The following is a 55,849-nucleotide window of genomic DNA, read 5'->3' as shown; positions in this document are numbered from 1 at the left end:
ATGGCGAGGCCGAGCCCGGTGCCGGGCTTGTCCGTGTCCAACCGCGCGCCGCGCTGGAAGATGGCTTCGCGCTGCTGCTCCGGAATGCCCTTGCCATCGTCCTCGACGAGAATGTCGACCATCGTGTCGTTAGGCTCGACGGTCACGAAAACGCGTCCGCCGCCATATTTCGCGGCATTTTCGAGTAGATTGCCGAGCATCTCGTCCAGGTCCTGCCGCTCCACCCGAACGGCAGCGGTCTTGTCGCCCGCGATGTCGACGGTGACGTCCTCGTAAAGCCGGTCGACCGCGCGCTGCACGGCCTCTGCGCTCTCCCAGACGATTGCACGCGCATGCGTGGACGCGCGGCGGCCGATCGCTCGCGCGCGTGCGAGGTGATGGTCGACCTGCCGGCGCATGACGGTCGCCTCGCGGCACACCGTGTCGGCGAGGTCCGGGGCGTTCGCGGTTGCGGCATTGGTGATGACGGTCAGCGGCGTCTTCAACGCGTGCGCGAGGTTGCCCGCATGCCGCCGAGCCTCTTCAGCCTGCTCCTCGCTATGGGCGAGCAACTGGTTGATCTCGTCCGTGAGCGGGCGGACCTCGTTGGGGAAATCCTCCTCGATGCGGGTCTTGGCTCCGGACCGGATCGCCGCGACGTCCTGCCGCACCCGCCGAAGCGGCCATAAGCCGTAGAAAGTCTGCAGCGCCGCCAGGATGAGTAGCCCGACACCGAGCGCGAGGAAGCTCCAGAACAAGGTCGATCGCAGCTCGCGGATCTGCGCGTTGATCATCTCGCGCGACTGCGCCACCTGAAACCGCCACCGCGTGTTCGACCCCGGAAGGATCACATCGCGCTCGCTGATGCGCAGCGGCTCGCCGGCAAATTCGTTGCTGTCGTACACGTGGACGTTGACGTCCTCGTGCTTGTCGGAAACGCGCAAGCGGCGATCCCAGAGAGATCGCGACGGGAAGGAATCGGCCCCCGCCCCGCTGATCTGGAAATAGACACCCGAATACGGCTCGATGAACCGTTGATCGGCGGGCGCGCGGCTGAACCGCACTTCGCCGTCTGGCCCGATCTCCGAAGCGGCGATCATCGAGTTCAGGACATATTCGAGCTGGTCGTCGAAGTTGCGCACGATCGATGCCCTCAGCACGCGATCGAGTGCGAAGCCGCCCATTAGCAGCAGCGCCGTAATCCACAGCGCTGCGATCACGATCATGCGCCGGGTCAGCGACCCGGCACGAAGTCCGGACCCTGGCTTCCCGGCGGCATGCTTGTCGGCCGCCGCCGTAACCGGCGCGGCTTGCTCGTTCACCCTCGCGAATCCCCCGGTTCGTCGAGCGTGTAACCGAGACCGCGGATGGTCGTGATGACGTCGGGGCCGAGCTTTTTGCGGATGCGTGTCACGAACACCTCGATCGTGTTCGAATCCCGGTCGAAGTCCTGGTCGTAGATATGTTCGATCAGCTCGGTCCGGCTGACGACCTTGCCCTTGTGGTGCATCAGGTAGCTCAGGAGCTTGTATTCCTGCGCGGTGAGCTTCACCGGCTCGCCGTCCTTCGTCACCTTGCCCGAGCGCGTATCGAGACGGATGTCACCGGCGATCAGCTCGGATGATGCGTTGCCCGACGCACGGCGGATGAGCGCACGCAGGCGAGCGATCAGCTCCTCGGTCTGGAACGGCTTGGCAAGATAGTCGTCGGCGCCCGCATCGAGGCCGGCAACCTTGTCCGACCAGCTGTCGCGCGCGGTGAGCACGAGAACGGGCATGCGCCGGCCTTCCTTGCGCCAGCGGTCCAGCACGGTGAGCCCATCCACCTCCGGCAAGCCGAGATCGAGGATCACCGCATCGTAGCTTTCGGTGGAGCCGAGATAGTGGCCGTCCTCGCCATCGGTGGCGAGGTCGACCGCATATCCGGCCCCTTCGAGGGTCGAGCGGAGCTGTCGCCCCAGATTGGGCTCGTCCTCGACGATCAAAACACGCATTCGTGCCGTCCCCTAAAATGCCATTTCCACGCGTCAACACGTGCAAAGCTGAACGGTTGCTTTAGCGGAATGAATTGTCTCGCGCGACATAGGGCGGTTCCGCGGGTTGCTGAGCCATAACATTCGTCAACTAGGACAGGAGCAATAAAGCGGGTAAATCTCGTGCGTGGGATCTGAAGGGGGGACGTCTTCATGCCCGCGTTGGTTTTGGTCGCAGCGATGGGGCTCGCTGCGGGGCAAGTAGCAAGTACGGACGACGACCGCGTCGATGAGATCATCGTCACGGGCGAACGCGCGCGCCGCTCGCTCAAGGACACGTCGTCGAGCGTGGCGGTCGTTACCCAATCGGAGATCGAGGAGACCGGAGCCAACCGCGTCGACCAAATTCTCGCGCTCATTCCGAATGTTCAGCTTCTCAACGGATCGTCGGGCCCGATCATCCGAGGGCAGGATACGACCGGGGCGCTGTCGGCACTGCCCGCATTCCTCGGCGGCAACCGGCCGCGAAGCACGATCGTCGTCGACGGCAGGCCCGCGACCTATAACGAGTTCATTTTCGGCACGTCGCCGGTCTGGGACGTCAAGCGGATCGAGGTCTTCCGCAGCCCGCAGACGACCACCCAGGGCCAGAACTCGATCGCCGGCGCCATCTTCGTCAACACGAACGATCCGACGTTCACTCCGGAATATCGAGCGCGCGCGATCGTCGGGGACTACAAGACGCGGCAGGTGTCCGCTGTCGCGTCGCGGCCCGTTAAAGGCGACGACGTCGCCTTCCGGGTCACGGGCGATTTCCGCTACGCCCGGCCGACGAGCAAGATCTTCGATTGGATCGAGGGTGCCGATCCGAACCATGACGTCTACGGTCTGCTCCGCGCGAAGCTGCTGATCACGCCATCTGCTTGGCGCGGCACGCGGGCGACGCTGACGTACGCGCACACGGAATCGAAGGCGCCGCAGGTCGTGGCCATCACCGCGCCCTTCCGGCACCGCAGGGATGTCGATGGCGGTTACGGCACGTTCAGGGTCAATGTGGATGCGCTGACGGCGGAGGTTCAGCAGGATATTGCCGAAGACCTCAGCGCGAACTTCATACTGACCGGCGCGGACAGGAACATCCGCCGCTTCGCGCCCACGGGCCTCGGCCAAACGAGGAACAATGGACGCGACTGGACCGGCGAGGCCGTCGTGAACTGGTCTCCCGAGGGACCGCTCCAGGTCGTCGGCGGGGTGTCGCACACGCACGTTTATCTGGACCAGTTCATCAACCTTTCGCGGCTGTCCGGCGTGCTCGGAAGCTTCCGTGACTGGCAGGACGGCACGGGGATATTCGGGGAAGCCACGGTCGCCGTCGCCCCCCGCCTAACGCTGACTGCGGGCCTGCGTTACCAGCGTGACCGGCAGGCGCGGCGCGGAGCATTGGGGAACGACGCATTCTCGGTGCCGGTCGACTTTGTGGGCAAGTTCGATGCGGTGCTGCCCAAGGTCACACTGGCCTACGATCTCACGCCGTCCTTCCGAGCGGGAGTCATGGTCCAGAAGGCCTACAATCCGGGCGGCACCACGATCCGCTTCGACACGGGCCGCCCCGACAATTTCGAGGCCGAAAGCCTGTGGGACTTCGAGCTGTTTACGCGCACGGAGCTGGCAGACGGCCGCCTAAGCGCATCCACGAACCTATTCTACTACGACATGCGCAATTCGCAGCAGTCGATCGGCGTCCTCATTCGAACGCCCGACGGGCTTCCCATCGGATTCGCGAACCTGCTGAACATTCCGAAGGCCCACAGCTACGGATTCGAAGGCGACCTGGCGTACCGCGCGACGGACAGCTTGACGCTTCGGTTGGCGATGGGACTCCTCGACAGCAAGGTCACGAAAACCGATGGCGAGACGGTAGACTTCCAAGGACATGAGCTTGCCGGATCACCGCATTTCAGCGCGTCCGCAGCCGTCGACTGGAAGCCGACCGAACAGGTCCAGCTGTCCGCCCAAGTGCGTCACCACGGGCCGTTCCCGAGTTACCCCGGCGCTTCAGACCCCAACAGGGTGCCCGCTTCGACCATCGTCGACGGCCGCGCCGAGTTCGACACAGGCCCGGTGTCGCTCTTCGTTCAGGTTCGAAACTTCTTCGACGCGCTGGGACTGCTGCAGGTCGTCGACGAAGGTCGGACAGCCTACGCCGAAGACCCGATGTCGGTCAGCGTCGGTATCGAGAGCCGCTTCTAACGATAGACCTGATAATCCGGCTTAACGCCGCGGGCCTGCCAGTAAGCGGTCAGACCGAAGTCATCGCAAAGCTTCAGGAAGCGCGGATCGTCCCTCATGATCGCGCAAGGCGGCGTGAACAGCCACTGCGTCATCCGTCGGCTGTAATCGTCCATCTTCTTGCCGTTGGCCTGGTCGGTGCTGATCATCTTGCCGCGCCAGAGGAGGAAGCCCTCGGTGACGTCGAAGGCGTCGTCCTTCAGCCCGAGGCCACAGAGAGCCATGACCATGTCATTGACGGAGACAGGAGACTCCTTCGCCAGCTTGAAGCACGCGGAACGCGCTGCGGCGATGGCATGAGAGGTGCGAGTTTCGAGAGCATCGAGGATCGTCCGCCAGATGGCGACATATTCGGGATCGCCAAGCCGTTCCGGCGCGGCATCCAGCATGGTCCGAGCAGCGTGCGGACGGCCACTCTGCGCAAACAGCAGGAAGCGGACCCAAAAAGCGAACGGAAAGTCGGGCCATAGGCCGCGAACGCGATCGATGACGTTGTCGGATTCGCGGATCCGGCCGAGAATCCAGAGTTTCATCGCCCGAAGGCAGAGATAGCCCTGCAACATCGGCGCGATTTTCAGAATTCGCTCGTTCCACGACCAGGACTCACGGGTCATCCCAGCCGCCTGCAACAGCGGCATCAGCTCCATCATTGTCAGCAGGTTATTCGGATCGGTCGCCAGAATTCCGCGCAGCTGGTTTTCGCGCTCCAGCCAGTCGAGCATCCTCCCTTCCAGGATGAACATGGCTATTCGAGCATTGGGTTCTTGGGAATCGAGCTTCAGCGCTCGTTGAATCGCGGCCTGTGCGCTGGCGACGAGACGCGCCGAATCTTCGGGGGAGGCCCCGTCCGCAATGCCCGCCCTGAAATAGCCCAGCAATCCCCACGCGCGGGCGTTGTCCGGCTCAAGCCGGACGGCCTGCGCATACAGATCAACCATGGGGATGTTCTGAGTGGCGCGTATATTCGACTGCTCGAACGCCGAGCCATCCCTCATCGCTTCGTCCCCACGCGCCATTAGGGCTTCGAAGCGGGGATCTGTTCGGGGATGATTAACCCACCACAGACCCGCGCCGGCAGCTGCAAGGGCAGCCGCGCTTCCAGCCAGGATGGTTTGGCGGCGAGAAAGGGGCGTCGAACGACGTCGCTCAACGGCCGCTCCATTCAAGAGGCCGAGAATCTCGCCAGTCATCCGGTATCCGGTGCGGGGGATCGTCTCGATCTCGTAAAGTCCGGGCGCCACCTGCGCACCAATGCGGCGAGCCTTGGCGATCGCGCGGTTGAGGCTGTCGTCGCCGACGATCACCCCGCCCCAGCATTGATCGAAGAGGTCGTTGCGGGTCACGACCTTGCCGCCGGCGTCGAGCAGCAGCAGGAACACCTGCATGATCAGAGGCTCGACGTGGGTGTGGCCGCCCGGGCCCTCGACCAGGCGGCGCGACGGGCTGACGAGCATGGGGCCGAGCTGCAGATCCGGCCGCAGCGCCAGGTCGCTCAGCTTCAGCATCTAATCCCCCCAAACCTCCGTCGCGCAAAAACGAAGATCAGCAAATGATCATAAGATCATCAGCAAACCACCATCGCACATCCTGAACGCCGTTTCTACGCCCCGCCCCCTCTCGAACCGAAGTGAGGGATGTCATGCAAAAGGTCATTTCCAAGAGAGTGCACGCGGCCACTTACGTGGCCAGCCTCGTCGCGCTGGCGACAGCGACTGCGGTGGCGGCAAAGAATTGGAGCGATTGGTCCGCCCCCGTGAACCTGGAGTCGCTTCCGGGATCCAGCTCGGCGCTGAACACGCCTGCCGTCGACGGCTGCGCAAGCCATTCGCCAGATGGGCTGACGATCGTGTTCAACTCCAATCGGGGCGGCAATTTCGATCTCTATATGGCGACGCGCTCCAGCACGTCCGAGGGATTTGGACCACCGGTGCGTTTGCCCGAGCCGGTCAACTCGCCGGCCAGCGACGCCTGCGCGACGATCGCAACCGGTAACCGGCTCTATTTCACCAGCACGAGGGATGATCCTGGCTCGGACATCTATGTCACGAAGCTGGGCCCCAAGGGTTGGAGCGTACCCCAGAATCTAGGGCCGAACATCAATACGCCAAATGCGCTCGACGAGGCGGTAGCTTTCTACCCGGACGAAGACGGTAATGAGGTGATGCTGTTCTCAAGTCGCGAGGACAGCGGAGCCGGCGACGGGAATATCTACCAGAGCGTCAACGGAGGGCCGAAGACGCTGGTGGCGGGTGGACCGAACAGTTCGGCTTCCGACAACCGCCCGAGCGTGACCAGGGACGGCCTGACAATCTACTTCGACTCTGACCGAGCAGGATCGCTCGGCGGTCCGGATCTTTATTACGCCACACGATCGAGCACGTCCGAACCTTTCGGACCTGCGATCCATCTTCAGGGCCTTAGCTCTCCCGCGTTCGATGCCAGGCCGGTCATCAGCAAGGACAGCTCATTCATCACGTTCTCGTCGGGCCGTTCGGGCAGCGAATCTTCGGCGCCGGACATCTGGTACGCCACTCGTGACAAAATTACGGGCAAGTAAGGGGCGGCAGGCGTCGTGCCCGTGGCCGCTCGGTCCGCAGTGCGGGCGGAAGTGGCTACGGGCGCGAGCGTCCGACGATGCGGCCGGTGGCTGCGTCCACGTCGACCCAAATCACGCGGCCGTCCTTGACGAACTTAAGCCGGTATCGGTCGCCGTTCAGCTCGGGTCCTAGATAGTCGGCGCCGCCCATGAACGGCCTGACCCGCCCTTCGATTTTGGGCAGCGGCATGGCCCTGCCCTCGCGCGTCGCGTCGAATGCACGGTCGGCATCGCGCCGCTGATAGTTCATCTCGGGGCGAGATTGCTGCTGTTGCTGAATACGCGGGCGGTCCATCCCCCCGCCACGTGGCCGGTCGGCCAGCGCAGGAGTGGCGAACAGGCCTGCGCAAAGCGCGGCCAGAGCGAAGGTACGGTACAGGCTCATGGCTTTTCTCTGGACGCGGTTTACCCCCAAAGCATTGAATGCCTTATGAATGGCCCTGCATACTACCGTTCAGGCAAGTAAACGTGCCGTAAATTCGCGCTTTCGGGAAGCGCCCCTCGAAAACGGCCATCGGCTTGGCTAGGGCGCGCCCATGGCTGCGGCGACACTCTCCTACGAAGACCTCGGGCTCGTTCAGGGCGACGGCTGGCTTTTTCGGCATCTCGACGTGCACATCCGGCCGCGCGACCGCCTGGCGCTGATCGGCCGTAACGGCGCGGGCAAGACGACCCTGCTGAAGTGCCTCGCGGGCCTGATCGAGACAGACGAAGGGCGGCGAACGGTCGTTCCTGGAAGCCGCGTGGTCCTTCTGGAGCAGGACCCCGACATGAGCGGTCACGCCTCTCTGCTCGACTGGGTCCTTGCGGAGCCGGATGCGCCGGCAGAGCATGAAGCGGCCGCGATCGCGGACCAGATCGGGCTCGATCTCTCGCGACCAGTCTCCACGGCAAGCGGCGGCGAGCGGCGCCGGGCGGCAATCGCGCGCGCCTTGGCGCAGGATCCGGACGTGCTCTTCCTGGACGAGCCGACCAACCACCTCGACCTTGGCGGCATCGAATGGCTGGAAGACTGGCTGAACCGCTTCACCGGAGCGTTCATCGTGATCAGCCACGATCGAACCTTTCTGACCCGGCTGACGAAGAGTTGCCTCTGGCTGGACCGAGGGCATCTCCGGCGTGCCGAGATCGGCTTCGGCGGCTTCGAAGTATGGATGGAAAAGGCGTACGAGGAGGAGGCTCGCGCGGCCGAGAAGCTGGACGCCAAGCTGGCCATCGAGCTGCGCTGGCTGGAGCGCGGCGTCACCGCGCGGCGCCGCCGCAACCAGGGTCGCCTCGCGAAGCTGCATGACATGCGGGCGCAGCGCGCTGCGATGATCGGGGGTCCGGGGACAGCGAAACTCGCCATCGCCAAGGACGAAGTCCGCTCAAAGGCAGTGATCGACGCCGAGCATGTGTCGAAGAATTACGGCGACCGACAAATCATCCGCGACTTCACCCTGCGCATTCAGCGCGGCGACCGGATCGGCATCGTCGGTCCGAACGGAGCGGGCAAGACGACCTTGCTCAAGCTGCTTACCGGCGAACTCGCGCCCGACCAGGGACAGATCGAGCGAGCGAAGACCCTGTCCGGCATCGTTATCGACCAGCAGCGCAAGCTGATGGAGCCGACGAAGCGCGTCCGCGACGTGCTCGCGGAGGGTGGCGACTGGATCGACGTCCGCGGAACCAAGAAGCACATCAAGGGCTACCTCAAGGAGTTCCTATTCTCGCCGGAGCTGACCGAGGCGCCCGTTGGGTCGCTGTCCGGCGGAGAACGGTCGCGGCTGCTGCTGGCCCGCGAATTCGCGCGGGAGGCGAACCTGCTCGTGCTTGACGAGCCGACCAACGACCTCGACCTTGAGACGCTCGACCTGCTGCAGGAAGTGATCGCCGATTACGAAGGCACGGTGCTGATCGTCAGCCACGACCGCGACTTCCTCGACCGAACGGTAACGGTGACTCTCGGACTCGATGGGTCCGGGCGCGTCGACATCGTCGCGGGAGGGTACGAGGACTGGGCGAAGCGCCGGCGCCAGGCCGCGCCCGCAGCAAAGCCGAAGGCGGCTGCGCCCGTGGAAGAGCGGAAGGCCGCGACGTCAGCCAAGCTCAGCTACAAGGACCAGCGCGACCTCGACCGCCTGCCCGGCGAGATCGAGCATCTCGAAGCGGAAATCGCCGCGGTCGAGGACGTCCTGGCCGACGCCGACCTCTACACCCGCGATACCAAGCGCTTCGCTGAACTCAGCGAGCGAGCGGCAAGGCTGCGCGACAAAAAGCACGCCGCCGAGGAGCGCTGGCTCGAAGTCGCGGAAATGGCCGACGCGCTGGCCCGCTGATCAGCGGATCGGCTCGCCCAATGTCAGTTCGCGAATGAAGCGGACCGGCGGAGAGCCGTGGCTCAGCGCGGAATCGTGGAACTTCCGCAGGTTGAAACCCGGCTGCTTCTCGGCCGCGGCCCGGAAGTCCTTCCACTCCTCATAGCCGACGAAATAGGTCGGTAGCTGGGCCGAGCTCAGCTGCAACCGCACCCATTTGCCCGCCGCCTCTCGCTCCTGCTGGAAGGCCTGCTTGGTCATCAGTTCGATCGCCTGCTCGCGCGTCAGCTTTCCGACGTGGAAGTCCTGGTCGATGATCGCGTTCACCGGCATGCGCATCTGGAACTTGTAGTGCGCCAGCAGGTAGCGCGGATCGCGGTTCAGGAAGCCCGCATCCGCCATGACATCCTGGCCGTAGCAGGCCCAGCCCTCGATCATCGGACCCGACTGAAGCACGGCGCGCAGCTTGGACTTGTAGAGGTTCGAATGGGCGAGCTGCAGCAAGTGCCCCGGAACGGCCTCGTGAATGGTCAGCTCGTGAAGCGCCCACTTGTTATACTCGCGCAGGAAGGAGTTGGCCTGCTCGTCGCTCCAGTCAGGCGGGATCGGCATCACGTCGTAATAGCCGCGCTGATCCTTCTCGAGCGCGCCCGGCATGTCGGCATAGGCGACCGCGAAGCCGCGGGCATATTCCGGCATTTCGATCGCGTCGAAATTGGACGTCGGGAAGCCGATAAGGTCCTTCGCCTTGGCGAAGCTGACGGCCTTGTTCAGCGTCTCGCGCGCAAAGGGCAGCACCTGGCCGCGCGGCGGCAAGTCGGCGTAGACCTTGGCGAGTCCAGCTTCGATGACGGCCTGCTGCTGATCCGGCGTCGGGTTCGCGGGCGCCGGCGGAGCACCCGCCTGACCTTTGATCATGCCCGCTGCGACTTCGTACATCTTCGCGCGGAGCGACTTCAGTTCGCGCTCGGCGCGCTCGCGGATTTCTTGGCGGCCGAGCGGCGAGTTGAGCGCGAGGCGCAGCTTCTCGTCGTACAGTGCCGCACCGATGCGCTCGTTGCCCTTCGCGTTGGGAATGAGAGCCTCGTCGATCCACTTCTGGTGCGCAGCGACGGCCGCCTTGGCGGCAGCGCCCGCGCGCTCAAGCCGCGCCTGGTCGGCCGCGGCCAGCGCGGACTTCTTGCTGAGAATGTCGTCGATCAGCGCGTTGAGACCGGGGTTCTGCTTGGCGACCGTCTGCGCGTGGATCAGCGGGACGCGGGCGGGTACCAGCGCTTCCCGCGCTTGTTGCAGATAGGCCGGCAGCGCTTCGAGGCGGCCGGTCGCGGAACGCAGGCGCTCCGGCAGCGGCGCGAACTCTCGCGACATCAGGGCGTCGAACGCTGCACCGGCCGCCGAGGAATAATTGGTCGGATCCCAGGCCCAGTCCTGCAGCCGAGAATCGCTGAAGATCAGATAATCGAGTTGGTTCTTTAGCAGGATTGCGTCGACCTGATGCTCACGGCTGAGCTTACTCGTATCGAACTTCGCGAGCTCCGCCAGCGAACGGTCGGCGAAGGCGCGCGTCGCGCCACGCCCTGCAGCCGACGCGTCCGGAAGGCGGTCGTCGTACCGATGCTCGCCGAGCTGCGTCGCCGAAATGGGGCTCAGCTTCAGATATTCGTCGACGACGCGGTCGCCGAAGGCCTCGAATCGCGCATCTTCATCGGCCTGGACGGCTGCCAAAGCCGGTGCCGGCACCGCCGGCAGGGTCACGGCAGCAACGCCGATCGCGAGTGCAAGCAAGCTACGCATGATCTCCCCCCTTTTGATTGTGATCAGGCCTGTGCCGCCGCGCGTTGCTTGATCCGCTGTTCGAGCAGGGTCTGCGGCATCGCGCCTTCCTTCAGCACTTCGTGGAATTGCTTCAGGTCGAACTTCGGGCCGAGCGTCTTCTGGGCCTGCTCCCGAGCGCGCGTCCACGCCATGTGGCCGACCTTGTAGCTGCAGGCCTGGCCGATCATCGTGCAGTACCGCTCCACCTCGCGCTGCGACCGCGGCCGAGCGAAGCCGGTCGTTGCGACCATGTAGTCCGTCGCCTTCTCGCGGCTCCATTGCTTGGTGTGGATGCCGGTGTCGACGACGAGGCGCGCCGCGCGGAACAGGAAGGATTGCAGATAACCCGCGCTCTCGATGCCGCCGTAGGCGCCCAGCTCGTCGGCCAATTGCTCCGCGTAGAGCGCCCAGCCTTCGGAATAGGCCGAGAAGAAGCCCAACTTGCGCAGCGTCGGAATGTCCTTCGATTCCTGCGCAAGGCTGATCTGCAGGTGATGGCCCGGGACGCCCTCGTGGTAGGTTAGCGAGGGCAGCGAATATTTCGGCCAGTCGCCCACGTCCTTCAGGTTGATGAAGTAGATCGCGGGCCGCGAGCCATCGAGCGAGGCACGGTTGTAATAGCCGTTCGACGCCCCGTCCTGGATCTCCGGGGGAACGCGGCGGATTTCGAGTGGCGCGCTCGGCACCGTTGCGAAGGCGTTCGGAAGGCGCGCGTACATGTCCTTCACCCCCTTGTTGAGGTCGGCGATCAGCTGCGTGCGGCCCTCATCGGTGTTCGGGTAGAGCTGCGACGGCGCCTTGTTCAGCTCGGCGAGCCGCTCGCCGACCGTGCCCTTCGTGTAGCCCGCGCTTTTGAGGATGGCGTCCAGGCGCCCGCTGATTTCCGCAACCTGGTCGAGACCCATCTTGTGCACTTCGTCCGGCGTGAACTTGGTGGTTGTCGCCTGCTCCAGGGCAGCCGCATAGATCGCGTCGCCGCGCGTCAGCCGCCATGCACCGTCGCCGGGCCGCGTGCTTGGCTTCAGCTGTTCCATGGCGGCAATCTGGCGGTCGAGCGCCGGATAGACGCTGTCCGCGACGATCTTCGCCGCGCGGGCGCTCCAGTCCCCGGCGATGTTCTTGGCGGCGGTACGTCGCGCGAGCGATTCCACCATCGTGTTCGCCTCGGCCGCTGCGCCACGGAGCTTACGCATCTGGCCCAGTGCGAGGTCGATCGACCATGCGGGGGCGAGAAACCCGCGCGCAGCCTGGGCACGCTGCTCGACGGTGTCGTTGTCGATCGTTTTCCCGACCTGCGCGAGGCGGGAAAGGTACGCCTCGGCGTCGGCCGGGGCGTCGATCGTGTGCGCCGTGTTCAGGAAGTCCGGCGTTGAGAAGTACGAGCCGCCCTGCTGCGTGATCGGATAGGGCCGCTGCGCGCTGTCGATGTCGAACTTCGCGCCAGGAACGATGTTCGTTTCGATCTGGTAGACAATGACGTCCTTATTGAGCTTCGCGGCCTGGCTGAGGCTTGCGTTCGGGATCGCCTGAATCGATGCCAGCTCCTGCCGCAGCTTGGCCAAGTCCTCGGCTCGGGCAGCGGCAGTCGGTCGGACGTCGAGCTCCGACTTCAGATGCGCGTTCTCGCCCTTGTCGAGGCCCAGCGAAGTCGCGAGCTCGGGATAGCGCCTTACCCGTTCCTGGAAGATCTTCTCGAAGAGCGAATTGAGCGCCGCATCGCCGGACGCGACCGAGCCTTGGACGAAGGCAAGAGCGGGGCTCGAGCCGGCGGCAAAGAAAGCGGCACCCAGTCCGGCTGCAGTGGTCGACAGAAACTCGCGACGATCCATGACTCTCCCCTCGGAAATCGAGGGGGCAGGATTAGAGCCGTGCCGAACGGTCGCAAGCCCGTTCGTCGAACCGGCTCGTCGTTCGTCGCAGCCTATCTCGCAGCGATGATAGTGATCGTCGCCACCGTAGTAGGCGAGCCGGTTGCCGCGAGCTGACGTGAGCGTTCAACCGCAGCGTTCAGCTTCGGCTGCGACTCCGCCCAGGTCGACTTCCAGCATTCCTGCTTGGCATAGATGATGGGCAACGGGCCCACCGCTTCGTCGCACACCTTGCTCACTGCCAGCTTCACTCGGCGGACGAGAGTACGCTCACCACCAGCCGTTGAAAGATCGAGGTCGGCGAAGCTGACATGCCGCGTAGGGACATCGTCGGCGACCACGACAACCCCGCTATGCGGTTTTTCGCCTGGCGGCTGCGCAACAGCGGCAGCGGTACCCGCCAGCAGCAAGGCGACGACTGTCAGGATTCTTGTCATGTGCCCGCTCCTTTCCGCGCGGCCGGGAAGGCCGGCGATTCAGGGTCGATGACATATCGCCCGTCACGCGTGCGTGAGTTTTGCGTGAAATCGGCGTTCAGGCGCTCAGTTGATACTGCTTCAGAAGATCGTAGAGCGTCGGACGGCTGATCCCCAGCAGCTTCGCGGCGCCGGAGATATTGTTCTCGGTGCGGCTGAGCGCCAGCCGGATCGCGCGGCGGTCGGCCGTTTCGCGCGCGGCGCGGAGGTTGAGCGCGAGCTCCTCCTGCCCGGCCTCGGAGCTGCCCGGCAGATCGAGATCCTCCGCGGTGACGGACTTGCCGTCGGCCATGATCACCGCGCGCTTGATGCGGTTCTCGAGCTCACGGACGTTGCCGGGCCAGCTGTAGGCATCAATCGCGGCGACCCCGTCGGCAGAGAGCGACTGGACCTTGGTGTTCAGCTCGCGACCAAAGCGATTGACGAAGTGGCGCGCAAGCAAGACGGCGTCGCCGGGGCGCTCCGCAAGCGACGGGATCCTTACGACGATCTCGGCGAGCCGGTAGTAGAGATCCTCGCGGAACCGTCCGTCCGCCTTCATGGCGTCGAGGTCCTGGTGCGTCGCGCAGACGATCCTCGTGTCCACCGCGATGGGCTGGCGGCCGCCAATGCGCTCGATCACGCGCTCCTGAAGGAAGCGCAGCAGCTTGACCTGCAGCGGCAGCGGAATGTCGCCAACCTCGTCGAGGAACAGGGTTCCGCCTTGCGCCATCTCGATCTTGCCGACGTTTGACTTGACCGCGCCGGTGAAGGCCCCGCGCTCGTAGCCGAACAGCTCGGCTTCCAGCAGGGTCTCGGGAATGGCGGCGCAGTTGATGGCGATGAACTCTCCCTTGCGGCCGCTCTTCTCGTGCACGGCGCGCGCGAGAAGCTCCTTGCCGGTACCAGATGCGCCGAGCAGCATCACGGACACGTCGGCGGAGGCTACCCGCTCGATCGTCTTGGCGACCTTCATCATCTCCGGCGCGGCACTGATGATCGAGCCGAGCACCTGACCGCCCCCGCCCGATTGCTCGAGCCGGCGGTTCTCCGCTTCCAGCCCGTGGACGTGGAAGGCGCGGGCAACGATGAGTCCGAGCTCGTCGATGTCCACCGGCTTGCGATAGAAATCGTACGCACCCATTCCGATCGCCCGAAGCATGCTCTCCCGCGCACCGTGGCCGGACGCGACGATCACCTTGGTGTCGGGCTTGATGCGCAGGATCTCGCGTAGCGTCTCGAAGCCCTCGGTCGTGCCGTCCGGATCGGGCGGCAGGCCGAGGTCGAGCGTGACCACCGACGGCTCGTGAAGGCGCACAGCTTCGACGGCCGCAGAGCGGCTTCCGGCGAGAACCACCTCATAGCCTTCATATGCCCATTTAAGCTGGCGCTGCAGGCCCTCGTCGTCCTCGACGATCAGGAGGACCGGGAGTTGCTTGTCCGTCATGCGCGTTTCCGTTCGAACTGCGCGGCATCGGCCGCGGAAAGATAGATGGAGAATTCGGTGCCGGCGCCGACAGTCGAGTCCACGACCAGGCGGCCGCCCATTCCGGCGACGAGCGAGCGGGCCTCGAAGGAGCCGATCCCAAAGCCGTCCGACTTGGTCGAAGCGAAGGGCTGGAACAGGCGGTTGCGGACGAAGTCGCCGTCCATGCCGCAGCCCTTGTCGGCGATGGCAATGCGGACTTCGCCGCTTTCCTGGCTGACGCGGACGGTGACCGGCTCGGTGGGCGGGCTGGCTTCGACGGCGTTCTGCAGGAGATGGCCGACCGCCTGCTCAAGCGCGAGGGCATCGACGAAGGCCCAAAGCGTCGTGTCGCCGAGGAGCTTCACTTCATGGTCGCGGCGCTTGGACGCGATGGCGTCGGACAGGATCGCGCGCAGCGGCTGCGGCTCGCTGCGGAGTCCCCGTCCCTGCGCCTGCGGCGACAGCCTGGTCAGCAGGTCGTTCATCTTGCCGACCGAGCTGCGCAGGGTCGCAACCATGTCGGCCCGGAAATCCGGATTGTCGGCGTGCCGCTCCGCATTGCGCGACACGAGCGACAATTGGCTGACGAGATTCTTAATGTCGTGGAGGATGAAGGCGAAGCGGCGGTTGAACTCCTCGAAGCGCTGGGCATTCGACAGCGCCTCCTGCCCGTAGGCTTCGGCAAGCGAGCTCGCAGCCTGCCTGCCGGCTGTACGCAGGAGGTCGAAATCTTCCCAGTCCAGCGCGCGGCGGTAATCCGGCGACGCGAGCACGATCACGCCGAACAAGCGCTCGCCGTGGATGAGCGGGACGCACGACCAGGCGCGGCGATCTTCCAGCATCCATTGCGGGGCAAGCGCGACGCAATCCTCCGCCTTGGCCCAGCCTCCGCGGAGCGCGTCCAGCTCGATGATACGACCGCTCGCTTCGAGAGCCGCCCAAAAGTCGCGCATGCGGTCCAGCTCGCCTGTCGGCGGGTTGCGGCCCGGCCAGTTCCACGATGCGGCCGCGGTGATCGCGCCCGATGCATCGGAAGCGAGCAGCAGGCCGCCCGGCGCCTCCAGAATGTCCGCGAAAGCCTTGATCACACGCTGGCCGAGCGGGGCGGCCTCGGGGCCCGGAACGCCCACGGTTTCGGTGAAGCGCAGCCATTCTGCGCGATAGTCATAGCGATGCTCGAAGAAGTGCTTCGAAATCTTGACCTTCGCCCAACTGCGCGCCTTCGCGCTCGGCAGGATGGCCATGGCGGCAACCGTCATCACGGCGAGGAGGCCGACCAGCAGTCCGCGCGACCATTCGATGTCGGCCCCGCGCAATGCCGTCGCGAGGATCGCCATGACCGCGAAATAAGCGCAGATCGCCAGGAGCGAGAGCGACTGGAACGTGGCGGCACGCGACAGCCTCACGCGCCACCCTTCGCCTCGCCGCGCCGCAAGCACGAACATCGGCGCCGTCAGCGCGATGATCAGGCCGCGCCATTCAATTAGGTCGGGAGCGAGGCGATTGTCGAGCCACGCGATCGTGTAGAGGTTGAGGTCGTAGCTCCACATCAGCGACAAAGCGAGCATTGCCATGCGGATGTTGAGCCGGCTGGCCGGAGACGCCTGCCCGTACAGATTGTGGACGAGGATCAGAGCGCCGGCCGCCGCGGTAATGCGCAGCAGGATCGCGGTTTCCTCCACCGGCCGCGTCGGCGCGAAGAGAGACACCGCATCCACCACGACCTGGAACCCGAGCACTGCGGCAACGGCAGCGTAGACGAGCCGGACGCCATGCTGGCGTTCGTCGCTGCTCGCCGACAAATTGTAGAGCAGGCCGATCCACACGAGGTTCCGCGCCGTCTCTGCAAAGCTGGCGATCGGATCGCCGGGCAGCATCGCGGTGATCCATGCCCAGCATGCGGTAACTGCGAACCCGCCGAGGAGCAGTCGTTGCTCCCGCTGGCGAATGGTCGCGACGCGCCAGATCAACAGGCCGAGGAAAGCCGCCGCGCAAATCGCGTGACTCCAGAAGGCAACTACCACGTGCATGGGCGCCAGCCTGTCAATTTCACCGACATGCGTTGGGGTGTCGCTAAATTTTACAAAGAAGTGGTGAACGGATCGGCTAGAGGCGACTCATGACGGTGGAAAGAAGGCCGCTCGGCAGCAGCGGATCGAAGTCGCGCCGCTGGCGCTCGGCGGCAACGTCTTCGGCTGGACGGCCGATGAAGCGACCAGCTTCCGGATCCTCGACGCGTTCGTCGATGCCGGCGGCAACATGATCGACACAGCCGACGTATATTCAGCCTGGGTCGAGGGTCATAAGGGCGGCGAAAGCGAAACCGTCATCGGCAATTGGCTCAAGCGCGACCCCGCCAAGCGCGACAGGATCGTCATTGCGACGAAAGTCGGGTTCCTGGCCGGCCTAGCCCCGGACTCCATCGCGTCCGCCTGCGATGCTTCGCTAGCCCGCCTCGGGATCGAGACGATCGATCTCTACTACCACCATAAGGACGATCCGGAAGTTCCCCTGGCCGACAGCCTCGGCGCGATGCAAGCGCTGATCGATGTCGGAAAGGTGCGTTCAATCGGACTGTCCCAATACACGGCAGAGCGGCTCGACGAGGCGATGAAGACGGCTGAGGCCCAAGGCGTCACGCGGCCGTGCGCCCTGCAGACCTGGTACAATCTCGTCGACCGGCCAAAGCTCGAAGGTCCGCTGCATGACACGGCCATCGCGCACGGGATGGGCATTATCCCCTTCTACGGCCTCGCGAACGGCTTCCTGACGGGCAAGTACCGGAGCAAGGAGGACCTCGGGAAAAGCGTACGCGGCCAGCGCATCGTCGAATATCTCGAGGGCAAGGGACAAGCCGTCCTCGACGCGCTCGACGGCATTGCTGCTGAAACCGGTGCGCCGCTTGCCGCGATTGCCTTGGCGTGGACCAACGCCCAGCCCGGGATCACAGCGACGCTGGCAAGCGCCACGAGCGTCGAGCAGCTGCACGAGCAAATCGCGTCGTTGAACCTTAAACTCTCAGCGGAGCAAATCGCCCGCCTCGACGAGGCGAGCGCCCAGCGGTCGTCCGGCGGGCGCTCAGCTCTTCTTCAGAACGTCCAAAGAAGCGACGGTCAGCGCCTCGGTCGCCGTTGAAATCACGGCCTCCGCGTCCGGTGCCCAGAACGGGCTGTGCAGCGCGGGCAGCTTCAGCGTGTCGCCGCCGACCGCGTCCCATTTGTCTTTCGGCACTCCGCCGACCCAGAAAATGACGCTCTGCTTCGACTTGTCGGCAAGCCAATACCGGCTGAAGTCCTCGGCGGCCATGACGGCCTTGGGCTGCTCGACCCGAGCATCGCCGAAGTGCGACTTGAATAGCTGCGTCAGGTGCTGGGAGAATTCCGGCGTGTTGAACGTCGCGTCCGCGGAAGGCCGCTCGATCTCCACGGTCGGCATCTTGTCCTCGGGCATTCCGGCTGCGATCGCCTCTCCGCGAACGATGCGATTGATGCCATCGAGCAGGAGCTTGCGCGTTTCGGGCGTGTAGCTCCGCACCGTAAGCGCCAGCTTCGCCTCGTCCGAAATGATGTTGCTCTTGGTTCCGGAATGGAAGCTGCCGACGGTCACGACTGCGGGCTGCTGCGGATCGTTCTCGCGGCTGACCAGCGTCTGCAGTGCCATGACGATCTTCGACGCGAGGACGATCGGGTCCTTCGTATTCTGCGGATAGGCGCCATGCCCGCCCACCCCTTTGACCGAGATGTTGATCGTACGACGTTAGCGAGGACGTAACCGTTGGTCACCCCGATGACGCCGGCCGGAAGGGTCGCCGCGTCATGGAAGGCCAGAAGGTAACTCGGCTTCGGGAAGCGGGTGAACAGGCCGTCTTCCAGCATGGCCTTGGCGCCCATCACCCGCTCCTCGCCGGGCTGGAGCACCATGACGAGCGTGCCCGACCATTGGTCCTTCATCGCGGTCAGCCGCCGCGCGGTCGCGAGCCAGGCCGTGATGTGCGTGTCGTGCCCGCAGGCGTGCATGACAGGTGTTTCGCTCCCGTCCGGAAGCTTGCCGACGGCCTTCGATGCAAACGGCAGTCCGGTCTGCTCCTTCACCGGCAGAGCGTCCATGTCTGCACGAAGCATCAGCACGGGCCCGGGCCCGTTCTTCATCACCGCGACGACGCCCGTCTTCCCGACTTTCTCGGTAACGTCGAAACCCAGCTTTCGCATCTCCGGCGCCAGCTTCGCCGGAGTGCGGACCTCCTGCATCGACAGTTCGGGGTTGGCGTGCAGGTCCCGATACAGCGTCATCAGCTGCGGCATGTCCGCGCGGATCGCGTCCTGAAGCGCGGCGGCATTGGCGGTCGTCGGCAAGGTCATGGCGGCCATCGCTAGCCCAAGAAACAATCGCATTAACGCGCCCCCTAAGATGCTGGAACCAGTTCCATCACGTCCATCACGGATTCATACGCCGGGCGCGGCATGATCAGCCGCCAGCGGCTATCGCCGATCCGCTCGACATAGCCGGCGACATCGCGGTCGGTGTCGCGGCCGTATTGGAACGCGCGGGCTTCATCGCCGAGCACCAGCGTCCCGAGGAACACCTGGCGCAACTGGTCGCCAGGAAACAGCGAGCCCACCTGCCGCTGCGAGCCGCTGAGCTTGGCGAAGTCCTGCTGCTGGCCGTTCCGGCTCACGCGGCAGTTGAAATAGGGATAGCCCACATAGTTGAGCATGCCGCCGCTCTTCGCGCCGAGCTTGATCACGCGGCAGCGGTAGTCGCCATCCGGAATCGGTCCGCCGAGCGCCGCGTCGGGATTGAGGAGAACGCCCTCCTTTTCGATCTCAGCCGAAAAGCCACCGTTGCGTGCATCCTGCAGCGCCTCCACGAAAGCCGTCCGCCAGTCCCGCAGCTTCGTCCGATCGACATCCGTGACCACTGTGCGCCAGTCGCGCGTTGGCTGCGCGATGACGCCCCGGCTTTCGAATTCGGCACAGCCCGACAGAAGGACCAGCGAAATGGCGGCGAGGATTAAGCGCATCGGTGGAGCCTAGGCGGCAGTCCAGCCGCCGTCCACGCTGAGGTTCGCACCAGTGATCGAGCGGGCCTCTTCGCGGCAGAGGAACAGCGCCAACGCGCCAATCTCCTCCGGGGTAACGAAGCGCTTGGTCGGCTGCGCGGCGAGCAGAACGTCGTTCACGACCTGCTCGCGTGTCAGGTTCCGCGCCTTCATTGTGTCGGGGATCTGATTCTCGACCAGCGGCGTCCAGACATATCCGGGGGAGATGCAGTTGACGGTCACGCCGTCCTTTGCGGCCTCCAGGGCAACGGTCTTGGTGAAGCCCGCGACGCCATGCTTGGCGGCGACGTAGGCGGACTTGTTGGGGCTGGCGATCAGGCTGTGCGCCGAAGCCGTGTTGATGATCCGGCCCCAGCCCTTCGCCTTCATGGACGCGATCGTCAGCCGCGTCGTGTGGAAGACAGCGGACAGGTTGATGGCGAGGATCGCATTCCACTTCTCGACCGGGAACTCCTCGACCGGAGAGACGTGCTGGATGCCGGCATTGTTGACGACGATGTCCGGGGCTCCGAGCTCATCGCTGCAGTGGCGAACCATCGCCTCGATCTGGGCCGGGTCCGACATGTCTGCGCCGTCGTGGAGGGCGCCAAGCTCGCTCTTGAGTTTCTCGATCTCGGCGGGATCGCCGAAACCGTTCAGCATTACCTTCGCGCCCTTCGCGGCGAGGGAACGGGCGATGGCGAGCCCGATGCCTGAGGTAGAACCGGTGACGAGAGCGACTTTGCCTTCCAGAATCATGGGGTCTCCTTTGCCGCGCTACTCGGCGTCGCGAGATGGATTTGCAACCGCAACGGCTCACGCGCATTGGAGACGACGCGAGGAGGAACGCGATGCGCCTTGGTGGTGAACCGGAGAGCAGCAATTTCGAAGATCGAACAGGCCAAGGCGGCGGCTTCGGTTTCGGCGGTGGCGGCGGCGGCAACATGCTCGGCTGCCTGCTGCCGATGGTCGCGAGCCGGTTCGGCATCGTCGGCGTCCTCATCCTGCTGGTCGGCTATTGCGCGCTGACCCAGCTCGGCGGCGGTGGCGGTGGCCTCTTGCCCAGTGGGCCGACCACCAGCGCCCCCTCGGCGCCCGGCCAGTCGACGCTCGATCCGAATACGAGGCAGTTCCTGACTCGTGTGCTCGGATCGACCGAGGAGACCTGGAGCGACATCTTCGCCAAGAGCGGCAGCCGCTACGTCCCGACGCGAATGGTCGCCTACAGCGGCGGAACCGGCACGGCCTGCGGGGCGGGCCAGGCGGCGATGGGGCCGTTCTACTGCCCCAACGACAAGACGATCTACATCGACCCGACATTCTTCAACGAGCTGTCGCAGCGCTTCGGCGCGCCGGGCGATTTCGCCATGGCCTATGTGATCGCGCATGAGGTCGGCCACCACGTGCAGGACCTCGAAGGCACGCTCGACGAAGCGCACAATGCGCAGGCGCGGTCATCCGAGACGCAGGGTAATGCGATCCAGGTCGGCGTCGAGCTTCAGGCCGATTGCTATGCCGGCGTGTGGGCGGCCAATGCCCGCGACGCGCAGGGCAACATCCTCGAACCAGGCGACGTCCAGGAAGGCATGCGCGCCGCCGAGGCGATCGGGGACGACATGCTCCAGAAGCAAAGTCAGGGCGTGGTTATTCCGGAGAGTTTCACGCACGGATCGTCGGCGCAGCGGATGCAGGCCCTGCAGACGGGCCTGAAGACCGGCAATCCGGCCGCCTGCAAGTTCAACCGCTAGTCAGATCCTGACGAGCATCTTCCCGACGTTTTCGCCGCTGAACAGCCCGCGGAAGGCGTCGGGCATGCTCTCGAGGCCCTCGTGGACGGTCTCGCGCGACTGGAGCTGGCCGCTCGCGATCAGCTGGCCCATCTCGCGATAGAATTCGTCCATCCGCGACTGGAAGTCGAAGACGATGAAGCCCTGCATTCGGATGCGCATGGCGATCACCCGCATGATGAAGCGGAATGAGGCCGGCTCGGCCTTGTTGTAGCCTTCGATCATCCCGCAGATCGCGAACCGCGCGCGCATCCGCGCGAGCGCGAAGGCGGCGTCGAGATGATCGCCGCCGACATTGTCGAAATAGACGTCGATGCCTTCCGGAGCGGCGGCGGCGAGACCCTTCAGGATCGGCTGCGCCTTGTAGTCGACGACCTGGTCGGCACCGAGCGAGCGGACGAACTCGCATTTCTCCTCACCGCCCGCGGAGCCGATGACCGTCATGCCCTTGGCCTTGGCGATCTGGACGACCGCCGAGCCGACGGCGCCGGCCGCAGCGGACACGAAGACGATATCGCCGGCCTTGGCCTGTCCGACGTCGAGCAGTCCGAAATAGGCGGTTGCGCCGGTCACTCCGAGATTCCCGAGGAAAAGATGCGGCTCGACCTGCAGCGGAGGGAGCTTGTTGGCCGTCCTCGCGTCCACGACCGCTTCGTCCCGCCACCCCGCCATATGGAGAACGCGGTCGCCGGGCGAGAAGCCGGCGGCGGTGGATTCAACCACTTCGCCGACCGCGCCGCCTTCCATCGGCTGGTCGATCTGGAACGGCGGGACATAGCTTTTCACGTCGTTCATGCGCCCGCGCATGTACGGGTCGACGGACAACCATTGGTTGCGAATGCGGACCATGCCCGGCCCGAGGGGCGGGAGGTCGATTTCCTTGAGAGCAAAATTCTCGTTCGTCGGCAGCCCCTGTGGGCGGCTCGTCAAATGCCAGGCGCGGGCCATTGCACGTCTCCCTGTTGTTGGAAGGCGCATAAGCTCGCACGCGCGCACAAGAAAGGCCCGGACGCACGAGGCGCCCGGGCCGATCCCCTGCCCCGGGTAGGGCGGGTCAACTAGCGATAGGTGCCCGAGAAGCTCCTATCGAGGATGTGCGGGCCCGCGCGGCCCTGATCCTCGCGCTCGAACAGGGCCCGGCTGCGGCTCTCGTCGCGCCAACGCTCGCGCGCCTTGTCGGCCTTGCAGTCGAGGATCACGCGGTCGTTCTCCACACGATCCACATCGGTGCAGCTTAGCGAATGATGGACGCCGCCTGACTCTGGGTCGCTGCGACTCAAGATGATACGGTCGCCGGCAACGCGGTCGACGGTGCCCACATGCTGGTCGTCGTTGCCGACGACTTCCATATGCTCGCGGATGCCGCGCAGGAGGTCTCGCTTGGACTGCCGCTTGTCGCGCCAACCGCCGAAGTCCTGCTCGAAGTTCGACTGCCGCTCGCGACGGTATTCGTCATAGTCGCGGTCGAGATCCTCGACCTGCCGCCGGCGCCACTGCTCATAATGCAGATCGTCGTGGTTCGAGCGCGCCCTCGAACCGGCGAAGGATGTGCTGCGATAGGGGTCGCGGTTCCACTCCGTGTGGTTCTCGCGGTCGAAGCGATCGTCGCGCGGTTCGTGCATTCGGAGCGGTTCGCGCCCGATCTCCTCGCGCCAGCGTGGGTTGTATTGCTGCTCGTTGGTACTCGACCACTCACGCCAGTCCTCGCCCTCGCGCCCGCGGCGATCGTCGCGCGAATGACCACGGTCTTCGTCGCCGAACCAGGAACGAACCTCGTCGCCCATGCGATCGAAGAAGCCTCTCTCGCCTCTTTGCGAGTCGCGGTCTTCGAACCGCGGATCACGGTCGCGTCCCATTGCACGGCGCTCGTCTTCGTCGCGCCATCGGCGCTCTTCCGGATCGTACCGCTCGTAAGCCATTGCCTGCCTCCAGTACCGAAAATGGGCCGGCGGACTGCCGGCTGGTCCTGAGGGATTCAACGAACACGACAGCACGGCCGTTCCTCAGGCGGACGCAATCAGCGGTAGGGCGAAATTGCCTTACGGCCAGTCATTGCAAGGGGGAAAAGGCGCCGCTATGTGGGCCGCCTGCCGAGGTGTGGGGCTGTAGCTCAGATGGGAGAGCGCTGCAATCGCACTGCAGAGGTCAGGGGTTCGATTCCCCTCAGCTCCACCAGCTTTTCAATAATTTAGCTGGACCCGCCCTCGGCCATACGGAAAAAGTACGGAAAAGACAGGGGTGACGCCGGCCCGCCAATGACGGGCGCGGGGCCCCCTTAGTCTGCAAAGTCAGCTGGCCCCCGTCGGCTCGATTCCGAAATTCGCACAGGTCACAGCCACGAAGTCCAGTACCTCTCGCTGTCGCGCCGCTGCGTGAGCTGATCGCTGAGGAATTAAGCAATATGAACCTTGCCGCACTCGCGGCAGTGCTGGAGGTCGGGCGGGCTCGGAGACTTGGGCATTCGCGCCCGAGTAAGCCGATGAGAACGATTCGAGAACGTCCGGAATCGAGCTAGCGGCAGCTTTCGACCCAAAGCTGCCATTAGGTTAGGGTCTAGTTTGGCATCTGCTGTGCCATTCGCAGTGAGGTAGGCCGGTGGTTCGGATTGCTAGCATTGTTTCGGGTCTGCTCGTGCTAACCGGCTGTGTGTCAGGCCACAGCTCCGCCGATGCCGTTTTCAACAATACGACATATCGCCAATTGACCGGCGGACCATTGCGCGATGCTATAGTTGGCAAGAAGTTCAGCTATCCAGGCCCGCCGGCACCAGGTGAAATCATAATCACATCGAGCGCTCGCTGCGACGCATTCACGTCGGACGGTCAATACATCACGTGTGGAGACAGGGTGCCGAGGAGCTACGGTACTTATTCGCTCCAAGACGATCGGGTTTGCGCTAGCGTGAATGGACATCTTCGGTGTTGGCAGCTGTACCGAAGCCGGTCAGGCCAATACCTTCTCAGGAACCTTGTTGAGCGACCGTACTTCGAGCGCGTCGATCCCGTGAACATCGACGACAAGAGCACACCGCCAAGTTACCCTTAGCGGCAGATTCGACCCAAAGCTGCCATTACGAGTCGCTTGTCCTTGTCGCGAATGAGCAAATTGCTGTCGCTAGATCGAAAGGGGGTATTCGACCTCTCGCTAGGCTCTCAGCCCGGACGGGCTGCGGGATACTGGCGTGAAAGTGACACAACCGATTGCGGACGCAGTCTCCGTGCCCCCTAGTCAAATGAGTGGGGAAGAACTCCTCGCGCAGTTCCAGAGTCGGGATTTCCTAGCCGGATATCTCAAAGCAAAAGAGCGGGAGCGGATGCGGTTTTCCCGCGAACTGCACGACTCGCTTGGCCAGCTCCTCATCGCGTTGCGCCTTGACGTCGCGAGGCTCACCAACTCCCCGCTCTCCACATTGGCCGAGGCAGTCCATCAAGTGCAGTGCGACGCGCACGAGATAGAAGATAATGTACGCGCACTCGCTTTCCTTCATTATCCTGCCGAATTAAGTCGTGACGGCCTACCAGTCGCTCTCCGCAGCTACCGGTTTTGGCAAACGGACGGGTGTTCGAACCTCGTTTCGGGTCGAAGGGGAATGCAACTACCTGAAGTGCGAACCAGCGCTTGCCTTGTTGAGGGTGGCGCAGGAGGCAATGACCAATGCCTTCCGTCATGGAGCCGCGAAATCCATCAAGGTGAACCTGTCGCTGACCGACACCCACGTTCGACTGAAGGTTGCTGACGACGGGTGCGGCATGTCGCTTAAGGCCGCGCTGGCTACCGGTGGCGTTGGCCTAAAGGTCATGCGCAGCCGGATGCTTGTGCATGGCGGAACGTTGTCGGCCCGCAGTAAGCAGCGTGGCACGACCATCGTGGCCGTTGTTCCACGGGCCGCCACCGGGGACGCTCTCTCGTATCTGACCTGAAGCGTCAGCATTCCACCCATTCCTGCGATCGGCGAGTGTCTGCAATCACCATTGCTGACATCCCGCGTTGCCTGCATTTAGCGGTCATCAGGGGGAGTATACGAATTGGAAACGCCATCTACGGGCGCGTTCGCCATTGTTCCAAGCAACGATCTCCCAAAGGCTTGTCAGTTTTGGGAACGCCTTGGCTTTTCTCGTACAGGCGGAGACGACAACTACTTCATCATGACCGGCTGGGGCTGCGAGGTTCATCTAACTCAGGCGGGAGATGGCGTATGGCGCGTGCCCGAGCATAATCCCTTTGGCGTATTCATCCGCACGCCGGACGTTGAAGCCATCGCCGCTCGTGTGGATGACCTGATCATCCGGCCGGCGGCATTTTGCGCCACCGTGAGTGGGGCCTCTACGAAGTAGGGATCGCTGGACCGGACGGTCTTCTTGTGCGCGTTGGCTGGCCGTCCACAGCAATCAAGCGCTAACGTCCGGTTTCCACCCATTCCCGCCATTAGAATGCGACGGATCGCTTGACCGACTCGTTACCGAGAGTCAGGGCGTCATTCAGGCCGCCAGTCGGTAGCGCACCAGTATCTCTCCAACGGTCGAGCACGCGTTGCGTACGCGTTCATTCTCAACTCGGCGGAGGAGAAGGCAAATGCGCACCCTCAGAACATTTGAGGTGGTCGCAACGGCAACCGCTTTGACAACAGGTGTCTCGGCCCAAACCGCATGGCAGCATGGGGCCACGCCCTACATAGAGATCAAGAATGAGGCCGCGCCCAAACTAGTTGTCGACCCGCCGATCCCCGAGGGACTGCCCAAGGGGCTCGTATGGATTCAATATCACGCGGAGAATGTTCGCATCGGTCCGGTGCTTGGCGAGGGCGCGCTTCACACGTCACCACGCGTGGGACACCTGCACATAACCGTCGACGACTTGCCATGGTTGTGGGCGGATACGAGCGGCAGCAATACCATCGACATATTCGGGTTGCCGCCAGGCCCACACAAGGTGACGATCGATCTCGTCGACGCGAACCACAACCTCTTCCCCGGGCAGAGAAAGGTGGTGAGCTTTACGATGCCGAACTGGGGCGGCCACCATTAGGCTGCTTGGTAAGGACGCGTCAGTTGGCAGGCCCTAGACCCGCAGAACTGAAGCCGACCAACCGACGCATCGAGTCTTTCTCAGACGCGGTTTTCGCGATCGTCGTTACGATCATGGTCTTGGAGATCCATATCCCGGACGACCTTGCGTTCGGGAGTAATCGTGTCGCGCTAATGGAATTTTTGGCGCTCCTGGCCACCTATTCACTTAGCTTCGTGGTCATCGCGATTTTTTGGAGCAACCATCACTATCTGATCTTCACTCTCCCAAAGACCGACCGCACGACCATCTGGCTCAATAACAATGCGCTGTTCTGGGTAACGCTCATACCCATCGTCGCGCGATTTTTCGGCCTCCACGCGACCTCACCGAGAGCTGTTGCGGCCTATGCGTTCGTGGTCATGATGAGCACGTTATCGTTTAGTCTGCTGCGGAAGCATGCGACGAACATTAGCCGCAGCGATTTCCATCGTGAGCTGCACCGTCGCGTGTTCCGAAGAATCTGGCCCGCCGTCGCGATCTATGCCGCGGCCATGCCGATCGCTTTTGTAGATATCAGGATTGCGTGGGCATGCTTGCTCGTTCTGCCGGCGATGTTTTTCCTTCCCGTGACGACGAGGGAGATTAGTCTGATCGAGGAATCGACTGACGACTGAAGGGCTTGCTAGTGGCAGCTTTCGAACCATTCCTGCCATTAGCGGTTCGACCTTGTGCTGTGACAGGCGTTCTGAAACCAATTGCCAGATGTTAGGTCAGTTCATCCTCGCGTTCGCACTTGCGGCGACAGCACTCGCGCCTGCTCAGCAAGCGCCACTTCCTGAAGCAGAGGCAAGCATCGAATATCAAAGCGTGTCCGACGCGCTCACAGCTTTGCGCGCGAAGCCGGGAGTTGTTTTCACGACCGAGAACGGCTGGCTCATTGCGACGGATGAGGGGGCATATTCAATTTGGTCGTTCGCCCCGCAGGCATACGCCGCTTATCCTGCAGTGGTGAAGCGGTGGGTGATTCCGAAACAAGTTGGTTCAGAGATACGAATGGATGTTCTCTGCGAAGCGTCGAAGTCCGCTTGTGACGATCTGGTCCGCACGTTCGCAAAGATGAACGGCCTCCCACTTCCTCACTAGCGGCAGCTTTCCACCCATTCCTGCCACTAGCTTAGTGGCAGCTTTCGACCCATTGCGGACATTCGGCTTGCCACTACTCTCGTGCCTGTGAGCGAGTTCGATACGAGTGACTATGAGCGCCTGCTGTGCGACTTTGTGGAAAGGCGTTCGTCAGCCGATGAGCATGCCGCGCAGTTCTTCAAGCGCTGCCAGCAAGAAGGTCGGATTGACATTCCCGAGACGGTCTTTCTCGTTCTCGACCGGCATCAGGCGACTTGCGACATGTTCACCCAAGATGCCGACCTGCTGGCCGACGCGAATGGCCTATACGTCGATGAGGCTGGATTGAGACGTGGAGCGGCAGAAGCACTGGTTCGGCTTCGCTCTTTGGACAGCTAATGTCCGCTTTCGACCCATTCGTGCCATTAGCGTAGTGGCAGCTTTCGACCCATTGCGGACATTGCGCTGACCCTGCAGAACTGATGCCTCAGGGCGATGGGCGAGAATAGCAGGTGGGATTGCTTTCAAGTTTCTCGGCCGGCGTTTTGTTGATGGCCAGTGCGGCCCCGCCTCCGGTCTTGCAGCCTTCGGGCAAGTGGGTTGTCGAATACGCCGACAACATGTGCGTTCTTCAGCGCGACTATGGCACGCCTGAGAATCGCGTGACACTTTCCTTTCGTCCTGCGCCAATGACTGACTGGACCTCGATATTCGTATTCGAGGCCGCCAGCCAACTGCCCGCTGAAAGGGTGCCCGTGAACATCGGGTTCTCGCCAGGCGGCGCGGAAGTGAAGGGGCGCTTGTCCAGCTTCAATCTTAGCGGTGCCTCTAGGCGCTATAATGCAACTGGGCTTTCCAGAGCGGATCTGGACAAGGCGACTGCCGCCGGAGTGCTGTCGCTCGATGCCGGCGACAACCTCCGGGTCGCCTTCTCTCTGCCGGACTTCCGCAAGGCGGTCACCGTTCTCGATGACTGCGTTGCCGATTTGCTGGACCAATGGGGTTTCAGCCAAGCCCAGCAGGCCGCGATGGCAGAACTGCCCAAGCCGAAGTACGGCATAAACATGAACTTCCCCGGGACTGCTGCGAGGAAGGAGCAAACGGGCGCTAACTCAGCGCGTATCCGCCTCGATTCCAGGGGCAAGCCAAGTGACTGTAGGATCGTTGAAGCCAGCCAGAGTAAAAGCCTGGATTGGGCCATCTGCTGGGGCCTGCTCCACACGGCCTTCACGCCGGCTAAGGACAAGAACGGCAAACCGATGGAGAGCATGTTCTTCACGCGAACCCAGTGGATCATTCCCAAGGGCTGCCGGGCCGCTGGCTCCGGGAACTATGCCTGCTGAATACCTCTGCCCGAATGTCAGCTTTCGACCCATTCCTGCCACAACGGTAATGGCACCTTTCGACCCATTCCTGCCACTGGCGTACCGTCCGTTGTAACCAGGCAGACAGCCGAAGAAGCGCTGCGGGGCTCATCCTGTCGGACGAGGCCAATGTATTCTCAAGCCGCTTACCCGATCCCAGTTGCTAAACATGGCGGCACGGGCCCGGTCGCGCTCCTCAGGTAATAGGAACCCCGCCGAGACCTGGCTGTCGATCGCTAGATCCACGGCGATCATGTAACCGCCAAGGCCGCCATATCTCTCGTTGACGGAAAGGCGCGTATCGCCGCTCTGCTCGCGGTCCGACTTGGTGGCAGGAAACGGTATGAAGGCACCCTGGAGGCCGGACAGCATCCCGAACGCTTTCAGCATCCTTCGGTCTTGATAGTTCCAGGCCGTGTAGGTGCCGAGCGGAACAGACCCAGCGAGACCGCGCCACGATCCCAGTTCGTTACCGTCTTGATCGACCTGCGGGACGAGCAACGGATAGCGGGATCCGAGCTTCGGAGGTTCGGTCAAGATCCCGCGCGCATCATAATCCGGGCCCAGATTCAGTTGCCAAACCGGAGGCGGTGCCTGGGGAACTTCGACGTTCGGAATCTTCGGGAATTTGAGATCTGAGGGCGGGACCAAAGTCGTTCCCACGCGAGGAACGCGCGATTGCGGGGAGGCCGTACCCATCAACCAACGATCGAGCATGACGACTATGGCGGGCATGGCGAGCCAAAGGTCCGTGCTGTCGTTGTACGGGTAATCGGCTTTCGTGGCCTCTTCCAGGAAGAGCGTATGCCGCCGCGGTCCGTGGGCGGTTCCGGCGAACGCAAAGGTGCGGGTTCCCGCTGCCTCGGGGAGAGCGCTGCGGCCATCCGTAGTCGTTTGAAGCAGCGATCCGGCTCGCGCCCAATATTCGGATGAATTCAGGATGTGGAAGATGCGGGGCTGCACCTTGTCTCGAATGGCGCCGTCGAGCTGCCCCTCGTTTGCCTTTCCATCGATGTCGGGCGTCGGAACGTCGGCGAACGGATAGAGGTCCACTGCCCTCAGAGCGCTGCCCACCGAGTTGCCCGCCGAGCCGGGTGATGCATAGCGATGATTGAAGGAGCCCCTGCCAGAGCCGGACGCGACGTCCAAAACGCCATCGAAGACAGGCCGACCCTCTTCGTCCGCGTTGAAACCCCGATAAAGGAAGTCGCGAAGGAAACGAGCGCTTTGTGAGTATCCGTACGCGATGACCCGTCGCGTATCGCCAGCACGGGAATTGAGGGCGCTGGGTTTGTCAGCGCGCCTGAGATGGGCCACGAAATCTCTGACGGCGGCCTGGCCCAAGCCCATGAGTTTTGGAAAGTCTCCCTGGAAGGTGGCGGATACGAGTGCGGGCTTCGCCAGCGGCCTTGCAAGCAGAACCGCACAGGGATCGGCAACGACGGTGCCATCCTTCTTCCTTCGGGCGAAGCTCCATTCGCTCCGTGGCACGACGGTACCGGGATCATCGAAGCTCTTGTGCACGCGCAAGACGGCAACCGGATCTCCCGAATTGGCCGCACAAGCGGGAGCCTCCAGAAAAGGCCCGCCGTCGAGGCCGTTCGATCTAAAACCCAGGAAGGCGGTAGCGCGGACCGGCCCGTTTACGCGAGCAGTTGGGACCGCCAGGCCAAATTCATCGGCCGTCAGATTGCCCTGCCAGCCGGCCCAGGCAAATGTGTAGCCCCTGTCGAACAAGGCAGGCCGCGATACGTCCCGGGTCTCGTTCCTCAGCAACGAGAACGTGTCCGTCTCGATCATCACGCTCTGCATTTGCGTCAGGCCGCGATTGGCAACCTCGAAAATGGTGGTGCCATTCGACCGTGCCGGATCGAGGGGCCGCAACATCATGAACGGGCCTTGAAATTCGACCATTCCCCGCGCGTTTCGCGGGGCAAGGCGGATGTCGGCTATGCCGCGTGATGACTTGGCGAGTGGATCAACTTCGTAATGGACCACGCCTGACAGCAGCTCATATTCGCCGGCGTTGAACTGGCGGCCGGGAATCCATGGCCGCTGCTCCTTGATCTCGACCGACACGACTTCCGCTGACGCTTGCGCAGCCGCGCCCGCGAGCAGAAAAGCCATAAAAAGGCGACGCATATCCACCCCCTGCGAAGAGATGAATATTACATCAAGGGCAATGACTGTCGATTACAGGCAAGGTTGTTGTCGCCGCGCCCGCCTCACAACTTGTAATGTCCTCTTTCGACCCATTCCTGCCATTAGTGTGACGTCTGAATTCAACCCATCGCGGGCCTAGGAATTGCCGTTCCCGCAGACTGCGGTCTTATCTCCGGTTAGTAACGGAGCCGTAATATCCTTCGGTAAGCTACATTTAGGACGATGTTGGCGTAGATCGCCCTGGGATGCACCCAGTTCAGAGGACACGATCATGCGCAAGCTGTTAGCTCTCACGGGGATCGCAATAAGTGGCTTGGTGGCTGTTGCGACGACAGCGGCGGCGGGGACGATGCAGGTGTCAGGGTCTGGGGTGTACAACGAGGCGTGCACGGTGCCCGCGGATGCAGGGGCGCCACCGGCCGACACGGGGAACTATCCACCGATCAAGATGGATGGAAGCCTGGGGGGGTGCTGGTACACCTACGTGTCGGACTCGAGGTTGCACCCAAGCGGTGCCTACCAGGAGACGGGCACCGAGCTCTTCGTTGGTTGTCTCAACGAGACGACGTGCGGGACGTTCGCGACGACCTACACGTTCACTGGAAAGTTCACCGCGAACTTCGAGGCGGAGATCCACGGACGCTGCGAGCACTCGATCGTCTCGGGCACCGGCGACTTCGCCGGCACCTCCGGCATCATCCTGTTCAAGGATGACGTCGACAACGGCGTCTTCTACTACCGGGGCAACATGAAGGACAGCGACAACGAAACGGACTGGGAGGCGCGCACTCGTAAAACGTCGGATCGGTCGAAAGCTGCCATTAGTCCGAGCGACCAAACCAGGTGTTAAGCACCGGCCGGTAAGTCGAAGAGCTTACGTCCGCTTTGGATCGAAACCGGACATAAGCGGACCGTCCGCTATCGGCCACAGCCGGCAATCACGGCCAAGTCCTAATGGCAGGATTCCACCCATTCCTGCCGTTAGAGTAGTATCTGCTTTCGACCCAGTGCGGACGTTAGCTCGCTAGGTCTCAGCCTCGCCCAGAGGCCCGAACCAAAGCAGAGATTTCGATGCGTCGTGTTCCCGACATTTCTCGGAACATTCGATGTAAGCACCCGTTCGGCTCCCGAGGGGTGGTATGGCTAAATCTTCAGACAAAGAGATCGAGCAGATTCAGCAAACGCAGGAAGCGCTGCGCGAAAGTATCGAGCAAGCGAAAGAGTTAGCCGAGAAGGCTCAAAAGCTGCTGAAAAAGCACAAGAAGACGGTTGAAGATCAGTCTGACTGAGGTTTCAAAGCTACCCTCTTCGTCACTCAGGCGAGGCGAACCCAGTTGCGCTGCCGAGCAGACAGATGAAAGATCCTTATCAGGGCCTGTCCGATGGCGATCGAAAGATCGTTGCGCTGATTGCGACTGCCATCGCGAACGGCAGCCTGCTGCCTCACAACCGGCATAGCCCTCTCGCGGCCAGGCGAGTCTTTGAGGCGCTCAAAGGAGCGTGCGTCATGCGCTGCGACGGAGACAAGCTGAACTGAGGCCGGACGCCGATGTCCTCTTTCCACCCATTCCTGCCACTAGCGGCTTAATGGCAGCTTTCGACCCATTCCTGCCACTAGGCACCAGAGATTAACCTCGCGAAGCTAAAGGCGACACAGGAGATCGCCATGGCATTCACTGACGAAGAGTTCGATGCGTGGCACAAAGCCAAGCTGCAGCGCGAGTTCCGCCCGCAAGTGATGCCCTATTCCCTGCCTGTCGCCACCTGCGTGCACTGCCGCAGGAAGTTCGGGATCTCTGAAGGAACGATCACCGACGAGATCGCGATCTGCGACATCTGCAACGGCGATTAGGGTGCGGGAATGACGAAAGTTCAGGGCCGAGAGGCGCTGGACGCTGATCGCTGCGAATTAGCGCTCTAAATCGACACTTCCTCCGACACCGAACGCAACAGCGCGAAGAGGCCCACGCGCTTCGTGTCTGGCAGAATAATCAGGTCTTGCCCCCATTCGTGATGACCGGATCAAACGGCAAGACCTTGATGCTTTTATCAACGCACGTGAACTCCAATTGGTAGCTTACGTCCATCGGGTCGTCGTTGTCGTTTCGGTCCATGAATTGGGCCCGGCGATACTTTCCACGGGTGGGGTTGTTGTTCATGCTCCAGCCGTAGATCTGCGTGTTGCCCTGTTTCAGGTCGGGCGGACAGGTTGAGCAATCCGCCGAAACCATTGATTTGAAGAGCACGCACTTGGTCGTCGTTTCATCGTCGAGCTTGAACTTGAAGCGATGCTCGCCGCTGCCTCCCGGCAATTTCCTTTTACCGTTGCCCGTGACCTGGATCACGTTTGCCGAAATCTGTTTTGCGGTGAGCGTGATGGTGTGAGTCGGCATCAGCTGCGCCTCCTGTTCCAACGGCGCCTGGTACTGTGCGCGCATCGGTGTCGCTCATACGCGAGACTGAGCCGCTTTCATAATCTGGGATAAGGCGGATGAGGAAATATCCGCAATAGATCGAAAGCGGGCAAGGAGCGAGGCGGTAGTCGACGGGCTGTCGCCTCGGTAAGTTTCAGCGAGCTGGCACTGCTGTTGACGACCCATAGCTGCCATCGGCGTGGTGTTGGTTTTCGACCCAAAGCGGTTCATTTGACGCATCCCCAAATAAGCGGTCCGTTGACCGACTCGACGGCAAAGGAGCATGGCGAATCCGGGCCGCCTGTCAGGTTGCTCATCCGCATTTTCCACGGCCCTTTTAGCGCGTGACGTAACCCGTCTCTCCAACCGCAGGACCAGGAGAATGATCATGGCAGATACGACGCCGCCGTCAGGCGGCGCGGATACTCGTACGCCGACGCAAAAGGCGGCCGAGCCAACCGAGAAGTTCATTCTGGCCGATTCCGGTGACGAAACTATCCGCCCATTCAGTTTTCGAGCCTCAGACGAAGATCTTGCCGACTTGAAGCGTAGGATAGCAGCGACCCGATGGCCTGAGCGTGAGCTGGTTGATGATGCCTCGCAGGGCGTCCAGCTGGACACGATCCAGAAGCTCGCCGCCTATTGGCAGAACGAGCATGACTGGAGGAAAGTCGAAGCGCAGATCAATTCTTTCCCCAACTTCATCACCAACATCGATGGCGTCGAGATCCATTTCATTCATGTAAAGTCGAAGCATCCGAATGCGCTGCCGGTGATCGTCACGCATGGCTGGCCGGGATCGATTATCGAGCAACTGAAGATCATCGAACCGCTGACTGATCCGACAGCGCATGGCGGGACCGAGGCGGACGCGTTCGACGTCGTGATCCCGTCACTACCGGGCTACGGCTTCTCGGGCGCGCCGACTGATCTGGGCTGGGGCCCCGAGCGCATCGCAAGGGCCTGGACCGTGCTGATGAAGCGCCTTGGATACGTAAGCTTCGTGGCACAGGGCGGCGACTGGGGTGCGATGGTCACGGATGTGATGGGTACGCAAGCGCCGCCGGAATTGCTTGGCATTCATCTGAACTGGCCCTTCACGGTTCCACCAGACATCGATGCAGCGATCCAGAGTGGTAAGCCGATGCCATCCGATCTCTCAGCCGACGAACAACGCGCATGGGAGCAGCTGGACTTCTTCTACAAGCATGGGGTCGCCTATGCCCAAGAGATGTCAAACCGCCCGCAGACGCTTTACGGGACCGGGGACTCGCCTGTCGGGCTTGCGGCTTGGCTTCTCGATCACGACGCGCTCAGCTACGCGCTCATTGCGCGTGTGTTTGACGGCCAGCGTGAGGGGCTTACGCGGGACGACATCCTCGACAACATTACGCTCTACTGGCTGACAAACACGGCCATATCTTCGGGGCGTATCTATTGGGAAAATAAGTTCGCTTTCTTTGCGCCGAAGCACGTGGCCATCCCGGTCGCATTCAGCGCCTTTCCTGACGAGGTCTGTCAGGCTCCGCGGACGTGGGTGGAGAAGGCTTATCCGAGGCTCATTCATTACAACCGGCCCGAGAAGGGTGGGCACTTCCCGGCCTGGGAGCAACCGCAACTCTTCTCAGAAGAAGTACGCGCTAGCTTCAGGGCGCTGCGTTAGAAACTCGGGCGCGGGCGGCGTGCCACCAAGCCGCCCGCTTGCTCACACAAGCTAATGGCAGCTTTCCACCCATTGCGGACATTGTCGTTGAACGCCAAGGATGTGGTCGGCGCTGCGCACGAGCTATTCGCTTAGGCGTGCGACCATCGAATTGAGAAAGACGACAGTGACGATCACACGCATTGGTTTATGCACGGCTCTTCTTCTGATTCCGTATCAGGCGACCGCACGTGAGAGAGCCGATGCGCTAATCCGTCACGCAACTGTCGTGGACGTTAAGCACTCTCGCACCGTCGCTGATCAGGCGATTGTGATCGAGGGGGACACAATCCGAGCGATTGGCCCTGACCGCTCGATCGCCCACAAATACGCTGCAACGCGCACGATCGACGCGACCGGCAAGTTCGTCATGCCTGGTCTCTGGGACATGCATGTTCATTTTGGCGGCGAACAGCTGATCGAGGAGAACAAGGACCTCCTTCCGCTTTACGTCGCCTTCGGGGTCACGACCGTCCGCGATTGCGCGGAAGATATTAGCCCGTCGGTTCTTGAATGGCGGTCCGCGGTGGCCGAGGGTCGTCTGCTCGGGCCGACGATTTTTACATCTGGGCCGAAGTTCGAGGGCTACAAACCCCTCTGGAAAGGCACGATCGAGGTCGGCACGCCCGCCGAAGTGGAGACCGCCCTCGATCGCCTCCAGGCCATGAAGGTCGACTTCGTAAAGATCACCGACAACACGCTTAAGCCCGACATTTTTCTTTACGCGTTGAAAGCAGCCAAGGCGCGCGGGCTCAAGACCTCGGCCCACACGCCTTATGCCCTGACGATCGAACAAGCTGTTCGCACCGGTCTCAACTCCGTCGAGCACATCGACTATTTGATCAAAGCGGGCTCGCCCCACGAAGCTACGATCGGGGCCGAATACGCAGCGAAGAAGCTGACCTACGGCGAAGCCTCAAACAAGTTCGTCGAGACCTTCGATCCCGTCTATGCCGCTCAGGAATACCGGCGGCTGGCAAGGCTCGGCGTCTATGTCACGCCGACGCTCAACGAGGGCCGGGTGCTTGCCTATCTCGACCGCGACGATCACTCACGCGATCCTGCGCTTGCCTACATTGGTCCGGGTTTGCGCAAGACCTACGATTGGCGGATCGGACGCGCCGCGAAGGCCACCCCAGAACAGGTTGAGGCGCGACACCAGGAATATGAACTCAGCCTCAAGATCGTGCCGATGCTGCGTGACGCCGGCATCCCCATTCTTGCAGGGACTGACGCCGGATATCTCAACAGCTTCATCTATCCCGGAGAAGGCCTTCACGAGGAACTGGAGCGCTACGTCGAGGCTGGTCTGACCCCGCAGCAGGCACTTTACAGCGCGACCGTGACTGGTCCCGCGTTTCTCGGACACAGCGATCGGTACGGCGAATTGGCCAGCGGAAAGGCTGCAGACGTACTCATTCTCAACGCCAATCCACTGAACGACATCAAGGCAACTCGCGAGATCAGTGGCGTAGTTCTCCATGGGAAATGGTTGGATCGCGGCGCGCTCGATAAGCTACTTGCCAATGCGAAGGCGAAAGCTGCTCGCTAACCGCAAAGCCAGCTTTCCACCCATTGCGGACACTGAGGACTATCTCCGTATCATCGTGGAGAGACAGACGCGCCCGACTTATCCATGGGTCATCGTTGGTCCGGTGCAGACCAAGCCCCTGTACCGGACCGACTCCGCCCGGCCGAAGCTAGTGGCAGCTTCCCACCCATTCCTGCCATTAGCGCTTCAGTGGGAGCTTTCGACCCCAGCCTGCAGTAGAGTCTAAGATGTTTGAAAGTCGGCCGCGTCAGACTTCAGGCAATGTCGTCGCCGTCACATTCGCATACGCCCGGCTTCCAATTCGATTAAATCATCACGACAGGCTAATTAACTCACTTCGATTTGGGCCTCCGCATAACGGATGATGCTCTGATTCTGAACGCTCACGATCAGGTCGTTTGCGCGAGTCAAAAGTCGCCGAAGCAGCGGCGACGGATTCGCCTCGGCATAACCCAGCACTAAATCAACCTTGGGAGGAATACCTTCGAGCGATCTGGCTACCACATTCGGCGGCAGCATGTTCTGGGCATAGACTGGCACGAGGGTTACACCGCCCGAAGATGCAACGAGGGACATTGCCGAAGAAATGTTTTCGCCTTCGTATTTCGCCTTCAGAATGATCCCAGCACTCGCCGCATATTCTTCGATCACAGATTGCAGGACCGGGGAAGTTCTCGACGAACTGACATAGGTCTCCTGTGCGAGATCTTGAGGCCCAATCTTTTTGTGCGCGGCCAAACGATGCCCAGCAGGCAGCACTGCAATCAAAGGCTCCTTCGCGAGCAATTTAAAGGACACTCCGAGGCTCTGCTTCTCAGGACGAAGGAAAGCTAAGTCCAACTTTCCGGCCATCAATGACAAAGCGAGCTCTGGCGACGACTGACTGCTCAGCGTGACTTCGATGTCCGGCGAATCTTCGCGGATCAGGCGCAGCAGGTGGGGAAGCCAAGTGACCTCCAGACCGACCATGAACCCGATCGAAAGTGTTGCTCTATTCGGCTGCGCCGCCCGTCGCGCTGCTTCGGTCGCAGCATCGACTTGGAGAAGCGCCAATCTCGCGTGATCAAGGAAGACCGCTCCCGCCGCGGTGAGCGTTACGCCACGCGCCTGCCGTTCCAGCAGCTTCACACCTACCTCGGCTTCCAGATCGCGGATTTGGCGGCTCAACGAGGGCTGGGAGGTGTTCAGTCGCGCTTGCGCGGCGTTCAGCACGCTGCCTTCCTCCGCGACCGCGACGAAATAGCGCAAGTGCCGCAGCTCCATTGAGCCCTCCTATGCCTTCAAAGCATAGAATGAACTCTACAAGGTCTTTGTCGGCCGGAGAAGGCAGGTCTACCTGCCCGCGTGGACCAAGAAGGAGAATGAAATGTCCACGATCACCACTTCCGACGGCGTCAACATTTTCTACAAGGATTGGGGATCAGGTCAGCCGATAGTTTTCAGTCACGGTTGGCCGCTGTCAGCGGACGACTGGGATGCCCAGATGACATTCTTCCTTCGCCAGGGGTTCCGGGTGATCGCTCATGACCGACGCGGACACGGTCGGTCCGACCAGCCCAGCACGGGCAACGACATGGACCACTGGGTCGCCGACCTTGCGGCCCTGACTGAACACCTCGACCTGCGGGACGCAATTCACATCGGGCACTCGACAGGTGGCGGTGAGGTGGCGCGTTATGTCGCCCGGCACCAAGAGCGTGTCGCAAAGGCAGTGCTGGTCGCTTCACTGACGCCGAACATGTACCGGAGCGACCAAAATCCGGCGGGCCAGCCGCCGGAGTGGTTCGAAACGATCCGGGCAGGCGTGCTGGGCAACCGGTCCGAGTTCTTCCGTTTCGTCCCTGAGAATCCGTTCTACGGCTACAACTTGGATGGGGCCGAGCCTTCGGAGGCGGTCATTGCGAACTGGTGGCGTCAGGGCATGGCCGGCGGCGCCCTCGCTCACTACGCGACTGTCGACTCTTGGCTGGAAGATTATACCGACGACCTCAAGACGATCACCGTGCCAGTGCTGGTAATGCACGGCGAGGCCGACCAGGTCGTCCCCTTCGCAAGTTCCGTGCCGCGTGCGGTCGAGTTGCTCAAGCAAGGGTCGCTGAAGACTTACCCCGGCTATCCTCATGGCATGCTGACCACGCATGCGGATGTCCTCAACGCCGACCTGCTCTCGTTCATCAGGTCCTGACCTGAACCGCGGGGTGTGCTGAAAACGGAAGGCCTGTCGGCCGAAAGCCGGCGGGTCTTCTAATGTCCGCTTTCCACCCATTCCTGCCGCTAGCTTAGTGGCAGCTTTCGACCCAAACGGGGCACAACCGATTCAATTGCTATCACTGTGAGCAAATGTAAGCTCGTCTCGGGAGGGGCAATGTCATCTGACCGATACTGTGCGGCACTTGTTGCTATTGCGCTTTGCTTTGACGGCATCGCTAATGCGCAAGCGCAGCCGACGCCCCTCCTCATTCACAAAGGCATTTTCGTGCCAATCGAGTTGGCGGCTCCTGTCTCGTCCGAGAGCGCTCAAAACGGAGATCGCTTCCCTATCCGAACCTTTGAACCGGTGGTGTCCGAGGGGACAACTCTTATTCCCGTGGGCGCCGTAGGCGAGGGCGAAGTAATTCATGCTGCCAAAGCCCGGGGCTCCGGAATGCCAGGGGAGTTGATAGTCGCCGTGCGTTTCGTTCGTTGCGGCAACACCGAAATCCCGATCGGTCACCTTCAGTTCTCGGATTCGGGGCGCGATCAAACGATGGCTTGGATCATTCAGCGAAGTACGTTCACTCATCCGGGGCAAGTAAAAGGCTCCGCCACCCAACTTCCGGCTGGCACTCGCGGAATCGCGAAGGTTCGTGCGGACGTCGAAATTACGGCGGAACACGCCTGCCAGCCAGGTACAATCGAACCAAAGTAAGGATCGAACGAGTGACTACAAAATTCTCAAAGTTAGTTGTCGCAGCATCAGCGTTCGTCAGCGTCGCTGCAAATGCCGAAAGTCCCATTCTGACGAAGACCGGACTGCTACCGGAACCTCAGGCAGGAAAGGGTTTGGTGGTGTTCTACAGGCCTGGCATCATGGGGGCGCTCATGGGCTGTACGGTTCGCGAAGGAGACGCCGAACTGGCGCGTTTGGGTTCGAAGAAATATTTCGCATTGGCAGTTAATCCCGGGATTCACGAGTACTCGACGCATGGCGAATTGAATGATCGCGTTCGGTTGGAAGTCGAAGAAGATGAAACCTATTTTGTCCGCTGCAATGTCAGCGCTGGCACTTGGGGCGGAAAAGCAAACCTTGAACCTTCGAACCGGGACGAGTTCATCGAAAAGGCACCGCGTCTAAACGTCTGGATTCCACGCGTTAATTGAGACCCGACCAACTCGACGGATTCCGTATGAGACAAGTGTCGGCTTTCCACCCAAACTTGCCACAGAGATCTTAGACCTTGAGCGCCTACTGACTTAGTAACGCTTCCTAAGCCTAATCCACCCTAGGAGGCGGACATGGGTGAGTTTCTAGGCTGGGTTCAAATCGCTGACTGGTTCAGAATGCTTTCGTCCGACGAGAGCAGGCGCGATTATCCAACTATCGTTCTCGTCATCTTGGGCCTCGCAGCCTGTACGTCTGTTTATTGGTACTATCTGCGTTAGTCGCTGCAGGATGGCAGCTTTCGACCCATTGCGGACATTGCCTATCCTCAAGGTATCTGAGCAGGATCGTGGCTAGGGAAGGCAACACGGAGTGTGGGTCGGAGCTCTGCCTTGTCGGCCAAAGCCTGATACTGTCGGGCCAACTCGGCGTGGATTAACGCTACGTTTGCATGTTCGGACTTCTCGGCCATCGCGCGCTCAGTAATCGCCCGCTGGCGATAATATTCAGTTTCGTTCGAAGACATCATACATCTCCCAGAGGGCAGCGGGAGTGTGACAACCAACTCTCATTCGCCGCATGTCAGGCCCGGGGCGGCGATGACGCCGTATAGCACAGACCTGGCTGGACTATCCCAATTGGTCCGGGCTGCCCCTCAAGGCGAACGTAGGCATCCACCGGTTGGGTCCGCCTCGAACGATGCTGGATCACTCAGGCGCCCCCGTCTAACAGAAAAGAGGTCCCGCCGCGGCGCTACGATTGACGCGACGAACGTTCGGCTTTCAATTTGACGAGGTCCGCCTCGCCTTCATCCGCCATCTTTGCAAGCAAGAGCGCGACCTCACGGTCGGTAGTGGACCGTGAAAGTCGCCGACAAAGGTCAATCCGTTCTTGCATGTGCGCGAGCGGGTCAGCGGGATCATCCATCCTTCGTGCCCGTAAACTGACCTAGCCTGGTCTGACAACTGACATGGGTCGGTCCTCGCTACGTGATTAGGTCCATGTCGTCATTCAACTGAACGTCGTTCCTCTGACATGAGCTGTCACTCAGCGCCCGAGGCCAGAGTTTCCCGACCAGCCGCGTCCCATGCCATAGTTCCCATGTTACGTCCGGATCCATAGCTTCGACCTGCGAGATCGCGTCCTTATCGCTCCGCGCTTCGATCCACGCTGGGTCGTGAGAATGCCCCGCGCCGTCCACGCGATAGTACCGGTAATTTTCTGAGGGCATGGCAGCTCTCCTGCGCAGCGGGAGCTTTCCATTACTCTCGGGCACCGTCAGGCTGATGTTAGGTAACGGCGATTAGACGTCAGTAGGCCCTTTTAGCCGACATCGCCGCAACCTGGATCAGGTCAGCGCCAGTGGCAGCTTTCGGCCCAAAGCAAGCGTTAATAAGGCCCCTGCTTAGGTTAGGCTTCTGGCTCTAGTTCTCTAAGTGCGAGTGCTGACAGGCGTGCTCCAACGCCGTTCCGAAGAGCCGCGTCATCTGGCGAAAATCGGCTCGGCAACAGCTTCGCCACTAGGCGAGCGCCGTGCCAAATCTCGCACTTCGTGTCTGGATGGTTTGCTTGAACCTGTTGTACTGCGTGTTCGTCGCTCGCAGCCGAGAACCACTCCCCGGATTGCAAGCTGCCATCTCCATCGAGATGGTAGTAGCGGTAGTCACAGGCGGGCATCCTAGGCCGCAATATGGAGAGGTGGCCGCGTCAGTTCGTTGAGCTGCTCGTCATATAATTGCGCCAGTTCTTCATGGACCGCGATCGCATTTGGATGTGTCGCCGACTTGGCCATTATCCGCTCGGTAAGGGCGCGTTCGAGGGAGTATTTGGCTTCGTCAGAAAACATGACGCATCTCCCCTAGGGATGGGCGGGAGCGCGACGATTTGTCTCTCAGGCGCTACATTGCCGAGTCGGAAGCAGCGATGCGTCAGTCCTACCACTGGTCTCAATCCGGAACCCTGACCTGGGTTAGGAGGATGGTCGTCTAGTTCCCTGTGTCCGCTTTCCACCCAAACTTGCCGGAAGCGCAGTGGCAGCTTTCGACCCAAAGCTGCCGCAAACGCTAGTTGCACTCTCGACCCATTGCGGACGTTAGTTCGTTGGGCGAGATACCGTCAGTGCTCACATCGCCACAGGTCCGTGCTTCCCGATGAGCGCGCACAACAATCGGACCTTGCTGATCGCCTTGGGAGCCAACCTCGGTATCGCGGCGGCCAAATTCATTGCGGCGGGAATCACCGGATCTTCGGCGATGCTCACGGAAGGTGTGCACAGCGTCGTCGACTCGACCAACCAGCTTCTGCTGATTTGGGGGCGGCGGCAGTCCCGCAAGCCAGCCGACGAATGGCACCCTTTAGGGCACGGCCGGGAGATTTATTTCTGGAGCTTTGTGGTTGCGGTCCTGGTCTTCGCATTGGGTGCCGGTGTGTCCGTCTACGAAGGCATCGTGCACATCGCTCATCCCGAAGAAGCAGTAACGCCGATTATTGCCTACACTGTGCTAATCGTTGCCTTCCTGCTTGAAGGCGGATCGACCTGGGCTGCCTTTCGTGAATTTAAGCAGGCAAAGGGTGCCCTGGGGTGGTGGGAAGCGGTCCGCCGGTCAAAGGATCCGCCGGCGTTCATAGTGTTGCTCGAGAACGGAGCCGCCATGGCGGGACTGCTGGTCGCCGCGATCGGCCTGGCGTTGTCGCAGCTGAGCGGAGACCCGTTCTTCGACGGGGCGGCGTCCGTCATCATCGGCGTCATCCTCGGCCTGACCGCGTTGCTCCTGGCCGTGGAGTCAAAGGCCCTTCTTATTGGCGAGTCAGCCGACCCTGAGCTGGTATCGGCCTTAAGGAAACTGACCCTGGCTCATCGAGAGGTGACAGGGGTCGGCGAGATTCTAACGCTCCATTCGGCGCCCGATCAAATCACCGCGATGATGAGCGTCGACTTCGACGATACGATCACAGCAGGCAGGGTCGAGGCGATTGTCGATCAGATCGAACGCGAAGCCGGTGAGAGGTGGCCCGCGGTGCGCCGCCTTTTCATCCGTCCGCGACACGATGCCGAGCAACGAGCTTTGCTTGCCGACAGAGAAGGGGGTGTGGCGGATTGATAGGCCTTGGGCGGTCCGGCGGCTTTCGACCCATTCCTGCCGTTAGACTACCGGAGACAATCGCTCTTGCGCCCTCGCCGAGCCTCGATAGGCTAACGTCTATTAGTCTCGGGGGGTTAGTAATGCGTCTCAAATTTGCCGCGGCGCTCGTCGCGCTTCCGCTCGCCACCACGGCCAATGCGGCGAACACCATCTACCTGGCCTGCTCGGCCGAGGAGATCGAAGGCACTTCACACTACACGCAGCTTTTCACGCTGGAAGGGGACGCGATCGGCGATTCCTATCCAACCTGGAAATATGACGGGATCAAGGAGTGGGAAGCGCAGTTCGCCACTGCGCCGGACGACGTTCGCGGGGTGTCTAGCTACACCTTCACGAACATTGTCGGGCAGTTCTCGAAGTTCACCGAAGACCATGGCATGCGCCATAGCGGCTGCTGGGTGACGACGATGAAGGATCACGCGCTCGCCGTGTCCGCGAAGCTGCGCTCAAGGAACTATATAAAATTCGAAGGTTCGTTGGTCTCCGACTGGCGCCCGGATGGCAAAGCGGGCGTCCTCGCCGTCACCGACTGGTCCGGAAACCCTGTCGGCGGCGCTCTCTCAGCCGAGTTGGCGGAAGAGGAAGACAGGCCGAGCCAGCACATCCCGGATAACTCCGTCACCATCAGCGGCCCTACGCGGCACAAGATGACCAATGCAGAAGCCGACGCGAAGTACGCGGCCGACATGGCCGACTACAACGAGAAGCTCGCCGAGCAGCAGAAGCAGGTCGATGACTACAAGCAGGCGCAGGACGAGGTCGCGCGCAAGAAGCAGGAACAGAAGCTGCAGGCCGAGCACGCTGCCGCGGATTACCAGCGCCAGCTCGATCAGCATGCCGAGACGGTCCGCAGTCAGCAGCTCGAATATCAGAAGGAACTCGCCAAACCGGCGAACGCGCCGAACGCCGTCTACCGCGGTTTCTGGGGTCCCGATTGCGCGGCTGCGCGCCTGAGCGCGACGCAGGGGGCAGGCACTTCATCCACCACCCGTTTCAAGGAAGTGACCACAAGGCCCGACGGCAGCGGCTGCCTTTCGCAGGGCTGGTGGTGGAACGTCGGCGGAGGAGGCACTGCCACACGGCAGTAGGTGAGTGCTACGGCAGCATTCCACCCATTCCTGCCATTAGCCGATCATTTCCAAGGCAGCGATTTGCTTCGACATCTGGGCAATGCGTGTCGCTATAGAGCGCTTCCTCGCCGCTTCCCTTCGGCGAGTCTCATCGCGCTGCGATGCGTGATTGAGCGCTCTTCGTAGCGGCGGAAGGATGCCCTGCAGCGCTCTCACTTCTTCCTTGCCGTACGAGGTTCTGTCGGGACGTGGCCCTACCAGAAGTGAACCCTGTTCCCCTCCGAATGGACATCGAAGTGGCAGTTCCAACGCGGATTCGAAGGCTTCTCGTCCGGTGTCCGTCGGTTGCACCCCGTTGGACGCGATCAACTGGTCTCTGATGATGATGCCGGCTGACGTAGCGTGGACCGCGTCGCAAATGCGCGGGAGCACTGCTTCTCCGATCTGGCGAGGGGACCAGTCGAATGGTGTCTCGGCCAGTAGCTCAGGGAGCTCTCGTTTCAGCCGGACCAGGTCGCGCTGGAAACGGTGCTCGGCCCACCTGCTGATCCGCTCGTTGAGCGGCGCGAGCATCACTGCCGCCAATGCTGCGGCCATCGCGCCGGATACTTGGCCAATGCCGGATCCCAGATATTGCTGACCCAAGTTCTCGATCAGCGCTTCGCTGCCCGCGAAGACTGCGACGAGGGTTGCCGTCAGCATGGCGTAGCCGGCCGAGCGGCTGATTACCGTTTCTGCGTCGTATAGGCGGTAGCGGAGCAGGGGCACCAGGAAGCCGAGCGCCACAATGACGATGCCGAGTTGAAACATGGCTTCGAAGCCGAGCCGTGGCCCGGACAGCGCGGCTCCAGCCCTTGCCGAGAGGATCAAGCCCACTCCGCAAACGAGACCGAGTGCGACCCACTTCAATTGCAGCTGCAGCGTCTCGCTCGAGGTCGTTCGGAAGCGCTGGATCAACGAGGCGATGGCGGCGACCACGCAAGCGATCGCGAGCGGCAGGAAGAGCTTCGTTGGCGCCAATCCTACGCCTTCAAGCGCGCCGATGACGAATACCGCAACACTCGCGACCGCGACTGCGCGGGTCCAGCGAGGGTTCCACTTGCCATCGGGAAAGAGCACCAGCGCCAATGCGAAAAGCAGGAAGCGCAGCCGGTCGAGGAGCATCGGCAGGACCTGGCCGGACGTGAAGTCGACGCTGCTCGTGACGGTCCAACATAGGAATGCCAGGGCCAGGATGCCGGCGACGGGGTCGCGTTGCCGGCGCCAGATGAGCACGCTCGCGACCGCGATCAGAATGGCCGATTTCACGAGGCGGATGCCGAGAACGAGCGGATCCATGGCGCCGCCGGGCAGTGCGTAAGCCAGCGCTGCGAGCGTGAAGGCAGCGGACAGCATCCAAGCGATGCGATACGCCCAAAGGAGCCTCCCGCTGAGTGGCGGAAGGCCCCTTTTTATCTCCATGAGGGCGGACGCGTTGATCACTGCATCCGGGCGGCTGCAGCCAGTCGTTCGAGGAAGAACTCGGGACCGTCGATCGTGCTCGTCGCCCGCGCTGCCGGGCGCCGGTTGAGGAAGGAACAGACGGCCAGAATGTCCTTGCGCGGAAGGGGTCCGAAGGTCCGTTCGTCGGGTGATGGGGAATTTTGCATGCTCACTTCCTCGTCGAAGATGCGATGGAGGCCGCGACTTCGCTCGCCATGGCGATCTGCTTGTCTCGATGGGCGAGCTGGTAGCGGTTGGCGACGAAGCGGAAGTCGCTCCAGCTGACCCACACGGCGCCGTCATCGTCCTGTGTGACGAGCATGCGCACGGGCCAGTCGAGCCCCGCGACGGGGTTCGCTTGCAGGAACTGCACACCCAGAGGTGGATTGCCGAACAGCAGTAGCTTGGAGCGGTTGATCGGGAGGTCGGCAGAGGCGCCGAGGGCGGTGTGGTCGATCTCGTCGAAGAAGCGGATGCCCTTCTTGGCGATGTCCGCCTTGATGCGGTCGACCGTGTCGTCGAACGCGAAGTCGCTCTTCTGCTTGATCACGCCTTGCGCGGGCGCGCTGGCCACCGGGGTCGCTGCCTTCGCCACCGTGGTGACGAGCGGCGTTACGACCGTTGCGGGGCCGGCAAGCAACAGGACCGCGAGGAATTTCTTGTGGAGCTTGGTGCTTCTGAACATTGAATCTCTCCTTGCCTGTGCTTCGGATTTTCGCCGTTCAGAGCTCTGGAGAGAAATCGCAATTGAGCATGAGTTTGATGCGCGTCGCGTATGCTTCAGTACGGCGTACCGCCGATACGCGCTTCGGCGAGGGCGTCCGCGTACCAAAGAAACTCATCGAGGAAGCGGTTCATCGATCGAACGGTAATGTCGCTCGCCACGCCCTCCGCGCTAATCGCTTCTGCGATACGAGGGATAGGCAGAAGGCTTGGAACGCTCGGCATTCCAAGCTCGGCCAGCGTCATGCGCAACTGCATGGCTGCGCGAACCCCACCAAAGCCGCCCGCCGAGTAACAAATGATCCCCGACGGCCGCCAAAAATACTCCTCCAGGAAATGGTCGAGCAGGTTCTTCAGGGCCGGAGGGATGCCGTGGTTATATTCGCCGCTGACGACTAGGAACCCGTCGGCGCTGCGATACAAATCCGCGAGCCGTTCGAGGTTCTCGGGCGCTTCGCCGGCCGGATGCTCCTTGTACATTTGGTCGAGCAGCGGAAGCTGCAGTTCCAGCGGATCCACCAGGTGCACGTCATGCCCTCGGCGTTCGAGCTCGTCGATGACCAGTCGCGCCGCTCTATCACCCATTCGATCGCGGCGCATGGAGCCCAGCAAGACGGCGATGGATCGTCTGGAGTTGGAAAGCATCAGCATCTCAGCGTCCTCAGCGGGCGGCAGCGGTTTGGATCATCCGCCCGCCGCGTGCTTCGTGGAGAATGAAGCCTTCGATGTCGTCCACCGGCGCACGCCACGGAGCCTTCTCCAGGGTCTCCATCGTGTCTTGATATCCGGCCTCGCGGCGTCGGCGGATGCCGCTCGCGCTGAAGTCGATGTCTTTGCTGTGATCCTCGTGATCGAGGGCAGGCGCGAGCAAGCGAACGACATGCATCCTCGTCAGGCATCCGTAGGACGCCATCTCCGCGAGCCGGTTGTCGCTGCGCTTTTCCGCTGGGACCAGCTTGCTCAGCTCGGCGATGATGTGCCGCATCTTGTGCAGCTGGCGCTGCCGCTTGATGTGCGCGGCGGCGCGTGACGAATATTGCACGTCCTTCTGGCGGTTCATCACCTCCCAGATCGTCTCCGGCTCCGGTCCGTGCGGGTTCCAGATGTGCACCGCGAAGACCAGGCTGTCCTTACGGAGATTATCGTCGAACACGACCTCGACCGGCGTGTTCGAAAGGATGCCGCCGTCCCAGTAGAGCTCGCCGTCGATGCGGACTGGGGGGAAGCCCGGCGGCAGCGCGCCGGACGCTAGCACGTGTTCGAGCTGCAGCGGCACGTCGCGAGAATCGAAGTAGCGCATCTCGGCCGTCCGCACGCTCGATGCGCCGACGGTGATGCGCGTGCCGCCCGTGTTGAGCTGGTCGAAATCGATCAGCTCCTCCAGCGTCCGGCGGAGGGGATCGACCGAGTAATAGCCAGCCTTTTCCGCACCGAGCCGGTTGTGCGGGCTGAGGAACGCCATGGGGTTCGGCGTGAAGAAGGACGGAACGCCGGCGGTGATCGCCCGCCAGTTCCGGGCCGCCGTCGCCATCCAGCTCGGCAGGCCCTGCGGGATGAGCTGGTCGTTCTGTACCCGCGACCAGAACTCGCAGAGCTTGTCGACCCGCTCGCCAGGCTTGCTGCCGGCAATGAGCGCTGCGTTGATCGCGCCGATCGAAGTTCCGATCACCCATTGTGGAGCGATGCCGGCCTCGTCGAGCGCCTCGTAGACTCCGACCTGGTAGGCGCCGAGCGCGCCGCCGCCCTGGAGGACCATCACGGTCTGGCCGAGCGCGGCCACCTCTTTCGCGAGCGCGGACATCAGTGCGCCGTCCAGCCGCCGTCGACCGGCACCGCAGTTCCAGTGATCGAGCGCCCACCCGGCCCGCACAGGAACACCGCGAGCGCGCCGAGTTCTTCGACGTCCGCGAAGCGCTTGTTCGGCTGGGCCGCGAGCAAGACGTCGCGGATGACCTCCTCGCGCGTGATGCCGCGGGCCTTAGCGGTGTCGTCGATCTGGTTCTCGACGAGCGGCGTCCAGACGTAGCCCGGACAGATCGCGTTGACGGTAATGCCGTGCTCCGCACCCTCGAGCGCCAGCGTCTTGGTGAGGCCGACGACGCCGTGCTTCGCGGCGACGTAAGCGCTCTTGAAGGGTGAGGCGACGAGGCCGTGGGCGGAAGCCACGTTGATGATCCGGCCGTAACCCTTCTGCTTCATCGACGCGAAGGCGGCGCGCGACGTGTACCAGGTCGCCGAAAGGTCGAGCGCGATGATCGCCTCATATTTCTCGGGCGGGAAGGTCTCGATCGGGCTGACGTACTGGATCCCGGCATTGTTCACGAGGATGTCGATCCCGCCGAACTCGACGATCGTCTCCTCGACCAGACCGGTCGCCTCTTCGGCCTTCATCAGGTTCGCACCGTTGTAGACGATGCGGTTCACGGGGCAGATCCCGTCCAGCTCCTCGCAAACGAAGTCGATCTCGCGCTGCTCGGCGAGGCCGTTGATGACAACGTTGGCACCCGCCTCCGCGAACGCCCGTGCAATTCCTAGGCCGATGCCGCTGGTCGATCCCGTGACGACCGCGACCTTGCCGGAAAGCGGGTGGGCGGTGTCGGTCATTTCCTGGACCTGCATGTCCATGTCGAAGCTCCAATTTGGTTGAGTCCTTAGGGTCGCGCAGGCGCTTCACTGAGGGAAATGCGCTTCATGCATGGAGTCCATGCGGCCTTGCGATTTCCGCGTGGGCTCCCCGGTTCGTAATTTGATGAAGCGTCGTGAAAGCCGGCACTCAGCCGATGGCGCACGGGACCGAAGGCAATCTCTCCCATCCTTCAGTCCGGCTTTCGCGACCGTCCGATTCAACGAACTCAAGGAGACGGCAATGTTCAACCTCAAGACCATGATCGCGACGGCCGCCATTGCCGTTGCAGCCGCCAGCAGCTTTGCGACCCCTGCGGCTGCGGGCCAGTGCACCACGCCCGGCACCAGCGACCTCGCCAAGGCGCCCACGATGCCGAAGGGCGTCACCGACGACGTTCTCAGCGCCATCAGTCTCGGCCCGGAAATCAACGTGGACGGCCGCCAGCTGCGCACGCGCCGCCTAGTCGTCCAGCCTGGCGGAATCGTGCCGCTGCACAGCCACAAGGACCGTCCGGCGCTGATCTACGTCATCAGCGGCTCGATCACCGAGCATAGCAGCGCCTGCGGCGCTCCGATTGAGCACAAGGCCGGCGACATCAGCCGCGAGGCCGACGGCCTCAGTCACTATTGGGAGAACCACGGCAAGGTGCCGGCGGTCCTTCTCTCGTCGGACGTGTTCCACGGCTAGCGAACCCCCGCCGGCCTTATCTCCCCAAGCCGGCACATCGGCGTCCCGCCTGTAGCCCCCCGGGCGGGACGCCCCTCTTCAGGACGCACCATGACCGACATTGCCCGCCCTGCGATGGTCCACGAGCCCGCCGGACTTTCGGCTTACCGGTCGCTGCTGATCGCAGTGATCGGGTTCCTCACTCTGGTCGACCTCTTCGCGACGCAGGCGATCCTGCCGAGCCTAGCCGCTTCCTACGGCGTGAAGCCCGCGGAGATCGGGCTTGCAGCCAATGCGAGCACGCTCGGAATGGCGATTTCCGGCCTGTTCGTTGGGGTCTTTAGCGCCAACATCGAGCGCAAGCGCGCCATCGCGCTCAGCCTCCTCTTCCTGTCGGTGCCGACGGCATTGCTCGCCTTCGCGCCGAACCTGACCGTCTTCGCGGTGCTGCGTGTCATCCAGGGCCTGTTCATGGCCGCGGCGTTCACGCTGACGCTGACGCATCTGGCGGAGCGCTGCGAGGTCCGGACCGCGCATGCGCTTGCGGCCTATGTCACTGGCGTCGTTGCCAGCAATCTCATCGGTCGCCTGACCGCCGCTTTCGTTGCGAGCCTGGTCGGGGCCGAGCACAGCTTCCTTTTCTTTGCGCTTTTGAACCTTGCAGGCGCGGCGCTGGTTAGCGCTACCCTGGACCGGAACGCTCCTGAGCCGATGCAGCGCATGGGCCGCTTCTGGAACGCTTGGACGGAGCATCTCAGCGACCCCGCACTTCGCCAGACGTTCGCCGTCGGATTCCTGATCCTGTTCGGCTTCATCGGCGTCTTCACCTACGTCGGCTTCGTGCTGATGCGGCCGCCGCACGCGCTGTCGATGACGGCGCTGGGCCTCGTCTTTCTCGTCTTCTTGCCTTCGATGGTCACGACGCCAATGGCCGGCTCCGTCGTCAGGAGCACAGGGCCCGGGCCGGCCGCTGCGGGTAGCCTCGCCATCGCGCTGGTGGGGCTGCTGCTTCTGCTCCTGCCGAGCCTTCATGCGGTGATTGGTGGCCTGACCCTCGTCGGCATCGGCACCTTCTTTGCGCAGGCGGTCGCCACCGGCCATGTCGGCCGCATCGCCAAGGGAGACAAGGCAGCCGCTAGCGGCCTCTACCTCTCTTCCTATTACTGCGGCGGCCTCGCCGGAGCCGCCGTCATCGGCCAGCTTTTCGACCGGCTGGGTTGGACCGCCGCGATCGCAGGCGTGTTCGCCGCGCTCGCGCTGGCAGCATTCCTCGGAGCCAAACTCGTGCGAGCGGAAGGTGTGTGATGAGTGAGCGTTATCGTCGTGGCGTAGACGTGGTTCAGCACCTGTCGTCGGGGTCGCTGGAGAAGTTCCTCAAGACCAGCCGCATCGCGGAGGTGGCGCCCGACTTCGCGCGGATGGTCGTCGAGTTCGCGTTCGGCGACCTCTATTCCCGCGAGGTGCTTTCGTTTCGGGATCGGGAGATCGTCGCCATCGCCTCCCTCGCCAGCCTCGGGCACGCGAGCCCTCAGCTTCGCACGCATGTCGAGGCCGCCCAGCGGCTAGGGATCAGCAAGTCCGAAGTCGTCGAGATCCTGATGCAGATCGCGATCTACAGCGGCCTTCCGGCGTCGCTCAACGCTCTAGCCGACTGCCATGATCTGCTGACGGAGGGAGATTGTGTCGCCTGCGCTCGCCATTCGTGAGGCCGGCCAGGGGTAGCGCCGCGCCTCCTGCACGAACGCGCCGACCGATGGAGAATGCGGGCGTCCGCGGACGGTCGTCAGATAGATCGTCCGAGTGAAGCTCGGCTCGATCAGCGGCCTCACCACGAGATCAGGATCCGTGACGCTGAACTCGGGGAAGAAACCCAGGCCGAGGCCAGCCTTTATCATCCCCTGCACCCAATCGTCGCGCGGTGAGCTGAATACCTGCCGCAGGTAGATGTTGCGGTCGACCAGCTCCTTCCGGACCGGCTCGAATACTTCGCAGTTTGAGCGGCTGACGTAAGGCTCCTTGTCGAGCTCTGCAGCTCGGATCTCGTCGTGGGCCACCAGCCGGTGGTTGGGCGGAAGGACGATCACGAAGCGCTCTTCGAAGATGGGAAGCTGGTGGAGCGTCCCGGGAAGCTCGTCGGGCACTCCCACGATGGCGACTTCGAGGTCACCCTTCTCCAGCATCTCGATCATTTCAGGGGCGCCGGTATCGATGATCCGCACCTCCACGCCGGGATGCTCGACCTGGAAGCGGACGAGAAGGTCGGAAACTAGCTGCGGTCCGATCGTGCACATCGTGCCGATCGTCAGTGTCGCCTGCTCCAGCTTTTTGACGGCCTTCGCCTGGTCGCGAGCCGCACGGCAGCTCTCCTCGACGGATTGCAGGTAAGGTAGCATCATCCGCCCGAGCTCGGACAGATGCGTATTCGCGCGCTCGCGGTGGAACAGCGGGCCGCCGAGCTCATGCTCAAGCTGCTGGATCGCTCTCGTCAGCGCGGGCTGGCTCACGTTGCACTGCTCGGCGGCACGCGTGAAGTTGAGCGTGCCGGCCAGGGCAACGAAATAGCGAACCTGCTGCATTTCCATGGGTGCGCTCCCCGAGCTTCGAGGCGCCATTTACTTACACGTCCGCAACGAGAGCGGCCATACCAACTGCGCATCGAACCCATGCGGACTCGGTCTGAGACGTCCGAGCCGATTTCTCCGAAAAGCGCCGGGACCCCCTTGGGTCGCATCGCAAGGAGAGATCTCAAATGAAAATCACGCACATCGCCGTCGCCAGCGCCGTCACCGCGCTCGTCTCGACGGCCGGCCTGGCCTCGCCGGTCAAGCCGCAGCCGACCAAGGACAAGTGCTACGGCATCTCGCTCGCTGGGAAGAACGACTGCGCCGCCGGTGCGGGAACGACCTGCGCGGGCACGTCCAAGAAGAACTACCAGGGCAATTCCTGGAAATATGTCGCCAAGGGCACCTGCGCGTCGATCAAGACGCCCAAGGGCAACGGCTCGCTCACCCCGACCGCGCGGTGATATCATGACTCCCACCGCCGGACTTGGCTTCAAGCCTCAGCATTTCAGCGAAGCGCTGGCCTCACCGGCGGTGGGACTCTGGTTCGAAGTCCACGCCGAGAACTACATGGTCGGCGGCGGACCACGTCTCGCCATGCTGGAACAGCTGAGGCGAGATCGCCCAATTTCCCTGCACGGCGTCGGCCTATCGCTCGGAAGCGCATCGGAACCTGACCCCGATCACATTGCCGCGCTGAAGAGTCTCGCCGACCGCTTCGAGCCCGCGCTGGTTTCGGAGCACCTCGCCTGGTCACGCCTCGACGGCCGCAGCTTCCCCGACCTTCTTCCGCTCCCACGGACGAACGAAACTTTGGCCTATCTCAGCGCCAACGTCGGCCGCATTCAGGACGCGCTCGGACGCGAGATCCTGATCGAGAACCCCACCCATTACCTGCCGCTCACCCAGCATCGCTGGAGCGAGACGAGCTTCCTGCGCGAGCTTGCGCGGCGAAGCGGCTGCAAGCTGCTCATCGACGTGAACAACGTCGCCGTCGGCGCGAACAACATCGGCTTCGACGCCGCCGCCTGGCTGCTCGACATTCCGGCAAAGCTCGTGGGCGAAATCCACCTCGCGGGTCACAGCCTCGATGCCGATGGTGCCTTGCTGATCGACAGCCACGACGAGCCCGTTAGCGAAGCAGTTTGGAGCCTCTACGAAGGCTTCGTCGACCGCATCGGCCCGCGCCCGACGCTGATCGAGCGCGATGGCAACGTGCCTGCCTTCGCGGAGCTCATTCGCGAGCGCGACCGCGCCCAGGCCGTTCTCGAAGGAGGGCTTCGCCTTGCAGCCTGACCTCGCAACCTTCCAGCGCCGCTTCGTCGCCGCGATCGATGCCCCTGCCACGGGGCCGCTCGCTGTCTACCGCAACACTGTCATCCACGGGGCGGTCGAAGCGCTGCGCTCCAACTTTCCCGTCGTCGAGCAGATCGTCGGCGAAGAGATGTTCGCAGGCATCGCAGCCGAGTTTTCGACGTCCTTCCCGCCGCGCTCGCCAGTGCTTGCGCTCCACGGCGAGCAGTTCGCCGAGTGGCTGGCCGAGCAAGCGTGGATTGGGGACCTCCTCTACCTGCCCGACGTCGCGCGGGTGGAGCGTCTTCACGTCGAATGCCTGATGGCAGCGGATGCGGACGCGCTTGCCGGCGAACCGACGGGCGTGCCCGGCCTCCAGCTGAGGCTCCATCCCGCTGTCCGTTTCGGCTGGCTGCGGACGCCGGGCATGAGCATCTGGCTCGCGCACCAGCGGCCAATGCCGTCGGTCATCGAGCCGGATTGGAAGTCCGAGGGCGCGCTGTTCGCCCGCCCCTCGCCCTTCGTCATGCACACCCCCCGCATCGGAGCCGCCGCCCACCGCATCCTGTCGGGCATCCGCTTGGGTGAGCGCGTCGAGCAAAGCCTGTCCGCCGCCGCCCGGCTCTACCCGAACGAGGACACCGACGCCGTCTATGCCTCTCTCATCAACCTGGGCGCGTTCGCCGCGCCTTCTTACGAAAGGTCCTGACAATGGCCACGCAAGTTGCCGCGCCCGCTTGGCGCAAGGCCTACGATTTGTTCGCGGAGACCGCCGAGAAGCTCTTCCCGATGTCGCTGCTTCTGCTCGTGCAGCGGCTGGGCATCGCCTCAGTCTTCTTCATGTCCGGCAGGACCAAGGTCGACGGGCTGCTGACCGTCAACGACACCGCGTTCGAGCTCTTCCGCACCGACTACGCGCTACCCCTGATCAAGCCCGAGATCGCGGCCTACGCGGCGACCTATTCTGAACATCTCTTCCCAATCCTGCTGACGCTCGGCCTCTTCACTCGCTTCAGCGCGTCGGCACTGCTGATCATGACGCTGGTGATCGAGATCTTCGTCTATCCCGACGCATGGCCGACGCACCTCAGCTGGGCAGGCCTGCTGCTTCCGCTCATCGCTCTCGGCGGCGGAAGCGTATCGCTCGATCGACTGCTGAGGGTGCCCTGAGCATTCCAGAGGAGGTTGGCGGCTAATGACAGCTTTCCACCCATTCCTGCCATTAGCGCGTCGAGCACCATGGTCGCTTTTTGCTGCTGACTTGAAATCCAAAGATCGCTCGCAATAGTCATGTAGCCGACACATCGTCCGGGGGCACGATGACTGCGACCGACCTATTCGTTTCGTACAAGGCCGAGGACCGCGCTCGCGTAAGGCCGCTCATCGAAGCGTTGGAGGCCGAAGGCCTGAGTGTCTGGTGGGACGTTCACATCGGCGGTGGCGCCAATTGGCGCGAGGACATTGAGGATCATCTCGACGCAGCAAAGTGCGTCATAGTGGTTTGGACCAAGCGCTCGGTTTCGCGTGAGGGCAATTTCGTGCGAGACGAAGCTGCCCGTGCTCAACGCCGCGGAATCTATCTCCCAGTTCGGCTCGATGCTGTCGACCCGCCGCTTGGTTTTGGAGAAGCCCAAGCGCTTTCTCTGATCGGTTGGAGGGGAGATGTCGCGGACCCCCGTTTCGCGTCTGTCGTTACGTCAGCTAGGAACATCATGGCCGGCAAGGCCTTACCCGGTGGCCGTCATGCTCCGCGGTCGCCAAAGCTGTCGCGGCGGTTAGCACTCGGTGGAGGCATCGGTGCAATTGCGGCAGCCGTAGGCGGCTGGTGGCTGTTCGAGCCAACAGTCGCTAATGCTAGCCGCATCGCGGTCCTGCCATTCGCTGATCTCTCCGGTTCACACGACCAGGCTTACTTCGCTGAAGGTATTGCGGAGGAGCTTCGTTCCGCACTGTCGCGTATCGGGTTGCAGGTGATCGGTAGAGCCTCTTCCGACGCGGTCAGTGCGATGGACACAAAAGCCGCGGCGGCGAAGCTG

General features: G+C 62.5%; 55 protein-coding genes, 1 tRNA gene and 2 pseudogenes (1 of these 58 cut by a window edge). 33 read left to right on the top strand and 25 right to left on the bottom strand.

All coding sequences use genetic code 11. The features are described from left to right. Positions 1-1,205: the 5' portion of a sensor histidine kinase gene (locus LZ016_RS00285; RefSeq protein WP_241447410.1), read on the bottom strand. 100 nt of this gene lie to the left of the window's left edge; 1,205 of the gene's 1,305 nt are visible here — the first part of the coding sequence; its start codon is at positions 1,203-1,205; its stop codon lies beyond the left edge, outside the window. A gap of 92 nt (positions 1,206-1,297) precedes the next feature. Beyond that, complete coding sequence (locus tag LZ016_RS00280) at positions 1,298-1,972, bottom strand: response regulator transcription factor (protein WP_241444702.1); 675 nt, start codon at positions 1,970-1,972, stop codon at positions 1,298-1,300. 192 nt (positions 1,973-2,164) lie between these two features. Between LZ016_RS00280 and LZ016_RS00275 the strand changes: the two genes are divergently transcribed. Next, positions 2,165-4,201: a TonB-dependent receptor gene (locus LZ016_RS00275; protein ID WP_241444700.1), complete on the top strand. Its 2,037-nt coding sequence runs from the start codon at positions 2,165-2,167 to the stop codon at positions 4,199-4,201. Here LZ016_RS00275 and LZ016_RS00270 read toward each other — a convergent pair. After that, positions 4,198-5,745, bottom strand: coding sequence for a winged helix-turn-helix domain-containing protein (locus LZ016_RS00270; protein ID WP_241444698.1), 1,548 nt, complete (start codon positions 5,743-5,745; stop codon positions 4,198-4,200). The two genes, LZ016_RS00275 and LZ016_RS00270, sit on opposite strands and share 4 nt — an antisense overlap. Positions 5,746-5,879: 134 nt before the next feature. Between LZ016_RS00270 and LZ016_RS00265 the strand changes: the two genes are divergently transcribed. Next, positions 5,880-6,797, top strand: a complete 918-nt coding sequence (locus LZ016_RS00265) for a TolB-like translocation protein (RefSeq protein ID WP_241444696.1) — start codon at positions 5,880-5,882, stop codon at positions 6,795-6,797. Between the two features lie 55 nt (positions 6,798-6,852). On the opposite strand, the gene LZ016_RS00260 is transcribed toward LZ016_RS00265, so the two are convergent. Next, on the bottom strand, positions 6,853-7,221 hold the full coding sequence (locus tag LZ016_RS00260; RefSeq protein ID WP_241444694.1) for a hypothetical protein: 369 nt from the start codon (positions 7,219-7,221) through the stop codon (positions 6,853-6,855). 151 nt (positions 7,222-7,372) lie between these two features. Between LZ016_RS00260 and LZ016_RS00255 the strand changes: the two genes are divergently transcribed. After that, a complete protein-coding gene (locus LZ016_RS00255; RefSeq protein ID WP_241444692.1) occupies positions 7,373-9,154 on the top strand; it encodes an ABC-F family ATP-binding cassette domain-containing protein in 1,782 nt (593 codons plus the stop codon). On the opposite strand, the gene LZ016_RS00250 is transcribed toward LZ016_RS00255, so the two are convergent. From LZ016_RS00250 to prsK, 5 genes are all read right to left on the bottom strand, one after another. Beyond that, positions 9,155-10,927, bottom strand: coding sequence for a DUF885 domain-containing protein (locus tag LZ016_RS00250; RefSeq protein ID WP_241444690.1), 1,773 nt, complete (start codon positions 10,925-10,927; stop codon positions 9,155-9,157). A gap of 23 nt (positions 10,928-10,950) precedes the next feature. Continuing rightward, complete coding sequence (locus LZ016_RS00245; protein WP_241444683.1) at positions 10,951-12,777, bottom strand: DUF885 domain-containing protein; 1,827 nt, start codon at positions 12,775-12,777, stop codon at positions 10,951-10,953. 92 nt (positions 12,778-12,869) lie between these two features. Continuing rightward, entirely contained in the window at positions 12,870-13,253 is a 384-nt protein-coding gene (locus tag LZ016_RS00240) for a UrcA family protein (RefSeq protein WP_241444681.1), read from the bottom strand. 97 nt (positions 13,254-13,350) lie between these two features. After that, a complete protein-coding gene (prsR, locus tag LZ016_RS00235; protein ID WP_241444679.1) occupies positions 13,351-14,718 on the bottom strand; it encodes a PEP-CTERM-box response regulator transcription factor in 1,368 nt (455 codons plus the stop codon). After that, a complete protein-coding gene (gene prsK, locus LZ016_RS00230) occupies positions 14,715-16,769 on the bottom strand; it encodes an XrtA/PEP-CTERM system histidine kinase PrsK (protein ID WP_241444670.1) in 2,055 nt (684 codons plus the stop codon). The genes prsR and prsK overlap by 4 nt, the downstream gene beginning before the upstream one ends. Before the next feature lie 124 nt (positions 16,770-16,893). On the opposite strand from prsK, the gene LZ016_RS00225 reads away from it, so the two are divergent. Continuing rightward, positions 16,894-17,874: an aldo/keto reductase gene (locus tag LZ016_RS00225; RefSeq protein ID WP_241447409.1), complete on the top strand. Its 981-nt coding sequence runs from the start codon at positions 16,894-16,896 to the stop codon at positions 17,872-17,874. On the opposite strand, the pseudogene LZ016_RS00220 reads toward LZ016_RS00225, so the two are convergent. From LZ016_RS00220 to LZ016_RS00210, 3 genes and pseudogenes are all read right to left on the bottom strand, one after another. Next, positions 17,818-19,130: pseudogene (locus LZ016_RS00220) on the bottom strand (amidohydrolase). The gene LZ016_RS00225 and the pseudogene LZ016_RS00220 overlap by 57 nt on opposite strands. Before the next feature lie 11 nt (positions 19,131-19,141). Continuing rightward, positions 19,142-19,759: a DUF4893 domain-containing protein gene (locus LZ016_RS00215; RefSeq protein WP_241444668.1), complete on the bottom strand. Its 618-nt coding sequence runs from the start codon at positions 19,757-19,759 to the stop codon at positions 19,142-19,144. A gap of 9 nt (positions 19,760-19,768) precedes the next feature. Continuing rightward, the gene (locus LZ016_RS00210) at positions 19,769-20,536 is read right to left on the bottom strand and encodes a 3-hydroxybutyrate dehydrogenase (RefSeq protein ID WP_241444660.1); all 768 of its coding nucleotides are present in this window, start codon (positions 20,534-20,536) and stop codon (positions 19,769-19,771) included. Positions 20,537-20,628: 92 nt separating this feature from the next. On the opposite strand from LZ016_RS00210, the gene ypfJ reads away from it, so the two are divergent. Then, positions 20,629-21,525: a KPN_02809 family neutral zinc metallopeptidase gene (gene ypfJ / locus LZ016_RS00205; protein WP_241444658.1), complete on the top strand. Its 897-nt coding sequence runs from the start codon at positions 20,629-20,631 to the stop codon at positions 21,523-21,525. On the opposite strand, the gene LZ016_RS00200 is transcribed toward ypfJ, so the two are convergent. Together LZ016_RS00200 and LZ016_RS00195 are read right to left on the bottom strand one after the other, a co-directional pair. Continuing rightward, a complete protein-coding gene (locus LZ016_RS00200) occupies positions 21,526-22,512 on the bottom strand; it encodes an NADP-dependent oxidoreductase (RefSeq protein ID WP_241444656.1) in 987 nt (328 codons plus the stop codon). 110 nt (positions 22,513-22,622) lie between these two features. Beyond that, positions 22,623-23,483: a DUF2171 domain-containing protein gene (locus LZ016_RS00195; RefSeq protein ID WP_241444653.1), complete on the bottom strand. Its 861-nt coding sequence runs from the start codon at positions 23,481-23,483 to the stop codon at positions 22,623-22,625. A gap of 180 nt (positions 23,484-23,663) precedes the next feature. Between LZ016_RS00195 and LZ016_RS00190 the strand changes: the two genes are divergently transcribed. The 9 genes and pseudogenes from LZ016_RS00190 to LZ016_RS00155 all read left to right on the top strand — a co-directional run bounded on the left by LZ016_RS00190 (position 23,664) and on the right by LZ016_RS00155 (position 29,036). Continuing rightward, positions 23,664-23,739: transfer RNA gene (locus LZ016_RS00190), tRNA-Ala, on the top strand. Positions 23,740-24,796: 1,057 nt separating this feature from the next. Beyond that, a pseudogene (locus LZ016_RS15595) lies at positions 24,797-25,033 on the top strand (histidine kinase); the annotation flags it as partial. Between the two features lie 37 nt (positions 25,034-25,070). Further along, complete coding sequence (locus LZ016_RS00185) at positions 25,071-25,484, top strand: sensor histidine kinase (protein WP_241444651.1); 414 nt, start codon at positions 25,071-25,073, stop codon at positions 25,482-25,484. Between the two features lie 105 nt (positions 25,485-25,589). Beyond that, the gene (locus LZ016_RS00180) at positions 25,590-25,898 is read left to right on the top strand and encodes a VOC family protein (protein ID WP_241444634.1); all 309 of its coding nucleotides are present in this window, start codon (positions 25,590-25,592) and stop codon (positions 25,896-25,898) included. A 238-nt stretch (positions 25,899-26,136) separates the two neighbouring features. Continuing rightward, a complete protein-coding gene (locus LZ016_RS00175; RefSeq protein ID WP_241444632.1) occupies positions 26,137-26,589 on the top strand; it encodes a DUF6130 family protein in 453 nt (150 codons plus the stop codon). A gap of 23 nt (positions 26,590-26,612) precedes the next feature. Next, complete coding sequence (locus LZ016_RS00170; protein ID WP_241444630.1) at positions 26,613-27,245, top strand: TMEM175 family protein; 633 nt, start codon at positions 26,613-26,615, stop codon at positions 27,243-27,245. Between the two features lie 88 nt (positions 27,246-27,333). Further along, the gene (locus tag LZ016_RS00165; protein ID WP_241444628.1) at positions 27,334-27,714 is read left to right on the top strand and encodes a hypothetical protein; all 381 of its coding nucleotides are present in this window, start codon (positions 27,334-27,336) and stop codon (positions 27,712-27,714) included. A gap of 87 nt (positions 27,715-27,801) precedes the next feature. Continuing rightward, the gene (locus LZ016_RS00160; protein WP_241444626.1) at positions 27,802-28,092 is read left to right on the top strand and encodes a colicin immunity domain-containing protein; all 291 of its coding nucleotides are present in this window, start codon (positions 27,802-27,804) and stop codon (positions 28,090-28,092) included. A gap of 152 nt (positions 28,093-28,244) precedes the next feature. After that, a complete protein-coding gene (locus tag LZ016_RS00155) occupies positions 28,245-29,036 on the top strand; it encodes an energy transducer TonB (protein ID WP_241444624.1) in 792 nt (263 codons plus the stop codon). Between the two features lie 129 nt (positions 29,037-29,165). Here the strand turns inward: LZ016_RS00155 and LZ016_RS00150 are convergent, their stop codons facing one another. Then, positions 29,166-31,199 carry an alpha/beta hydrolase domain-containing protein gene (locus LZ016_RS00150; protein WP_241444622.1) on the bottom strand — a complete coding sequence of 678 codons (2,034 nt, stop codon included), beginning with the start codon at positions 31,197-31,199 and terminating at the stop codon, positions 29,166-29,168. Between the two features lie 412 nt (positions 31,200-31,611). Between LZ016_RS00150 and LZ016_RS00145 the strand changes: the two genes are divergently transcribed. From LZ016_RS00145 to LZ016_RS00130, 4 genes are all read left to right on the top strand, one after another. Beyond that, positions 31,612-32,070 (top strand): hypothetical protein, encoded by a 459-nt coding sequence (locus LZ016_RS00145; RefSeq protein WP_241444620.1) that lies wholly within the window; start codon positions 31,612-31,614, stop codon positions 32,068-32,070. 289 nt (positions 32,071-32,359) lie between these two features. Next, positions 32,360-32,509 (top strand): hypothetical protein, encoded by a 150-nt coding sequence (locus LZ016_RS00140; protein ID WP_241444618.1) that lies wholly within the window; start codon positions 32,360-32,362, stop codon positions 32,507-32,509. A 65-nt stretch (positions 32,510-32,574) separates the two neighbouring features. After that, positions 32,575-32,757 carry a hypothetical protein gene (locus LZ016_RS00135; protein WP_241444616.1) on the top strand — a complete coding sequence of 61 codons (183 nt, stop codon included), beginning with the start codon at positions 32,575-32,577 and terminating at the stop codon, positions 32,755-32,757. 129 nt (positions 32,758-32,886) lie between these two features. Beyond that, positions 32,887-33,072, top strand: a complete 186-nt coding sequence (locus LZ016_RS00130; protein ID WP_241444613.1) for a hypothetical protein — start codon at positions 32,887-32,889, stop codon at positions 33,070-33,072. Between the two features lie 139 nt (positions 33,073-33,211). Here LZ016_RS00130 and LZ016_RS00125 read toward each other — a convergent pair whose 3' ends face one another. Further along, on the bottom strand, positions 33,212-33,658 hold the full coding sequence (locus tag LZ016_RS00125) for a hypothetical protein (RefSeq protein WP_241444611.1): 447 nt from the start codon (positions 33,656-33,658) through the stop codon (positions 33,212-33,214). 364 nt (positions 33,659-34,022) lie between these two features. On the opposite strand from LZ016_RS00125, the gene LZ016_RS00120 reads away from it, so the two are divergent. Then, entirely contained in the window at positions 34,023-35,297 is a 1,275-nt protein-coding gene (locus tag LZ016_RS00120) for an epoxide hydrolase family protein (RefSeq protein ID WP_241444608.1), read from the top strand. A 268-nt stretch (positions 35,298-35,565) separates the two neighbouring features. After that, positions 35,566-36,888, top strand: a complete 1,323-nt coding sequence (locus LZ016_RS00115; protein WP_241444599.1) for an amidohydrolase family protein — start codon at positions 35,566-35,568, stop codon at positions 36,886-36,888. 327 nt (positions 36,889-37,215) lie between these two features. Here the strand turns inward: LZ016_RS00115 and LZ016_RS00110 are convergent, their stop codons facing one another. Then, complete coding sequence (locus tag LZ016_RS00110) at positions 37,216-38,151, bottom strand: LysR family transcriptional regulator (RefSeq protein WP_241444581.1); 936 nt, start codon at positions 38,149-38,151, stop codon at positions 37,216-37,218. A gap of 103 nt (positions 38,152-38,254) precedes the next feature. Here LZ016_RS00110 and LZ016_RS00105 point away from each other — a divergent pair, with 103 nt between their 5' ends. The 3 genes from LZ016_RS00105 to LZ016_RS00095 all read left to right on the top strand — a co-directional run bounded on the left by LZ016_RS00105 (position 38,255) and on the right by LZ016_RS00095 (position 40,248). After that, on the top strand, positions 38,255-39,073 hold the full coding sequence (locus LZ016_RS00105) for an alpha/beta fold hydrolase (RefSeq protein WP_241444565.1): 819 nt from the start codon (positions 38,255-38,257) through the stop codon (positions 39,071-39,073). 180 nt (positions 39,074-39,253) lie between these two features. Continuing rightward, the gene (locus tag LZ016_RS00100) at positions 39,254-39,796 is read left to right on the top strand and encodes a hypothetical protein (RefSeq protein WP_241444563.1); all 543 of its coding nucleotides are present in this window, start codon (positions 39,254-39,256) and stop codon (positions 39,794-39,796) included. Positions 39,797-39,807: 11 nt separating this feature from the next. Next, on the top strand, positions 39,808-40,248 hold the full coding sequence (locus LZ016_RS00095) for a DUF2846 domain-containing protein (protein ID WP_241444561.1): 441 nt from the start codon (positions 39,808-39,810) through the stop codon (positions 40,246-40,248). A gap of 1,679 nt (positions 40,249-41,927) precedes the next feature. Here the strand turns inward: LZ016_RS00095 and LZ016_RS00090 are convergent. Beyond that, the gene (locus LZ016_RS00090) at positions 41,928-42,095 is read right to left on the bottom strand and encodes a hypothetical protein (protein WP_241444553.1); all 168 of its coding nucleotides are present in this window, start codon (positions 42,093-42,095) and stop codon (positions 41,928-41,930) included. Between the two features lie 304 nt (positions 42,096-42,399). On the opposite strand from LZ016_RS00090, the gene LZ016_RS00085 reads away from it, so the two are divergent. Further along, on the top strand, positions 42,400-43,350 hold the full coding sequence (locus tag LZ016_RS00085; protein ID WP_241444545.1) for a cation diffusion facilitator family transporter: 951 nt from the start codon (positions 42,400-42,402) through the stop codon (positions 43,348-43,350). Positions 43,351-43,472: 122 nt separating this feature from the next. After that, entirely contained in the window at positions 43,473-44,480 is a 1,008-nt protein-coding gene (locus LZ016_RS00080; protein ID WP_241444536.1) for a hypothetical protein, read from the top strand. Positions 44,481-44,516: 36 nt separating this feature from the next. Here the strand turns inward: LZ016_RS00080 and LZ016_RS00075 are convergent, their stop codons facing one another. The 6 genes from LZ016_RS00075 to LZ016_RS00050 all read right to left on the bottom strand — a co-directional run bounded on the left by LZ016_RS00075 (position 44,517) and on the right by LZ016_RS00050 (position 49,292). Further along, positions 44,517-45,857, bottom strand: coding sequence for a hypothetical protein (locus LZ016_RS00075; RefSeq protein ID WP_241444534.1), 1,341 nt, complete (start codon positions 45,855-45,857; stop codon positions 44,517-44,519). A gap of 83 nt (positions 45,858-45,940) precedes the next feature. After that, positions 45,941-46,111, bottom strand: coding sequence for a hypothetical protein (locus tag LZ016_RS00070; RefSeq protein ID WP_241444532.1), 171 nt, complete (start codon positions 46,109-46,111; stop codon positions 45,941-45,943). A 2-nt stretch (positions 46,112-46,113) separates the two neighbouring features. Next, positions 46,114-46,629 (bottom strand): DUF302 domain-containing protein, encoded by a 516-nt coding sequence (locus LZ016_RS00065; protein WP_241444530.1) that lies wholly within the window; start codon positions 46,627-46,629, stop codon positions 46,114-46,116. Positions 46,630-46,724: 95 nt separating this feature from the next. Next, the gene (locus LZ016_RS00060; RefSeq protein WP_241444528.1) at positions 46,725-47,318 is read right to left on the bottom strand and encodes an NADPH-dependent FMN reductase; all 594 of its coding nucleotides are present in this window, start codon (positions 47,316-47,318) and stop codon (positions 46,725-46,727) included. 10 nt (positions 47,319-47,328) lie between these two features. Next, on the bottom strand, positions 47,329-48,468 hold the full coding sequence (locus LZ016_RS00055; RefSeq protein WP_241444526.1) for a patatin-like phospholipase family protein: 1,140 nt from the start codon (positions 48,466-48,468) through the stop codon (positions 47,329-47,331). Continuing rightward, complete coding sequence (locus tag LZ016_RS00050; protein ID WP_277622467.1) at positions 48,468-49,292, bottom strand: 3-hydroxybutyrate dehydrogenase; 825 nt, start codon at positions 49,290-49,292, stop codon at positions 48,468-48,470. Before LZ016_RS00050 ends, LZ016_RS00055 begins: the two co-directional genes overlap by 1 nt. 241 nt (positions 49,293-49,533) lie before the next feature. On the opposite strand from LZ016_RS00050, the gene LZ016_RS00045 reads away from it, so the two are divergent. From LZ016_RS00045 to LZ016_RS00035, 3 genes are all read left to right on the top strand, one after another. Further along, a complete protein-coding gene (locus LZ016_RS00045; RefSeq protein WP_241444524.1) occupies positions 49,534-49,980 on the top strand; it encodes a cupin domain-containing protein in 447 nt (148 codons plus the stop codon). A 90-nt stretch (positions 49,981-50,070) separates the two neighbouring features. Further along, a complete protein-coding gene (locus tag LZ016_RS00040; RefSeq protein ID WP_241444522.1) occupies positions 50,071-51,264 on the top strand; it encodes an MFS transporter in 1,194 nt (397 codons plus the stop codon). Next, entirely contained in the window at positions 51,264-51,665 is a 402-nt protein-coding gene (locus LZ016_RS00035) for a carboxymuconolactone decarboxylase family protein (RefSeq protein ID WP_241444520.1), read from the top strand. Before LZ016_RS00040 ends, LZ016_RS00035 begins: the two co-directional genes overlap by 1 nt. Here the strand turns inward: LZ016_RS00035 and LZ016_RS00030 are convergent. Continuing rightward, a complete protein-coding gene (locus LZ016_RS00030; protein ID WP_241444518.1) occupies positions 51,603-52,541 on the bottom strand; it encodes a LysR family transcriptional regulator in 939 nt (312 codons plus the stop codon). The genes LZ016_RS00035 and LZ016_RS00030 overlap by 63 nt on opposite strands. 167 nt (positions 52,542-52,708) lie before the next feature. On the opposite strand from LZ016_RS00030, the gene LZ016_RS00025 reads away from it, so the two are divergent. The 5 genes from LZ016_RS00025 to LZ016_RS00005 form a co-directional block, all read left to right on the top strand. After that, a complete protein-coding gene (locus tag LZ016_RS00025) occupies positions 52,709-52,984 on the top strand; it encodes a BufA1 family periplasmic bufferin-type metallophore (RefSeq protein WP_241444516.1) in 276 nt (91 codons plus the stop codon). 4 nt (positions 52,985-52,988) lie between these two features. Beyond that, entirely contained in the window at positions 52,989-53,816 is an 828-nt protein-coding gene (bufB, locus tag LZ016_RS00020) for an MNIO family bufferin maturase (protein ID WP_241444499.1), read from the top strand. Next, positions 53,806-54,522 carry an HvfC/BufC N-terminal domain-containing protein gene (locus LZ016_RS00015; RefSeq protein ID WP_241444497.1) on the top strand — a complete coding sequence of 239 codons (717 nt, stop codon included), beginning with the start codon at positions 53,806-53,808 and terminating at the stop codon, positions 54,520-54,522. Before bufB ends, LZ016_RS00015 begins: the two co-directional genes overlap by 11 nt. An 80-nt stretch (positions 54,523-54,602) precedes the next feature. Continuing rightward, entirely contained in the window at positions 54,603-54,983 is a 381-nt protein-coding gene (locus LZ016_RS00010; protein ID WP_241447407.1) for a DoxX family protein, read from the top strand. Between the two features lie 149 nt (positions 54,984-55,132). Further along, positions 55,133-55,849: TIR domain-containing protein (locus tag LZ016_RS00005; protein ID WP_241444494.1), on the top strand; the 717-nt coding region annotated here is incomplete at its 3' end.

Origin of the sequence: Sphingomonas telluris, assembly GCF_022568775.1 — a bacterium.
GTDB classification, from domain to species: Bacteria; Pseudomonadota; Alphaproteobacteria; order Sphingomonadales; family Sphingomonadaceae; genus Sphingomicrobium; species Sphingomicrobium telluris.
Note: the sequence above shows the minus strand (reverse complement) of the source record. Positions and strands in the feature narration are given on the sequence as shown.

Excerpts from the sequence above, each read along its gene's own strand:
- LZ016_RS00280 (WP_241444702.1), bottom strand. The coding sequence starts at position 1,972 with ATGCGTGTTTTGATCGTCGAGGACGAGCCCAATCTGGGGCGACAGCTC.
- LZ016_RS00275 (WP_241444700.1), top strand. The coding sequence starts at position 2,165 with ATGCCCGCGTTGGTTTTGGTCGCAGCGATGGGGCTCGCTGCGGGGCAA.
- LZ016_RS00270 (WP_241444698.1), bottom strand. The coding sequence starts at position 5,745 with ATGCTGAAGCTGAGCGACCTGGCGCTGCGGCCGGATCTGCAGCTCGGC.
- LZ016_RS00265 (WP_241444696.1), top strand. The coding sequence starts at position 5,880 with ATGCAAAAGGTCATTTCCAAGAGAGTGCACGCGGCCACTTACGTGGCC.
- LZ016_RS00260 (WP_241444694.1), bottom strand. The coding sequence starts at position 7,221 with ATGAGCCTGTACCGTACCTTCGCTCTGGCCGCGCTTTGCGCAGGCCTG.
- LZ016_RS00255 (WP_241444692.1), top strand. The coding sequence starts at position 7,373 with ATGGCTGCGGCGACACTCTCCTACGAAGACCTCGGGCTCGTTCAGGGC.
- LZ016_RS00250 (WP_241444690.1), bottom strand. The coding sequence starts at position 10,927 with ATGCGTAGCTTGCTTGCACTCGCGATCGGCGTTGCTGCCGTGACCCTG.
- LZ016_RS00245 (WP_241444683.1), bottom strand. The coding sequence starts at position 12,777 with ATGGATCGTCGCGAGTTTCTGTCGACCACTGCAGCCGGACTGGGTGCC.
- LZ016_RS00240 (WP_241444681.1), bottom strand. The coding sequence starts at position 13,253 with ATGACAAGAATCCTGACAGTCGTCGCCTTGCTGCTGGCGGGTACCGCT.
- prsR (WP_241444679.1), bottom strand. The coding sequence starts at position 14,718 with ATGACGGACAAGCAACTCCCGGTCCTCCTGATCGTCGAGGACGACGAG.
- prsK (WP_241444670.1), bottom strand. The coding sequence starts at position 16,769 with ATGCACGTGGTAGTTGCCTTCTGGAGTCACGCGATTTGCGCGGCGGCT.
- LZ016_RS00215 (WP_241444668.1), bottom strand. The coding sequence starts at position 19,759 with ATGCGCTTAATCCTCGCCGCCATTTCGCTGGTCCTTCTGTCGGGCTGT.
- LZ016_RS00210 (WP_241444660.1), bottom strand. The coding sequence starts at position 20,536 with ATGATTCTGGAAGGCAAAGTCGCTCTCGTCACCGGTTCTACCTCAGGC.
- ypfJ (WP_241444658.1), top strand. The coding sequence starts at position 20,629 with ATGCGCCTTGGTGGTGAACCGGAGAGCAGCAATTTCGAAGATCGAACA.
- LZ016_RS00200 (WP_241444656.1), bottom strand. The coding sequence starts at position 22,512 with ATGGCCCGCGCCTGGCATTTGACGAGCCGCCCACAGGGGCTGCCGACG.
- LZ016_RS00195 (WP_241444653.1), bottom strand. The coding sequence starts at position 23,483 with ATGGCTTACGAGCGGTACGATCCGGAAGAGCGCCGATGGCGCGACGAA.
- LZ016_RS00175 (WP_241444632.1), top strand. The coding sequence starts at position 26,137 with ATGCGCACCCTCAGAACATTTGAGGTGGTCGCAACGGCAACCGCTTTG.
- LZ016_RS00165 (WP_241444628.1), top strand. The coding sequence starts at position 27,334 with ATGTTAGGTCAGTTCATCCTCGCGTTCGCACTTGCGGCGACAGCACTC.
- LZ016_RS00155 (WP_241444624.1), top strand. The coding sequence starts at position 28,245 with ATGGCCAGTGCGGCCCCGCCTCCGGTCTTGCAGCCTTCGGGCAAGTGG.
- LZ016_RS00150 (WP_241444622.1), bottom strand. The coding sequence starts at position 31,199 with ATGCGTCGCCTTTTTATGGCTTTTCTGCTCGCGGGCGCGGCTGCGCAA.
- LZ016_RS00140 (WP_241444618.1), top strand. The coding sequence starts at position 32,360 with ATGGCTAAATCTTCAGACAAAGAGATCGAGCAGATTCAGCAAACGCAG.
- LZ016_RS00135 (WP_241444616.1), top strand. The coding sequence starts at position 32,575 with ATGAAAGATCCTTATCAGGGCCTGTCCGATGGCGATCGAAAGATCGTT.
- LZ016_RS00130 (WP_241444613.1), top strand. The coding sequence starts at position 32,887 with ATGGCATTCACTGACGAAGAGTTCGATGCGTGGCACAAAGCCAAGCTG.
- LZ016_RS00125 (WP_241444611.1), bottom strand. The coding sequence starts at position 33,658 with ATGCGCGCACAGTACCAGGCGCCGTTGGAACAGGAGGCGCAGCTGATG.
- LZ016_RS00120 (WP_241444608.1), top strand. The coding sequence starts at position 34,023 with ATGGCAGATACGACGCCGCCGTCAGGCGGCGCGGATACTCGTACGCCG.
- LZ016_RS00110 (WP_241444581.1), bottom strand. The coding sequence starts at position 38,151 with ATGGAGCTGCGGCACTTGCGCTATTTCGTCGCGGTCGCGGAGGAAGGC.
- LZ016_RS00105 (WP_241444565.1), top strand. The coding sequence starts at position 38,255 with ATGTCCACGATCACCACTTCCGACGGCGTCAACATTTTCTACAAGGAT.
- LZ016_RS00100 (WP_241444563.1), top strand. The coding sequence starts at position 39,254 with ATGTCATCTGACCGATACTGTGCGGCACTTGTTGCTATTGCGCTTTGC.
- LZ016_RS00090 (WP_241444553.1), bottom strand. The coding sequence starts at position 42,095 with ATGTTTTCTGACGAAGCCAAATACTCCCTCGAACGCGCCCTTACCGAG.
- LZ016_RS00085 (WP_241444545.1), top strand. The coding sequence starts at position 42,400 with ATGAGCGCGCACAACAATCGGACCTTGCTGATCGCCTTGGGAGCCAAC.
- LZ016_RS00080 (WP_241444536.1), top strand. The coding sequence starts at position 43,473 with ATGCGTCTCAAATTTGCCGCGGCGCTCGTCGCGCTTCCGCTCGCCACC.
- LZ016_RS00075 (WP_241444534.1), bottom strand. The coding sequence starts at position 45,857 with ATGCTGTCCGCTGCCTTCACGCTCGCAGCGCTGGCTTACGCACTGCCC.
- LZ016_RS00070 (WP_241444532.1), bottom strand. The coding sequence starts at position 46,111 with ATGCAAAATTCCCCATCACCCGACGAACGGACCTTCGGACCCCTTCCG.
- LZ016_RS00065 (WP_241444530.1), bottom strand. The coding sequence starts at position 46,629 with ATGTTCAGAAGCACCAAGCTCCACAAGAAATTCCTCGCGGTCCTGTTG.
- LZ016_RS00060 (WP_241444528.1), bottom strand. The coding sequence starts at position 47,318 with ATGCTGATGCTTTCCAACTCCAGACGATCCATCGCCGTCTTGCTGGGC.
- LZ016_RS00055 (WP_241444526.1), bottom strand. The coding sequence starts at position 48,468 with ATGTCCGCGCTCGCGAAAGAGGTGGCCGCGCTCGGCCAGACCGTGATG.
- LZ016_RS00050 (WP_277622467.1), bottom strand. The coding sequence starts at position 49,292 with ATGGACATGCAGGTCCAGGAAATGACCGACACCGCCCACCCGCTTTCC.
- LZ016_RS00045 (WP_241444524.1), top strand. The coding sequence starts at position 49,534 with ATGTTCAACCTCAAGACCATGATCGCGACGGCCGCCATTGCCGTTGCA.
- LZ016_RS00040 (WP_241444522.1), top strand. The coding sequence starts at position 50,071 with ATGACCGACATTGCCCGCCCTGCGATGGTCCACGAGCCCGCCGGACTT.
- LZ016_RS00035 (WP_241444520.1), top strand. The coding sequence starts at position 51,264 with ATGAGTGAGCGTTATCGTCGTGGCGTAGACGTGGTTCAGCACCTGTCG.
- LZ016_RS00030 (WP_241444518.1), bottom strand. The coding sequence starts at position 52,541 with ATGGAAATGCAGCAGGTTCGCTATTTCGTTGCCCTGGCCGGCACGCTC.
- LZ016_RS00025 (WP_241444516.1), top strand. The coding sequence starts at position 52,709 with ATGAAAATCACGCACATCGCCGTCGCCAGCGCCGTCACCGCGCTCGTC.
- bufB (WP_241444499.1), top strand. The coding sequence starts at position 52,989 with ATGACTCCCACCGCCGGACTTGGCTTCAAGCCTCAGCATTTCAGCGAA.
- LZ016_RS00010 (WP_241447407.1), top strand. The coding sequence starts at position 54,603 with ATGTCGCTGCTTCTGCTCGTGCAGCGGCTGGGCATCGCCTCAGTCTTC.